Raw genomic sequence first — 42,856 nt, 5'->3', positions numbered from 1 at the left:
CTATTGGGGGTCAGTTCAATTTGGGTTGCTGGCTTTTTGTTTTCTGTTTCTATTTTTGAGCTGTGAGTTTCTAGCTTTTAATTGCAGCTCTAGCGTTCGCCTTGAACTTCGAAGTCGTCGCTGACTAAGCGAGCGCAACCATCCGCTTCTAGTGCCCAGTGCTCACGATGTACAACACCAAACGCTTTGTTCATTGTCCAGCTAGCGGTAAGAATGTAACCGCCTTCTGGGTGCTCTTCCCATTTTACATCGGTGTAATCAACGTCTTTGAAACCTTGGTCGATGATGTTTTGCCAAAATGCTTGAATCGCTTCATGACCTTCAAAAGTACCAAATGGACGCGCTTCCATTACACAGCTTTTAGTATATTGATCGGCACAACCTTTCGCATCTTGGTTGTTGAAAGCCTTTTGCCACGCGTTAATGCCTTGCTTACATGCTTCTAAAATTTGGTTGTCTAACATTGTCTTTCTCCATAACAGTCTTGTTTCGAGCACTGTCTTTTTTATTTGGTATTTCGATAAGTTGAATTGAGTTTAGTCTTGGAAATTGATTTGAAAAACAGAGATAATAGAAAATACTGTTTGTAAAAAGAGAACAATAAGATGAGTAAGCTAAAGCAGATGTCGATTTTCGCTCATATCGTAGATCAGGGTTCAGTCTCGGCTGCGGCTGAAAAGTTAGAGTTGTCTAAATCTGTCGTCAGTCAACATCTCAAAATTCTAGAACAAGAGTTAGGCGCCTCTCTCCTTAAACGCACAACACGAAGACAAACTTTGACAAGCATGGGTGAGCGTTTTTATTTGAGTTGCAAAGACATCAACGTGATCGCTGAATCGGCTTGGGATATGGCGAAAGCTGAGCTAGAAGAGCCCCAAGGTCGGATTCGTATCACGGCACCGAATGCGTTGATGGACTTGTTGGTTGCGCCTGTTATTGCGGAACTGATGAAGCAATATCCGAAATTAAAGCCAGAACTGATAAGCGACGATCAGCATCTAGACTTCATGGAACACGATATTGATCTCGCAGTACGAGTGGGCAGTTCACGTGATAGCAACCTAAAGCAAAAGCGCTTAGGTGAGTTTAAAGACGTGTTGTGTGGTGTTGAAAGCATGCTCTCTCGTGAGCTTGAATCTATTCCTTACATCGCAAACTCTTGGCAGGGAAAACAGGTGACTCATCACTTTAGTTCGCAAAATGAACAAGACTTTATTTACCAACAGCCAGCCAGCTGCATTACGAACTCCTTTCACAGTTGTCTCGCTTTGATTAAATCTGGCGTCGGTATCGGCGCTATTCCAGACTTTTACCTTCATCAGCTATCCGGTGAGGTGGTCGACATGATGCCTAGCTTTCAATTGCCGACCAACACGGTTTATGCGCTAAATCCATTCGCTTCAAATACGCCTATCGCCATCAAGCTGTGTATCCATGCGTTGGAAGAAAAGCTTAAGCAGAATTTAGTATAAGCTTTCTATCGTTGGTAAAATCCGGTGCTTAACCATATTTACTAATAAAAGAAATAACATGTTTATTACTCAGTAATTCGATTTTGTCGATAGTCAGTACGCAATAGCGGTAGTTTTTGTTTTTGAAGGTGATGTTCGACTTTTGTTCTGTTGGTTCTGAAAACTTCCATATTTCAAATCCGATGTTCTTCATAAGTTCCAATGCACTTGGGTTCTTTATGATCATGGAATACTTTTTAATCTTAGTATTTCTTGCAAGAAGCTTCATATCGGAAATCAGGTTCGCAATAGATTGTTCACGCTTCTCAGAGTGACCGCTAACCACAATGTAATTTAAGTTATGATTAGAATCTAAAGAGCAGGCTTGCTTAATATGTAGATGCTTATTTTGGTATTGCTCGAATACCTCTTCGTTGAAGAAAAAACCTAGGCTATGACTAACAATATCGCCATTAACATTGACCATTTTTCTGCCATGCGCCTTTTTTTCACTGCAATAGAGAAACAGGTCGATAGCATCAAGGGCTGAAGGGTCTACCTTTGTATATTGTGAAATCAGCTTTATTCTATCTATTATTGCTTTGTCATTCTGATCTGTCATCAATGGCATGATCTGACAGTCGCAGCCTTCTTCTATTTCCCCTTTAGTGATAGACGATATTCGGCTTTGAAACGAAAAGAACCTCTCACGAAGGAAGTCTTCAAGTAGTGCACTGTCTTCGTTATCTTCTGAATCAAAGGATTTCAACGTTGTATACAAGTCCAGACCAAGGCAGTCCAATAGCTTTAGGGCTTTGTAATTACTTGGCTTTACTTTGCTATTTTCCCATCGATTTATCGTTACGACATCTACAGAGCTGAATTCATCATCTAAGTGATTAATGTATGCCGCAAAATCCTTTTGCGTTAACTTCAATTTCTTGCGCGCTTCGCGCAGTAATTGCGGAAATTTCATCATGGTAGAATATTCATCTTTGATTAGTGACATTACGTTCCGATTAGTCAGATAGTCTATTTTATCAATCGTTAATATACAGTAGCTATAATATTTATTTTTGAATGTAATATTACATTTTTTAGCAGAAGGTTCTGAAAATTTAAATACTTCAAATCCCACACTCTTCAAGAGTCTCATCATATTGGGGTCTTTTACTAAAACAGAATATTTTTTAATGTTTTTGTTCTGAGAAAGTAACTGTATATCTGAAACTATATGCTCAATAACATGATGTTTTGTCTCTGAGTGTGAGCTTATATTAAAATAATTTATGCTTTTGCTTGAATTTAAAGAGCAGGCCATTCTTAGATCTAGCTCTTGAGTTTTTAATGTCTCAAATTGATGGTCTTCAAAGAAAAAGCCTATGTTGTGACTCACAATGTCGCCATCTGTATTGATGAGCTTGTGACCATGTGCTTTTTTCTCACAGTAATAGAGATATAAATCAATTTGGTCCAGTGGCGATATATCGACTTTTGTGAATTTAGAAAGTAGTTTGATTCTGTCGATAACGCCAGTGTCACATGGCTCTGACATTAAAGGCAGTGACTTAAAGTTGCGTTCGCCTTGCTGTTGATTCAGGCCTGATAGAGCTGAAATTCTACTTTGAAATGAGCCATAGGATTCGTTTAAAAACAGTTCGATTAGTGTGTCTTTTTGTTCGGACTTAAAGCTCTTTATTGTCTCAAACAAATCTCCGCCAAGGTACTGTAAGATCTTGAGTGCTTTGTATGTACTAGGTTTTACCTTACTGTTTTCCCAACGATTTATCGTTACGACGTCAACCGCATTAAACTCATCGTCCAGCTGATTTAAGTAGGTTGCAAACTCTGTTTGTGTAAATTGAAGTTCCTTTCTGAAGTTACGTAACAACTGTGAAAACTCACTCATTAAAACATTAACCTTCTGATAATTAACTCAATGTCTTGATTCTAATTTAGACATCAGACTCTCTATTTAACATCTTCAGTAATTTGTTTTTTACGGATGTTAATTGTTCGGATTATTTGAACTGTATGTTGCGCATGTCCCTAACAGGCTGAGTGCCAAATTGGTGACGTCAAATCTATGGCTTTTTGCCTAGACACTTGTCAATCTACTGTGAAGTGCGCGTTAATGTTCAGATACAATCTTGCCTTTTTCTTATCCATTTTGTTGTTTCCATTTACCTCCTATGCGGACACAACGGGTCTTGTTATGGATCTGTCTGTTGACAGTGCATCTTACGACTATGACCAAGAGGTGGCTTATACGCTTGTTTTAACGAATGAGTCGGATAAAGTTATCGCTGAGTTGGACGTTAAAGATGAGCTGTTAAATATCTTAACGACAGATGATCAAGGAAATAATGTCAGCGCGTTCTCGCAAGTCTCGACTCAAGCGCAATCCTCCTTCCTTTCATCTCCAGGTGATTACAGTCGCTTCGGAAACTTAGATGCATCAGGTGTGCGTATTGCGGCTGGTGGGTCGGTGACCTACACCATGGTCGCCACCGTTTCTGGTGACGCAGCCGGTACGATTGATAACGTCGCAAGTGCGAGCACTGGACTGTTGGATGCTGTTGAATCAAATACGGAATCCATTCAGCGTGGTGTGTACCAACATGATGTTGTTGTTTCGGTCGATAAGACGAACTATCAACTCAATAACAAACTCACCTATAAGATTAAGGTTTCGAATACTGGCGATACCTTTATTCAGACGCTCGACGTTCAAGATGTCCTTTCAGACATAAAGGCACTCAATATTGAAGGGGCTTTGCAACAAGCCTTTACTGACAACGTTAACTCAGTCAGCAAGGTTGAAGGTAGCAAGAGCGAACCAGGCACCTTCGCCGAATCAGGAGACTTATCAGTAAGTGGTGCGTCGATTGATATTGGCGGGTCTGTGACTTACGAAATTCAAGCAACTGTTGCCGACAATTTAGTCGGCGACATTGTTAATGACGACATAACTGCTGAAACACGCGATGACTTGGTTACAGTTGATGAGGTTATCACTCCACCCACTGAGCCTAGTATCACCCTGACACATACCTTGAACCAATCGGATAACTACCTAGTCGATGATGAGTTTTCCTATACGGTCACGGTTGCCAACCAAGCAAGTGCTGGTATCGCGTACCATTATTCTGTTCAGCAGTTTCTTGCGGATCTTGAAACCGATCTAGGCAACGATGTCAGCAACGAAAAGAATGCAACTGACACGGTGGGTAACCCCTACGATTTTTGGACCAATGAAGTGACCTCGATTGGTTCTCATAGCCTTTCTGAACTCAATGTATCTGGAAAGGAGTCCAACAAGTCACTAGAAGACAAAGTGTCTATCTATCCTGGTGAGCAGATTGTTTATTCCGTTGTAGTGGACGTTAGCCCTGTGTCTATTGGTCAAATTCCCCAAGTTGCAGCCCGAGTGGTTGATGCTGATGGCCTCGCAGATTCTGGCGATGCTTTGGCTAATATTCTTGATTCGAAAGGCGTTCTGACGACGTCATCAAGTCAAATTACACGTAATAAGAACACCACAGATACTACTTATGTTCCGGGGATAGCCGGTGATAACGAAGTGGTCTATGACATTGTTATTTCTAACAAGGACACAGAGTTTTTTGCCAACGATATTGAAGTTGTCGATAAATTTGCTTGTATCGTGACAGAGCAAGCGGATGGCTCTAACGCTTCAGCATTTTCCGAGTGGAAGCTTGAAGTCGCCGATAGAAGTGGTGACGGATCGAACTATGGCTCATTTAATTACAATACTTGGACAACAAACGACATCAATTTGAAAGTCGACCTCGCACCTGAGGGCTTCGTTCATTATAAGCTGACCGCAAAAGTGGCAGACACCAGTGTGGGGCAGATTGTTGATGATGGTACCGATGCCGGCTTGTGCTTAGGGGATAACTTAGGCGAGTCGGGTTCTGGCGTCCAAATGCCAAACTCGAAATTAAAGGTCCAAAAGGAAGTGGATTCTCGTTACTACTCAGCTGGCGGTACCCTGAACTACGACATCACGGTAGAGAATAACGGTGACGGCTATGCGATTGATATACCGGTTTATGATGATTTAGTCTCTGTCATGACTCAGTCTATTAATGATACACCGACTAAAGCGTATTTGAGCTGGATTATTACTGCGAAATCTTATGCCTCTGACGGCTCAATTTCGACAAACAGTGATCCCGGCTTTACTGGTCAAATTGAAGGTAATCAAAGCAATAAACTTATCTTGGACGAGAAGGCTAAGTTGGCCCCACACGATAAGATCGTTTATAGCATTGCGGCGATCGTAAACCCCATTGCCGATGATGAAATCCGTAATGAAGTGACGGTTGACAGCGTACTTTATTCCGATAGAGGCTCATACCCACGAGATTACTATTTAGTATTGGATAAGCGTGTTGATGGTCATAACGAACAAAACGCGTATACCGACACCACCAATACTGTCACTTATACGATCAGCATTACCAACCCAGCAGGGAACGGTTTCGCTTCTAACATCAATGTCAAAGATGAAATCAGCACCATAGAAGCTGAGTTACTTCACGAGTCGGGTGAAACCAAGCCCGTGTTCTCTTCGTGGACGATCAGTGCAGAAAGAGAAGCCGACTCTCCGTGGGTGAAAGCCGTGACTGACCCTGGGTCGTTCTCGGATAACAATGATCTGGATGCCACCGCTCAGATCCCGCCAGGTGCGACGATTACTTATACCATTGTTGGGACACTAGATCGCAGTGTCGACAGTGAGATTCTTTGGGGAGCATTCACCAATACCGCAACAGTGACGGGACCAGATACTAATCTATCGGATACGGTACGTACCTATCCTAGCGAGCCGAATCTTGTAGTCGCTAAGACCGCTCAAAATACCGACTTTGTTGTAGGTGAGCGCGCTACGTTCGATATTTATATCTATAACCGCGGTGTTGGCTATGCAAATGACGCAACGGTACAAGATAGTATTTCAGCGCTTAACTTCTTTAATAGCTGGACAATTGTAGGTTCGACCAACACCGATAAACCGGGTTCTCGTTACGGTGACATTGCTAACGACACTGACATCGATACCGACGTTGATATCACTCCCGGAGGGTGGGTTCACTATGAGGTGAGCGGCATTGTTAAGTCTGACTATGAAGAAGAACAAGTATCCAACCGTGTTGATGTTTACGACCCTATCACGGACCGTGACCACAGCTCTTCTGCACAAATAGATAACTCACACAGTACCTATGACATCAATGTTTCATTAGCCAAAACGACCGATGTTGTCCGCTACACGCCGGGTGAAGATCTCACCTACACCATCGTTATTGGCAATAACAGTGACACTGATGAGACCGATCTTATCTTCATGGATCGCCTGAGTGAGATCACTACTACGCTAGCGAATGATAAAGATGGTGAAGTAGAAGATGTTCTTAATCAAAACCCGTTTGACTATTGGTCTGTTGATACTGGCTCTGGTTTCGGCCCTCAAACGACTGAAGATGTGGAGTTCCCAGTTTCAATTCCGGCCAAAGACTTTGTCACGGTGCGTATTAAGGCGCATGTCAAAGACAATGCGGTATCTAACGGTGTAGCGGACAGAGACGGCGGCATAATCCGCAACGAAGCCGTGCTGATTCATGATGATAATGCCGGTTGTACTGACGATTGTGAGTATGCCAAACGTGCCGTGGCTGAAAACCATCAGGTACATAATAACGGCGGCGTTGTTCGCACTACTAACATTAACCGCTACTCTCCGGGAGATGAGTTGACTTATACCATTAGGTACAACTCTCAAGATGGACATGGTTATCGAAACAACGTAGACGTTAACGAACTGATTAATGACATATCAGTGGAGCTACAAGATGGCAATTCAGGTAATCCATTTTTCGATGATTCGGTAGGTTCAAACAAGTTTACGGTGGCGGTTGCTAAGAGCGATCCTGCGAACGCGGGTACAACAGATGGTACCAAAGACGGTGATGTTGCGAACGACACTGACATCGTAACCTCGATTGATATCGATGCTGGCGAAGACGTGACTTACACAGTAACAGGTACCGTAAGACCGGATGCGGTCGGTAATATTCATTATCGAGATACCGTCGTGATTCCCGATGACTACCATTTAGATTTTGATAAAACGACTGATGAAGCGGTGTACGAGCCCGCTCAAACCGTGACCTATCACTTAGTGATTGAGAATGACGGCAAAGGTAACGCTCACGATATTCCAATCGTCGATAACCTCGAAGATATTACGGTCAGCTTAGTGGATGGTAATACAGGACCAGCGTATTCAGATTGGACCATCACATCGAGCGCAACTGGAACTGATTCTGAGTATGTGGATGCGGGCGCAGGTGCTGGCAATGTTTACACATCAACCAACAGTAACCTAAATGTTGAAGCCGATATTCCGATGGGCGCTAAGCTTGAGTACCAAGTTGTCGCGACCATCAATGACAAAGCCAATGGCGATGTTGTTAACGTTCTAACCGTCGATGGCGACACGATATCTCATGATATTCGTCAAGAAGCTCGAAAAGTTGATTTTGAAAAGAACATTCTGGCGTATTACGACACGGATGGTAATGAGTTGGTTGGTGCTACCAATTACATGCCTGGCGGCTACATCGAGTATGAAATCCTAATCGAGAACATCGCATCGGCGCACGTTGATGACATCAGTTTACGTGATGATATCGACCAGATAACGACTCAATACTACGATGGAACTCGCGGTTCGGCGTTTGATAGTTGGACGATTGAAACTTTCGCTGATGGATCGGGGATTTCAGATCCTGATGTAGATAACTCGATTAAAGACAATCAACCGATTGATACGCACTTTGATATATCGGCAGACAACTTTGGCGGTGTAGTATTGTCATCGTTTGTGCGTTACGTCATCAAGGCCAAAATCAGTCCGAAAGCAGTAGGTTCTTTCACTAACCGAGCGTACATCGATGAAGATGACGGAAATGAACTAATTGCCGTATCTCCACCTGCAAAGATGGCTGAGCCTGAAATTTCGTTCTCTAAGAAAGCATTTTATGACGCAGGCCTCTCCTCGGCAAAGACTGAGTATTCTCAAGTCGCTGGTGAAAGTGAGGTTTACTACCGAGTTCAAATTAAGAACACGGGTAATGGTATTGAGTATGGTTCTCGCCTTGAAGATACTATTTCTGCAATTCAGACTCGCATTGCAGAAGATGCCTCGACGTCTGGCACTGACCCTGTCGGCCAGCCATTTTTATCTGGTTGGGAAGTGCAGCTAGAAAAAACGGCAGCGTTAGGTTCGATTACAGACGCGGTTGACTTCGTTTCTGGTAATAACGTCAATATTGATAACGACATTGTTATCGCGCCTCAAGAAAGCCTAACGTTCACCATCCATGCTGAGATTCGTGAGGATGCGTTGGGCGATATTCAAAACAAAGCGAATTATGACGGTAAGGTTCGTACTGCGACTCTAATGCCACTAGGAAATAATATCAGTGTTGAAAAACGCGTGGTGTCGATTAACGGCAACCCGTTCAATGATGGGGATACCTATCTGCCGGGTGACGAAGTTGAGTATGAATTTGTGGTCACTAACACTGAAAACGGTTGGGCGAATGATATTCAGATCAAAGACACAATCACAGACATTCAAGTCGAAGTGATTGGCGGTAAAACGGAATCCGCTTTTGTTTCTGGCGATATCACCCATGAAGTCAGCAATGGTATTGATGCCAACGCTGATACTTATGTACCAAGCTACAACACCAGCGGCAACCTTGATATTGATACCGATATTGCCGCGGGAGAAGCGCTGACCTTTAACTTAACCGGTGTCGTTCGTGACGACGCTTTGGGCACGATTGATGCGAACCAAGTGACCGCAGGAAGTGACTCTGCAACATCGCAAGTGATACCACCTAAAGATGCTGAGCTCGATTACTTCAAAACCTTGGTGTATACCGATGGTGAATCGGCAGGGTGTTCTGTTCCTTCAAACGATGGCAGCGGTTGTACTTACGCACCACGTGGTGATGTTGAGTACCAAGTTACGTTAGATAACACAGGCGATAGCATCGCAAATGACGTGAGCGTTATTGATGCGATTCACACCATTAAAACCGAAGATGGCGATGATGCGTTCTCTAGCTGGACAACGGCTATTGCGGTTGAACCTGTTGGCACTTATGACGTGCAAGGTAACTACAACGGTAGCGTCCCATTGAATGCAACTGTCGATCTTCGTCCTGGTGAGCGTATTGTGTTTGACGTGAAAGGCATCGTGTCGACTTCAGCGACAGGCACTATTACCAACACGGCGCAAGTGAACGGTGATAACACCAACGACATCGTACTTGATCCGGGTCGCTCGAATATCCTAATTGATAAATGGACGGATACGCCTGAGTACGTGCCGGGTGGAACAGTGAATTACTACATCGACATCACCAACGACGATGTGGATTCTGGCCTGTTTTCGATTCGTGACATCATCAGCGGCTTTGAAGTCGAAACCGTCGATGGCTCAATGAAAACGGCATTGACAGAATGGACGGTTGATTACGATGTGCTTTATAACTCGGCGCCGTCAGATCTCAACGCTAATGACTTCTCGGAGCTTGATAAGCTAGTTGGTCAAAACAGTCCAGACATCGATTTACCTGCCGAATCGATCAAGATGGCAGGACGTGACGATGCAGGTACGGGTGGCGGCGATAAGTACACCGTTGTCCGTATTCATGTTCAAGGCAAGGTACGAGATGACGCGATTGGGCGCTTTACCAATACGGCTTATCTACGACATGGTTTGGACGATTCGAAGATCGCTCGCTTACGAGAAGGCTTTATCACTCCGAAGTCGGGTCAATTGGTTCTAACCAAAGAAACGACGCCAATTGCAGAACCTGATGCCAAATACCAACCGGGTCAACCAATCTCATACAAGATCACTGTGGCTAACACGGGTGAAGGTTACCTTGTCGATCAAGTTCTAACCGATCGTATCGACACCATCATGACAGAGGTGGCTAACAGCCCAGATCAAGAACAAGCGTTGACAGGTAATTGGGTCATTAGTGACGAACAGCTTGATGGCAGTGGCGATCCAGCACTGAACGCTCGCAAAGATGTGGTTAATAACGCACAGGGTTATAGTGCGACTTACAGCATTCACCCGGGTGACAGTTATTCATTTGTCGTGACCAACACTGTTAATGATAAAGCCAAAGGCGAGATCACTAACGTCGTTAAAGTTGATAGCGACGACGGTGAGCACTCTGCCGACGCGACCTACATTCCAGAAGATGCGCAAGTTGAGATCACTAAAGACGTCGATAAAGCAGAGTACCTTCCGGGAGAGGCACTTCAGTACACCGTGACCGTTAAGAATAACGGCTTAGGTTGGGCTGAATATGTTGCTATTGAAGATGCTCTGAAGTCGGTTGAAACCACGATTGCAGGTGGTGCGACTGAGCAAGCTTTTGACCCTGCTTCAATCCAAATATCTGCGGTATCGACAACGGGTGAAACCCCAGCACCGGATGCAACCCGTGGTGAAGACCTTAATGAGACGCTCGATATTGCGCCTCAAGACAGCATTGTTTTCACGATTCAAGTGACGACTAATCCGTTGGCGACAGGCGATATTACTAACATCGCATCAGCGACCTTTGACGGCACAACATTTGATGACAGTGCTACCAGTACACCAGTGTTGGCGACGGTTTCGGTAAAGAAGACAGTTGATACGCCATCGTATGAAGTAACCAAGCTGATTAACTACGACATCACCGTAACCAACAGCTCTGATGCGTTTGCATCTGGTGTTCAACTTCAAGACATCATCAGTGACATTCAAGTCGACACGACGGCTGATAAACAAGAGTCGGCATTCCTGCTCTGGGAAGTGAGCTTTGAAGCTTCCGACGATCGCTCTGTTGTCACTCCCAAGACGTTCGACTTGAGTGAAGACATCGATGTGAGTATGGATGTTGCGCCACAGAGCACTGTGACTTTCCATGTTAAGGCGTTAATTCGCACGACAGCGATTGGTGATATCAGCAATACGGCCACCATTACTTACAACGGTGCCCCACAAGACTCTGTAGTGATTATCACACCGAAAGAGGCGGAGTTTGTTGCGACGAAAACCAACGTGCAAACCGAATATGAGCCGGGTGGTGAGCTTGAGTTCCTGATCACCATTGAAAACACCTCGAACAACTACATCAGTGACTTAAGTGTTGTTGATGATATGGATTCGATTGAGGTCGCCTACTACAACGGCTCGACGGGGCCTGCTTTTGTGGCTGGTTCCACCTCTTTAGTGGTCGATTCAACCACAATAGGCACCACTACCGAGCAAGTTAGTCCGACGGAGTACAACGTAGATATCGCGCCGCACGGCACAGTTGTGTTCCGCTCAAAAGGCACAGTAGTCGATACCGCGACCGGACACATCATTAATACTGCGCAAGTAGACGGTGGCAATGTTATCAGTCCTCCAGTTCAAACAGTCGCGGCTGTGGTTCAAGCTGAGCTGTTTACCGATGCCCCGTATTACGTGCCGGGAGAGCAGGTTGAGTATCACTTAGTGGTGCAAAACATAGGCCGAGGTATAGCCAAAGATGTGGCGCTTTACACCCAGTTCTCTGAATCCATGGGTGATCATATTGATGGTGATTTTAGTAATGCGTTTGATGAATGGACACTAACGGCAATATCAGAAGGGGCTGAAACTCAACCTGGCACCTTTGATGACGACAAAGACCTGTTCACCTTGGTCGACATCGCGCCGGGCGGCAAGATTGATTACACGTTCACATTGACGGTCAATGAAGACATGCTGACTAACATCGATGTGCTTGGTTACTACCTCGACTTAACTGGCAGCCCAGCGATGCGCGCTCGTTCTAAGGGCATGTTGGCGTCTGAAACCTCGATGCAGGCAGTGGCAGACCAAGTATCGGCTTTGGATTTACCGCCAGTGGGTGCTGATCTGGTTGTTGAAAAACGTTCAGATAAACCTGAATACACCGAAGATGACGACAGTGTCACTTATTACTTAGCCGTGACTAACAATGGTCAAGGTAACGCGGCCAATGTTCGTCTAACCGATGAGATCAGTGAGCTACAAAACAGCACTGCTAATAAAGTCTTTACCGATTGGACAATTGAAGGTGTGGAAGTCGACGACTCGGGCGTGGTTATTCAGCGTCATTCTTTCCCGTCGAATAAAGACTTAGACACTACCGTTAACCTGAAATCCAACAAACGAAATGCTTACGCGTTTGAGGTCGTGGGTACGCTAGGTAAGGGCTTGGATGACGACATTACCAATACCTTCACGGCGACTGAATCTGACGGTACTGAAACCAGCGACAGCGTAACTACTCACATCAAGAAGATTCCAGATAACTCTGGGGAGTTGGAGCTAACCAAGTCTGCGCTGCAAGATACCGCGCAAGTGGGTGATGCGGTTGAGTATGAGATCATCGTTGAGAACAACAATGAATCTTACTTTAAGAACGTGACTGTGGAAGACCGTTACCCAGGTGGTCTGAAATACATCGTGGATACATCAGAAGTTGTGCTAAGCGGCATTGATGGTGAGTTTGGTACAGAAGACGATCAGGTTATCTCTCAAGAGCCATCAGACACGGGCAAGTTAATGTTCACATCGTTGAACTTTGATCCGGGCGAGAAGCTGCGTATTCGTTACTTATTGCGTGTCTCGGTAGGAGCAACGTTTGGTGATTACATCAACACCGCAGTAGCAAAGGTTGATGGCACGGCTGTTTCTAATGAAGACACCGCCAAAGTAACCGTAGAGCCGGACAAGGTGTTCGATACCTCATCGATCATCGGTAAAGTTTTTGAAGATCACAACAAAGATGGATTCCAAGCCGATGCAACCGCGTTTGATGTTGAGCTAACTGCGAACTTAGCAACGCAAGGCTACATCGCTGATTCGACGCACATCATTCGTGATGGTCAAGACGTTGCTATTCAAGATGGTGCGATAACCACTGCACTTGAGCAAGGCTTGGATCTTGGTGATCTTTGGGGACATTCAGTGAACCGAACGCTGCCAGAAACCAGCAAAGTGGTTATTCAATTTAAAACTCGCACACAGCAGAGCTTTGATTTCTACGTCACGACCGATGCGGGCTCTCGCATCGAGTTCGACGCACAAGGTCAGATTCAGTTTAAGCATGAATCGGACAAGAAAAAGGGACTGAGTGCGGAAAACCTCAATGTAACCAGAAACCTATATCGCGATGGCGAGGATTACCTGTGGGAAATCGTTATCGAGAACAAAGGTATCTACGAAGATGGTATTCCGGGCGTTAAGTTGATGACGGTTGAGGGAATCGTTATTTACACAGACCAGTACGGTCGTTACCACGTGCCCGACCAATGGGTACTCAATAAGAAAGGTAAGAACTTCCTAGTGAAGTTGGACACTGATTCGCTCTCCACCTCCATGGAAGTAGTAAGCGAAAACCCGAAAGTGTTGCGAATTACCCCGAACAAGCTCACCAAGTTCAACTTTAGCGTTCATCGTAAAGACCAACAAAGTGAACAGAAGTAAGCCATTGGAACCGTAACTGGAAATTGTATGAAAGTATTTAGTAAGTCTCGTTTAGCGACGTGTGTGTTAACGGCCATTCCTGTGATGGCGGTAGCGAAAGACACAGGTAAGCTTGAAAAACTCGGTTCTGAGACGACTGGCATTGAAATCACCAAGCCGAACCAAGACCAAGACAGCTCGCGTATTTACTTAGAGCAAGGCGCTATTTGGGCAAGCCGTGACATCACTCGCTTTGACCCAGTATTAGATGTCAGTGTCAGCGATGAATTAGAAGTCGAACAAGGCACACTGCGTGACAGCGTCGGTTTCACCATTACCACCAACTACGGTTACTACATCAAAAAGTACCAATTGGAAGTGTACCGTGTGGGTGACTTTGGTTTGTCTGAACCCATCGCTGTACTTGGTGGCGATAAACTGGCGAACGACTCTGACATCAATTGGGATGGTCAAACTGATGTTGATTATCAGTTTGAGGTCGGTGAGCAGCTGATGTTCCGCCTAAAAGCGTGGGACAAAGATGGCAACATGGATGTGACCACCGTTGGTGTGACTGACTTAGTTAAGCCGGACTCTGAAGTCGATATCGACCGAAACGATAACGACGATGAAGAGAGCAAAGGTAAAAGTTACGGACAGGCAAAGCTGATGCGTCACAACATCCCGACCAATGCGGGTTTAGCGAAGTTCATCGGCACTGGCTTGAAAGGCGTAGATAAAGTCATCATCGGTGAAGATGAATTTGATGTCGAAGATGGCAACTTATATGCAGAGCAGTACTTACCAACAGACTCCTACATTTTCCCTACCAAGGTTGTGTTTGATAACGGTGATGAACGTCGTTACAAGCTGTACGTTCGTATTCCAGATACGTACTACGCACAAACTGGCTTGGCTGATCTTTATGTTGGTAAGAATAATGTGTCTGGTAATAGCGATGCATTAAGTGTCGATGACCAGTACCAAGATGACATCTACAACCAAGGTCGCTTAGCGTACTTTGGTCAGGGTAAATTTGGCGACAAACTTCGTGTAACGACTCACTTTGATACGCGAGAAAGTGAAATCAAAGACATGTTCAAACATCCGTTCGCCTCCGACGATTCGGATGTGTTCGATATCCTCGAAGACGACGATGAGCTTTATTACGGTAACTATGGTGACAGCTCAAACATCGAAAAAGTGGTCAACACCAAAGGCAAGGTTTACCTCAATGTTGAATACGATAAGTCTCAATACTTGTGGGGTAACTACAACACGGGTTTAACAGGCACCGAGAACAACGATTACAACCGTAGCCTCTATGGTTTCAAAGCCGATTATCGCACTCGCGATACTACACAATATGGTGAAGATCGTTTGAACGTGGTTGGTTTTACCGCAGAAGCAGACTCGTTGTATGCACACGATGAGTTCTTGGGCACAGGCGGTTCTCTGTACTTCCTTCGTCATGGTGAAGCGGTACCGGGAAGTGACAAAGTTTACGTCAAAGTAAAAGATGAATCTGGCCTAGTGCAGAATGAAATCCCACTTGAGCCGGGCGTCGACTATGACTTTGACCCGTACCAAGGTCGCATTATTTTGACCAAGCCACTCGATAACATTCTATCCGACAGCTTTGGCAGCGTGATTGAAAACGGCGATGATTACGAAAACTTTCTGGTTGTCGACTATGAGTACGTCCCACAAGGTTCAGATTCATTAGATGCGATGTCTTACGGTGGTCGTGCTAAAGGTTGGATCAACGATTACGTTGGTGTTGGCGTGACGTATGCGACTCAAGAAAAGGACAATCAAGATTACGAGTCTTATGGAACGGACTTAACGCTACGTGCCACTGAGGGGACCTACATTACGGCTGAGTTTGCACATAGTGAAGGTAGGCAAACCGAGTCGAATTTCGTCTCTACTGATGGTGGTTTAACCTTTACGCCCATTGGCGACACGTTGGAAGACCGCGAGGGTGATAGTGTCCAAATCACCGCTGTCACCAGCCTTTATGACCTTGCCCCAACCATCTTTGGTGCCGTTGGTAATGACCTGAAACTTTGGTATCGAGACAAAGACGCGGGATACAGCTACGCGAGCAGCAGCGATGATTTAGAGCAAGAGGCATACGGTGCTGAACTTCGTTTACAAGCAACTGATCGCTTGGCGGTGCTATCTCGTTTCTCGACCAATGAAGAGCGCGATGTCGATGGTAATCTAGAAACAGATACTGAAATGATTGAGATTGAGACTCAAGTTAAAATCACCGAGCACATTAAGGTTTCGGCGGCAGGGCAACAAACTGAAGAGCTTAACCAAAACGACGAGCACAGCGATGCGACCTTAGCAGGTGTGCGTTTGGAATACATGTGGGACAGCGAGAACAGCGTTTACGTCAAAGGGCAAAAGACCGTCGACCAGTCGGATGACTATGATGAAAACGACAGCGCGTCGATTGGTGCTGAATTCCAAGTGTTGGAAGACTTGTCTCTTGGTGGCGAATACACCGATGGCGACCGAGGCCAAGTAGCAGAAGCGACTGTGACTTACGATGTATCCGATGACCACTCAACCTACGTAACTTATGTAGATGATAACTACGAAGGCCAAAACAACGTGATTGTTGGTCAGCGTGCAGATCTCACCAGCAGTGTCGATTTTTACCAAGAGAACCAGTTTGTTGATGAAAATGATGGTCATGGCCGTATCGACTCATACGGCTTTGGCTACGATGTGACGGAAGATGTCGAGATGGGGATTGGTTATCAGCTTGGTGAAATTGAAGATGACCAGAACATTACCACAGAGCGTGAATCTATCAGCTTCAATGCCTCAATTGACCTAGATGACATAACCCTTAGCCACAAATTTGAATACCGAGTGGATAAGAGTGAAGACGACCCTGACATCGCTCAGCGAGAACTTCAACAAATCGTGACGACCAACCGTTATACGCATCACTTAACGGAAGAGTACACATTGTTCGGCAAGTACAACTACTCCATTACCGAAAGCGAGACTACGGGCGAAACTATGGCGCAATTTACTGAAGCCACTGGCGGCCTCGCGTATCGTCCGATCTACAACGATCGACTCAATTTACTGAGCCGCTACACGTATATTGCAGATTTCGATCAACTGGATCGCGATGTGGATTATCAAGACGAAACCAGTCAGATCATTGAAGTTGAGGCGATCTATTCGATTGACCAACACTGGGATATCGGTACTAAGTACGCCCATAAAGACAAACAGCAAGCTTTTGAACGAGCATCTGGTTCGAATGAGCTGGTTAAAAGCGATATCGACCTATACGGATTAAGCGCTTCTTACCGTGTGATGAAAGAGTGGGATGTGACGGGTGAATACCACTGGAAAACAGACACACTCAACGATGAGCTAGAACACGGTGCGTTAGTTTCGGTGAACAAGCACATCGGCGAGAACTTCAAAATGGGGATTGGTTATAACTTCTCTGCGTTTGATAGTGACTTAACCAATGATGACGACTACGACGCATCCGGCGTGTTTATTAACTTAGTCGGTAAGATCTAAGCATGCCCCAAAGTGGGTTGAAAGTTAAGAGTTGAGAATTCAAAGTGACAGTAAAGAGTAAGATGAAAACAATTATTTTCCTAATAAGCGCAGTGATGAGTACTTTGCTGCTGTCCGGCTGTGCAACCGACACCTATGTGAGCCAGGAGAACCGAGACAAGTTCGCAGGCATCGATGTGTCTAAGTTTTTAATCAGCGAGTGTTTGGCGCCAGAGCGTGAGGTGCACATCGCCATCGCAGAGCATTTTGCGTTTGATAAATACCAATTACGCGACCTCGATAAGATCAACTTGGATACCTTTGTTAAAGAGATCAGAGGCCTCGAAGGGCGTATCACGATTGTCGGCCATACTGATTACAAAGGTTCTCTGGAATACAACGAACGTCTTTCACAGCGCCGTGCTAAATCGGTCGCAGATTATTTGAAAGGGCAACTAGACCCAACGCAATATGACTGGGAAGTGAAACATCTTGGTGAGACTCAACCTCTTCTGTTTGGTAAGACAGATAAAGACCGAGCGGAGAACCGCCGTGCATTTATTGTGTTTGAAGAAGCTCAGAAGTACGAAGAGATGCCTTTCTGTGAGCCACCAAAACCAGAACGTAAAGTTTATATGGCAATGACGCCACACTTCGATTTCGATAAGTCAGTACTCAAGCAAGAAGATCTAACTCAGTTAGATGACTTCACAACGAAGTTGAGCGGCCTGCAAGGTAGCATAATGGTGGCAGGGCACACCGACCAATCGGGTTCACTTTCTTACAATGAAAAGCTGGCAGAGCGCCGCGCAGAAACGGTGGTTGAATACCTCAAAACCAAACTCGACCCTAAGCAGTTTATCTGGGAAGTGAAGTCATTTGGTAAGTTGCAGCCTGCGATTAATGAACGCTCTGAAAAAGCCGATGCATTAAACCGCCGCGCGTTCATTGTGTTCAAAGAATCTGATATTACCGCCGAACAGCAAGCTCTTGCTGGCAGTGAACAAGAAGCGGTGAGCAGCGAGAGCGATTAGAGTTCACCGAAGAATAACGAATAGTTGCCTTTACAATAAAACGCAAAAAGCCCCATACGTTGGGGCTTTTTGTTGCTCGCTCTACGGATTAAGTCGGGTCGAAGATCTATTCTGATGGCAAATTCTGTTTCAATTCCAGAAGCATTCGGTAGGCACTTTCTCCTGACATCTCATACGGGTTGAACTGGTCTGATGTTGAAAACTGTAAATTAACCAGTTCAGTTAGGCTAGATTGTGGAATATCACCCATAGACCAATCACCAAACTGCCTACAATCGATCTCTTTGAAATATAAAATCATGACGTTTTTGTGTCGCGTGTCATTCAAGATATGATTGTAAGTATGGTTCACTGCGGTTCTCGAACCTTCAATACATTGCAGGAAATACTTATCATTGTGGCTTAGAAGGCCTGTTAAATGGCTTTGCTTATTGCGGTCGTGTGAAATCTGAAGAATGTCGTTCAAAGCCTGAGAATCGCAACTTTCACAGAGCGTACTGACATAAATTAACCGAGTTAGGAACATAGGCATCATTTCGAATTTTTTTTCAAAGGATATTAATAAATATAAGCCAAGATCATGGAATTGCGAGTTATTGATTTAATTGTCACTCGGTGGCTTTTGGAAGAGAAGAGGGTGGGGATGAAGTAGAAAAGGGCAGGTTGCAAGATACGCTAAAATGACTCGAATGTTGGCCATTCAATTATTTTAGCGACCTGCTTGTGAGCTCGTTAGTTGTTTAGAGTTGAAATCGATTCAACGTTAGAAGAGGAATCAAATCGAACGTTGACCAACACATTTTCACGTTCGAAAGTCACATCATCAAAGTCAGTCGTTGCGATCTTAAATCCATTTCTTGCGAATAAACTCGTCACCGTTGTTCGTTGTTTCTGTTCCATACCGCATGTCAGTAGTTCGTTCATCGTGATCTTCATTAGGTAACCGTGTGCATAGTGTAAGCGTACAGACTCTACATTATGAGAACAATTGCTTAATCGATAAGCTATATTGATATGTTCAATTGAGTGATTCAGGTATTTAAAAGCCGGATGGATAGTGGGCAAGGGAGTTATGCGACCTATGACAAGTGGAGCGTTATGTGACCACTGATCAGCATTCCTTGAACACGAAGTTTGTCGCAAAAATCGCGTTGAAATAAGTGGTTACAAAGCAGGAGGAATTATGCCCGCCGTTTGGTATGTTTGGTCGGTTATTGGAAATATTATCGGCCTATATCTCACTTAACTAAAGTACATCGATTTACGATGAGTAGACTCCTCAATACGCCTTCTTTTTATTTGAATTTTATATGCTAAGTGGTGTTGTTATAATTGTTATTAATTGCATAGGCTTGATTTTAATATTGGTTTGATTTATAAAACAAGCATTCGTTCATTAACTTCATGATTATATTAGTTTTTACTAACCTTTAAATAACATGGAGAAAGGCGATGAATAAGAACCAAACACGCAACAGGTTAGCGAATTTAGTGCGACTTCGTAGGTCATACAAAGCATCAGACTTTCTGGTGGGTTCTGATGAACTCCGAGTTAAAAAAGATGTGTATAGCTTACGTAAAATCAAACAGTTAGAAATTCGTCAATTGGGTCTTAAAGAAAACGCAATCAATATCGTTTCGTTGGCTTTAGTCCTCTCGGCGGCGACTTGGGCATTTGTTCCTCAGTTCGGTTTACCAATGCTTGCACTGACCTTTATTTTGGCGTTTGTTACATGGCGACGATATGAGTTGCGTGCAGAGTTTAAAGGGGCCGATGAAACTGGCGACCATTGGGTTTCCGTGGCGCGCGGTTGTACTCGAGAAGAGTTCAAAGTATTGAAAAACGTTGAATTGGCTTTACGCGATCAGCTGTCTTAGTGGCTAGATCTGTTAAGGTTAAGGTCTTATAAGCGTTAAGCTCCCATAATCAACAAGGCTCGTCATTGTATGGCGAGCTTTTTATTTTCTGAAAAACACAGGTAGTGCAGGTTACTTTGAGAGGCCAATGCTTATATGTGTAATGGGGGTTGATATGAATCTTAAGTCACGGCGTTTTTGATGCTCTTTGTGGTTTTGAATATAGGGAGAGGGTGGAAATGAATACACGAGTCAGTGAGAGTTCTTTTAAAAGGCTCATCCAGTTAGTTGGTTGTGTTTTGATTATAGTGTTGAGCAATAGTCGACTCTCCAATGCTCAAAGCATCGAGTTTCCTACTTGTGTACAGAGCGAGGTTTTGAATACAGAAATCCACCTTTATGTTGATGAATCGGTGTTAGATGAATATTCCAAAGCATTTATAGCCTCTAAAATAGCGACATGGGAAAGCTATTCGAATCTGGTGTTAAAAAACTCCTGCGTCCCTATGACGAGAAAAGTCACTAAGGTGACTTATACGTCTGAAATCGACAGCCTTTGGTTTCAAGATTTGGGCGCAGCAGAGAGGTTATTAAAACTCTCGATGGAAGAACCGATTCCAGAAACAACAGAAGACGGCGTCCCCATTTTTACTGGGATAGTATTTTCTAATTATAATTTTAGCTTTGAGTCTGATTATTGTGGTATGTCTTCTTCGGTATCCTACTTTTTTTCTTTAGCGATAAACTGCCCTGATTACTTAATGGAGCATGAAATTGGCCATTTAAGTGGTGCTAATCATGACTATAAAACGTTATTGAAAGATTTTGATAGTATAGAAAGTTACATTTCTGGAACGTATCCAAGAGCTCCTCAATATTCCTTCGGTACAATTTGTGCTGACAGAGGCACAGTGATGTCTTATGAGCGAGATGTTATACCTGCATATTCCAGCCCGGACATCAGAGTAGATGGCACAAAGTGCGGGGATAGCAAATACCACAATAATGCGAGAGTGCTTAGAGAGTTCGCACAAGCTTATTTAACCCCATGATTGCCTAGCTGGTAGCCTGTTGTTTTATCGAACGTTATAACGCGTTCAATTCAAAGTGTTTGTCCTGTGATCTTTAAATTTGGAACGAGCGTATTTCTCCCAGTTTATTAAGGAAGAGTATGTATGATGTTATCCAAAGAGAATGAATCAAGAATTATTGAAATGGCGTGGGAAGACCGAACGCCATTTGAGGCAATAGAGCACCAATTTGGTTTAAATGAATCGCAAGTGATTCGTTTTATGCGTAGCCATCTCAAGCTTGGCAGTTTTAAGCTGTGGCGCTCACGTGTTTCTGGGCGCTCGACCAAGCATGTAAAACTGCGCAGTTCGGACGTTTCGAGAGGTTATTGTCCGACTCAGTACAAGCATCGTTAAAAGAGGGGATGCCCAGCCAGTATCCCAAATCAACACACAGATATGGGAAATGAAAGGAATGAAACAATTTTGCGCTCTACTTTTGGTGCTGCTTAGCTTCGGCATCAGTCATGTTCAAGCGAATGATACGCGACTTAAGCAAGCTTACGAAAATCACCAAAGCGACGTTCAGGTGCGCGGATCGGGTACGGTGTATCGAGTACTTCCTGATGATAATAAAGGCTCTCGACATCAGAAATTCATTTTGCGACTCGATAGCGGACAAACCTTGTTAGTCGCACATAATATTGACTTAGCGCCTCGTGTTCAGGGACTGGCAAAGGGCGATCGAGTTGAATTTTATGGTGAATATGAATGGAACAAGAAAGGTGGCGTAATGCACTGGACGCACAAAGACCCTCGTAATCATCACACTCATGGTTGGTTGAAGCATAACGGGAAAGTATACGAGTAAACACCTCCGAGACTTTTCCCTTCAAGGCTATAAGATAAAAAGGAATTTTGATGTTTAAGCTGGAAACTGACAGGTTAATTCTTCGAGATATGAGTATCGAAGACGAGTGTGCCTTTGTTGCGATGTCTCAAGACGCTAAGTATCAGCGTTTCTATGACGAAAGTGATTGCGAACCTAACAAATATCGAGAGCTAACCCAGCTGTTTGTTGAGCAGGCTTCAGAAGTTCCTCGACAGTCCTATCAGCTTGCAGTTGAAAACAAAGATTCGGGGAAGTTTATTGGAACCGTTTGTTTGCGCCTTGAGGGCGATAAACAAGCTTCGATGGGCTGTGCTTTCTCAAGGGAAATTCAGGGAAAAGGGCTTTCTATAGAAGCTTCTGAAGCCCTCGCTGATTTTGGTTTCTCAGAGTTAGGCATATACCGTATCTACGCTGAAACCATCAGCAAGAACTTGGCTGCGATTAAGTTATGTAAGTCACTAGGAATGAAACAAGAAGCGTGTTTTAAAGATCATCGATTCTTCAAAGGTCAATGGTGGGATACAGTTGTGTTGGCGGTTGTTCGATCTGATTGGGGAAAGGCTTAGTGATGGAAAGTGAAAGGCTCAAATTAACCCCTCCATCATTAAAATACAGCGAAGAGATGTTTGAGGTGATAAATGAGTGCAAGGCCGAGTTTTCCCCATTCTTACCTTGGGTTTCTGATTCTCTAACTAAAGAGCAGCTAGAACTTAACATTCAAGATGCTACCAATAATTTCGCCAACTTTACTGGCGAGTTCTGGTTCAATATTATTGAAAAGCAAACAGGGGCATTTATCGGGGCTATTGGCTTTATGATCAGAGACGATACTGTCCCTTACTTTGAAATCGGCTACTGGTTGCAAACATCAAAAACGGGCTTGGGTTACGTGAGTGAAGCTGTCCGAATTATCGAAGAATATGCATTCACTCAAAAAGGTGCGAAAAGAGTCGAAATTAGGATGGCAGGCTCGAATCTTAAAAGTCAGGCCGTGGCCAAACGATGTGGCTATCAACTTGAAGATCGCTTAGCCAATGATCGACGTTTGCCATCAGGAGATATGGACAGCACGCTCGTTTACGCCAAAATAAGCCAGTCTTAAATGTGTGCTGTTGATTCTTAATGTGTGGCACTTTTATTGAGAGAAACCGTAAATTCCCAAGTAATCTGAAAGACCAACATTTAGCGCTTAGTTATCTGGCTCATCGTCTACAGTGACGTCACCATTCATTGAGTTGTAGTAAATGGAGATTCCAGGCACTACTCGATAGTGGTAGATACATTGATCGGTTTGAATGTATTCAGCGATGTAGTCTGTATCTGTAGGCGAATTAAAGCTAGAAACACTAGGGGGATCAAGAAGTAGAGCGCCCCACACCGAAATGCAATCTTCGGTATTGTCCAGTCTTGGAAAGTCTTCTTCTGCGTACCATTGCTGGGCTGGATATCCCCATTCATTGAAATCGAGCTGACCTGTTGCAGATTCATCATAGATAGGTACATTCGTAGATGCACCGCCACCGTTTGAGGTTAAATTTTTTGAATAGGCAAAATCGACACCTGTTTTAAAAGAAGCGCCAGTGCCTTTCACAACTGCAATATGAGAATCAGTACTTACGTTGAGGAACCTTGGAGCAGCAGTTACGGCGAGTATTCCAAGGATCACAATAACGACAACAAGCTCAATAAGTGTAAAACCGTTCTTTTTCATTTAGCACCTCTTTTAAAGGCCGCTAGTATGCATTATAAGTTACTCTTACCAAAGGGAATATCCTTATTTTAGTGGTAATTTAAATGCTCAATAATGAATGTTGTGATTAAGGTAACTTATATTTTATAAATTTCATGCGTATGGTTTAAGTGCTGTGTATCTCACTTTGATATTAATTTTAGTTCTATGAAGGTTTGGCAATTAATGAATTTCGTAGAAACGGTAAAGCTTCATCTTTCAGGCGTTGGTTATCCAGAGGCTAGTGTTAAAACAGGGCAGGTTCGATCTATATCGGCGCTCGTTTATAAAACCATCAAAAACAAAGATATCTCTAATGTTTTGTCCCTGTGTACTCAATTGCTTGAAGAAAGGGATTGGGCGTTAGGTGTTATTGCTTACGACTGGGCTTTTAGAGTAAGAAAACAATATTCGAAAGAAACGTTTCCAATCTTTGAGCATTGGTTAATGGAGTATGTCATTGACTGGAATGATTGTGATGACTTCTGCACTCATGCGTTTGGTGAGTTACTGTCTCAATACAATGAGTTGTTCGAACTCATAACCAAATGGGTCGAGCATTCGAATTTTGCTGTACGTAGAGCTGCTGCTGTCATCTTAATTTATCCGATCAATCAGAATCGATACTCAGCGTTGGCTCCGCTTTGTGTGGCAGATCTATTGCTAGAAGATGGACATGACCTCGTGCAGAAAGGATATGGTTGGATGCTTAAAGTCCTCAGTAAAAAGGAACCTCAACAGGTTATTGGTTATTTAAACGCTAAGCATGCCGCAATACCAAGAGTTGCTTTTCGCTACGCGATTGAAAAGCTGGACGATAAAACTAAGCGAGAGTTAATGTTACTTTAACCACTGGCACTCCTCAAATCATCATCAGAATCCGGTGTGATTAATTATAACGATTAAAATAGGAACCCAAGGTGCAAGAACAAACTAGAGGACTCGATCGAGAAGGGTTCATTCAAAATCTTTATTCGCCAAAGAACATTGCGCCTGAATTTCAAGAAGTGGTGTCAGCAGTCGTTGATTCGCTGCTAAGAGAGCTTCCAGGTCAAGTTGATGGTATCTACTTGTATGGAAGCGTGCCTGGAGGAACGGCCATTGTTGGTCGCTCTGATTTGGATGTTTCTATCGTACTCGCTACGCCTGTTGGTCAGAGAGAAAAGGAAGTATTTAACCTACTTTCCGGCACCATACCCCAAACCTATCCGCAAGTGACCAAGCTTGATATCGATCCTGGCTTCCTGCGGGATGTTCTGCAACCCAACGAAGAATTCCATTGGCAGTTTTGGCTCAAGCATTGTTGCTGTTGTATTTGGGGGAATGATCTATCTATAAAGTTTCCACGATATAAGCCCAGCAATGAAATAGCCCAAGCTCTTAATGGCGATTTATCGACTTTTCTTAAGCAAATGCCCTCGAGTTTCAAAACAATGACTGATGCGGATATCGTTAAGGTAATTGGTAAAAAGTTAGTGCGAGCGGCGTATTATTTTGTGGCTGAGCAAGACGGCAGTTGGTACACCAATCTGAGCCAGTGCGCTGCAGTCGCCAAGCGCTATTACTCCAATCAAAGCGACGATATTGAGCTAGCTCATCAATACGCTCTCGGAAATTTGATATCTAAAACAGAAGCTTTTGAATTGTATGAAAGGCTGAGTAAAAAGCTTGTTGTAAATTAAGCATTAACACAAGCTAGAACAACAAACTTAACTACCTTTGTAACGGCTTTAGGAAAATTAGATGGATGTCCACGAGTGTGTTTCTTTTATCATGCTGAAGGAATCGCAGGTATTACTAGAAAAGCGTAGTGAGTCTAGGGAGACCGATCCCGGTTTAATCACTATACCTGGCGGCCATATTGAACACGGTGAAAACCAGGTTCAGGCGCTGTTTCGTGAACTTGATGAAGAGCTTAATGTTGTTCCGATTGATTACCAATACTTGTGTTCGCTTTACCATCCTACGAAGGAACTTCAGTTGATTCATTATTTTATCGTGAGTGACTGGGAAGGAGATATCACCGCTCAAGAGGCTGATGATGTTAAGTGGTATTCACTAGGTTCAGCTCCTGTTGGTATAGCAGCCGATGGTATTGCTTTGAAAGAAGTAGAGCGCGTGGGTAGGTATCTTTAGTTTGGATTCGATAAGATGTTTTGGACGTTTTTTGAGGGCTCAAAAACGGTGAAACCCCAGTGTTGGTAGTGTTAAGAATGATAGTATAAAAACTGAATATATTCCAATATGTTATCTAACTAATCCTGATAATACTCTTCGAAAAAAATGCAAATTTTATTAACTTAACTCATTGATTTGATTATCGTGATTTGAGTTATTATCACTGTATTTTGCAAAAAGAGTAAAGCGCAAAAAATGGAAAATCGAGATAATAATTCCCCACGGTGTTGTTTAGATTTCTCTGGTTGTGACTACCTTTTATTGGCCATATTATAATGTGGTGGTGTCGATCTTCTGCCGAGTACCTGAATCCAAATATAACAAATTGCGTAGTAATAGGCGGTTTTAGTTGAGGGAGCCAACTCGCTCTTTTTTCTCCACAACTCAGCCATCAGCTTACGTCCAATTTGGCCAATAGATTTGATGGCAGGGTTGTGCGTCTGAACATGACGACAGAAGCTGCTCATTTTCTCTGCCTGATTTTTTACGGTTCTTTTTGCCCCCCCTGTCCTTAAGTATAGATGTATAGTTCGATTTAACTCATATTCCATTCTTGTCATGATCTACCCCAGGTATGCATTTGTCATGTCTGTTCGATGATGACCAAACTCTCGATAAGATTGAGATTGGAACTCTAGGTAGCTTTAGTTTATTGAGAGCATTGATCAATACAACCAAATTAAATCAGTTTGTTTTTTTGAGCTAAGGGGCTTTAGATATTTAAGTTATTCATAAACTAATATTTAGAGTTAAAGTTCAAACTATTGTCATTTACGAAGCTAGGTAATTGATATAACTATACTTTATCATTGTTATTCCGTGATGGTGCTCAAGAGATAGTCTCTGTTTACGTTTTTTTACTTGAAAGCTATGCTAATAAGGACATAATGAACGTAAAGTTTACGTAGGTGGTGAAGGTGTTAATGTGAGCGAATCTAAAACAGAGACTGACTTAAAGAAAACAACTATACATGAAGCCGCAAAAATCGCGGGTGTATCAATAGCTTCGGTTAGTCGAGCTTTGAATAATAAACCTGGTATCAGCGAGAAAACACGTAAACGAATTTTAGATATCTGTAAGGATTTGGGTTACGTGCCGAGTACATCTGCGCGAGAGTTAATGGGAAATCATAAAAATACCATTGCTATATCTCTTGGGCCGATAGACTTCTACGCTTCTCGTTATTTGGGAATGCTTTGGCCTTCACTATCAGCTGCAATTCGTAACTCTGGTCGTAACTTGTTACCTGTGAGCTTTGGGGAAGTTGACTTACAGCAAGTTGGTGGTGCGATTTTACTTGGTATGACTACCAATGACCCACGTGTTGAAACCTGTAAAGAACTGGGTTTGCCATTCGTATGTATTGGTATGAGCGAAGGGTCCTTCTGGGTTGCTCCTGATGATTTCAACGGTGGTCGGGAAGCGACGCAACACCTAGTTGATAAAGGGTTAAGCGACATTTGTTTCGTAACACCAACAACTTATGGTGATGGTTATCAGTTTCGTCATCAAGGTTATATGTCGGTCATGGCGAGTAATGCGCTACCTATACGTGAATTGCGCACTGGGCATGATCCACTGGGAGAGATTGCCGCATATCGTTACTTTGTTTCTATGGATAAGCAACAACTCGAGCGCCACCAAGGGTTTGTTTGTGAGAGTGATGAGACGGCTTTGGGGGTCATTGCTGCGTTAAAGGATCGAGGCTACAAGATACCGGAAGACTTTTCTGTCGTTGGTTATGATGGTTTACCGGGAATTTCAAAAATGCTGACTACAATTGTTCAAGATACGGACAAAATAGCAGCCAAGGCAGCTTCTATGCTTGAGCTTGCTATGTTAGGAGAGCAGCCAGTAGGAGCTGTAGTTCCTATAACTCTGAAGCTCGGGCAATCGACGTAAACCAACAATATTAATTTTATTAACATGGGTATATCGAAAGGTATACCCATTTTTTATTCAATAAAGAAAACTTTACGTTATTGCGATGTGTTAAGTTATGAGATTAAGAAAATAGAGGCTTTTTTATAGTTTTTTCTGTTGGAGAAGCCCAATATCTGGCCAAAATAAGAGCAAGATCACTAAAATGGATTACTGTAACTTAACAAGAACGAAAATGTGACCGGAATAACGTAAGCGTTTACGTTAAGTGTGCATAATACCCTCAGATTTTGAAATTAATGAACTGAGGGCAACATGAAAAAAACAATATTGGCAGCATCCCTACTTGCTGCAAGCCTGTCTGCAACCGCAACTGAAAAAACAGAAATTACTATTGCTGGCTGGGGTGGTAATGATGTCGTTGTATTGAATAACTTGGTCAAAGAAGTATTAGCTGACGATTTTGCAAAATCGGGGCTAAGCGTTAAATACCAAGCGGTAGAAGGTGACTTCTCTCAGTTTATAACCAACTCTTTATCGGCTGGTACTGCTCCAGACGCATTCTACGTTGACGTGGTTTTTGCTAATACCCTCGTTAATTCTGGCAAGGTAGCAGCAAACAGTGATTCACTCGCTAATGTGAGCTCTGCAGTCATTCCAAGCCTAAATAGCGCGTTTACGTCAAATGGTAAACAGTATGGAATTGCTAAGGATTTCAATACGATCGCGCTGCAATATAACAAAGATATTTTCGATGATGCAGGCGTTGATTACCCAACAAATAGCGATTCTTGGGAAGATTTACGTAAAAAACTGATCGCGGTGAAAGATGAGCTAGGTGATGAAGTATCAGGTATCTGTGTTATGCCTGATTACGCGCGTTTTGCTCCATTCGCACTTGCGACAGGCTGGAAACCTTTCAATGAAGAAGGCAAAACCGTACTGGATGAGAACTTCGAGCGTGCATTCAATTTTTACACGGGCCTTGTATCAGAAGATGAAGTTGGCATTTTGGCAACAGACTTAGGTCAGGGCTGGGGTGGTGGTTGTTTTGGTACAGAAGAAACGGCTGTAGCGCTTGAAGGTAACTGGATCAGTGGTTACTTACGCGACAAAGCGCCAAACCTTCCTTACGGCACAACACTAATGCCAACCGATCCGAAAACCGGTAAGCGCGGCAATCTTCTATTTACTGTTGCATGGGGCGTAAATGCAGACGGCAAAAACGTAGAAGCAACTCAAAAAGCCGTTCAGATCCTTACTAGTCAAAAAGCGCAAGAGTGGGTATTGGACTCTGGCCTTGCACTACCTAGCCGCAAATCTCTAAGTGACGCTAAATTCTTTGAAGTTGAAGATTCAGAAAGTGAGTTGGCGAAACAAGTATTTAAAGGTGCTCTAGAAGGTAACGTTGAACCATTTGCGTTTGGTGATTACGGCACGGCTTGGATGACTCCGATCAATGAAGCCTTGAACTCTGTACTGCTTGGTCAAATGACGCAAAAAGAAGCGCTCAAAATGGCACAAGCAAAATACGATGTATTGACGGCTAAGTAGTAGGGCGAACGATGAACTCTTTACGTTTACGCCAACAAGTTTACGGATGGCTCTTGGCAGGGCCATTTGTACTGACTTTAGTGGTGTTCTTTCTGTATGCATTGGTTCGTACAGTTTACTTTAGTTTTACTGAGTACGATCTGTTCAGTGACGCTGTTTGGGTTGGCTTAGCTAACTTCAAGGCGTTGCTTTCCGACGACTTGTTCTTACTGTCATTGGCAAATACGATTTGGTTCTCTCTCATCGTAACCTGTGTTCAAACGGTATTAGCACTAGGCTTAGCGATTCTAGTTAACTCAAAGATTCGTGCGAAAAGCTTCTTTAGAACGGCTTTTTACTTACCAAGCATTCTTTCTAGTGCTGCGGTAACGTTAATCTTCATTTGGTTCTACCAAAAAAACGGTTACCTAAACGGCTTTGTTACGGACGTAGTGAATCACTATCCGCACATCAGTTGTTTCGTGCTGATAGCGGTGGCATCTCAATTTGTTTTGGTTACCAAAGACCGTATTAAAGGACTGCCTGTTGGCTGGTTCGACCCGGCATGGGCAATTCTCTCTGTGATTGTGGCGGGCATCGCAACCTTTATTGCAAGTGCAATGGGGTGGATTGAAGTCACGAAAGATGTGGTTGAGGTTAACTGGCTGAACACGCGTGACCATGTTGGTCCAATGCCATTAACACTCTGGGCTATCGTGATTCAGAATATCTATACCACGATTCCAACCTTCATGTTGCTCTTTTTGGCGGGCTTGCAAGGCATATCTGGTGAGCTATATGAAGCCGCGCACATTGATGGGGCTAACAAGTGGCAACAACACTGGAATATTACGATTCCTCAATTGGCTCCTGTGACATTCGTTGTCGTGACCTTCTCGATCATCGGTACGCTACAGATGTTTGACCAAGTTGCTCTGCTGGGTTCAGCTGCACCTCTCGAGTCACGTATTACTATGGCGTACTACGTTTACCACAACGCATTTCCACCGGGTGGCACGCCACAAATCGGTATGGCGAGCGCAGCGGCATTGATATTGGCATTCATTACATTGGCAGTAGTTTATCTGCAGAAAATCTTTGGAATAAAGGAGAAGGCAGATGGCTAGTCACACTATGACTTCAAAAGATGATGCGGTTCCTGTGGCATCTATGGAACAGGTAGCGAAATTTCAAGAACGACGCCGCTGGGCGAAAGTGGCGTGGGTATACAGTGCACTGATTCTGGTCGCAACAGTAATGTTAGGTACTTTCGTTGTCGCCTTTTTAGCGAGTTTAAAAGACGACCCACTTGAGCAACCATTCAAATTTAACTTTGCACAGGTTCAACCTAGTAACTGGGGGGCAGCATACCAACTGGGTCAAGAAGGTAACAACGCACCTATGTTTGGTGGTTTTGCTCCGGGAGCGACGGTCAACTTTACAGTCACTTACGCTGTTGAACAGGGCAAAGAGTTTCAGTTACCGACCATTGAAGTTCCACGTCGCCGTCCAGGTACTGGCATGGCAGCAGCAACGGTGACAGATTTTGCTTCTGATTATGCAGTGGTTAGCGAACCTCGTCTGGTTGCTTCAAGTGATGATGTCACCTATGTCGAAAGGCGTGGTCGTAACGAGATCACAAAGCAAGGCCAAAGCCAAACTTGGGAATTTAACATTCTTTACCAAGGAAACGGTCCTGAAATTGCGACGCTTCCACTAACCGTAGAATCACCTCGTGGACAAGTGTTGATTGATAGCACCCTGGCACCAAGCAAGATGGAGCGTCGTGGTCGAGTCGCTGCATGGGATAACGCAACACCGGGTGTGATCGGCTATGTATTCAAGTCTTACGTTCGTGTTTACACAGAGTCTGTGAGTTTGGATACAGGTAAGAGCTTGTTCATGAGCTGGACCATCAACTCGTTCTTTATCGCGATTGGTAAGGTGATTTTGACTCTGTTCCTCGCGTGCACCGCAGGCTATGCATTAGCACGATTGAAGTTCACTGGTGCACGTGCTGTATTCGCTTTCATGTTGTTCAGTATGATGATTCCAGCACAGGTGACGTTTATTTCTAACTACTTAATTTACAAAGATATTGGGTTGTTAAACACACCTTGGGCGGTCATCACTGCGGTGGTGGCATCCGGTCAAGTACTCATCATGAAGCAGTTCTTTGAAAACATTCCCAAAGAACTGGAAGAAGCGGCAATCGTCGACGGTGCTAGCCCGTTAGTGATTCTTTGGAAAGTATTTATGCCATTGGCTAAACCAGCCATTTTGTCTGTAACCATCCTTGGCTTTCAAGGGGCCTGGAATGACTTCTTCTGGCCACTGGTGGTGATAAACAGCCCTGCGGATGCATTCACGCTTCCTGTTGGTCTATTAAGTTTACGTAACGCCTATGGCGTAGCAGGTGACTGGAACCTGATTCTTGCAGGCGCGTTCCTGTCGACAATTCCAGTACTTATTGTATTTATGGTTTTTCAACGTTACTTCGTTGGTAACGATATTTCTTCCGCTGTTAAAGGTTAATCCTCGGGGATATTTAAGATGTTTATGAACTACACCGCTGGTCAAGGCGAACTAAAAAATTGGATCGTTGAAGAGACGGCATTTGATTCAGCACTTCAAGGTAAATGTGAAGTGGTAATGAGCCAAGGTAACGGCTACATGGGTGCCCGTAGTGCCACGGAAGAAAAGTATGTAGGCCAAGTGCGTAACCTATTCATCGCAGGTACTTATAACAAGTTCGATGAAGAGGAAGTAACCGAGCTTCCAAATGCTGCAGACATGAGTTCAATTGAGATGTTCATTGATGGCCGTCGTTTCCATCTGGAGTCTGGCGAAGTAAGCAACTACTCACGTCGTCTAAACGTTAAGAATGGTGAGCTGACTCGTGAGTTCACTTGGACAAATACAGAAGGCAAAACGTTTGAGATGCGCTTCCGTCGCTTTATCTCGCAAGCAAACCTTCATCTAATGGCGTTCGACGTTCAAGTTAAGGCTGTAAACAGCGATGCGAAAATCGAAATCCGCTCTGGTGTCGATGCTCAGCTATCTAACTCTGGCGCTCAGCACTTCCACGAAGGTGAAAAGCGTATCTACGACAAGCGCTTCATTGAGCTGCTACAACATACGACAGAAAGCAAAGTTGATTTCGTATTCCTAACGTCTCATCGCTACTTCGTAAATGGTACAGAAGTTGAGATCGACCCAGGTCTACAGATGGACCGCCGTAAGGTATGGCTGAACATCCATCAAGAGCTAAAAGCAGGCGAGACATTTGGCACTGAGAAAGTGGGTGTTGTACACACTTCTCGTGACAAGCAGTTCGATGTTGAAGGCTACGAGCTTCAAGCTCTACGTGACCACGCACTAACTAACCTAAAAATGAATGCTGACCGCAGCTTTGACGAGCTATTAGCAGGCAGCGGAGTTGAGTGGGACAAGCGTTGGGACAACATGAACATCACTATCGGTGGCAACGATTTTGACCAACTAGCGACGCGCTTTGCTCAGTACCAACTAAACATCTTCACGCCAATGCACGACTCTCGCTTCGGTATCGGTGCGAAAGGTTTATCTGGTGAAGGTTACAAAGGTCACTCGTTCTGGGATACAGAAGTATTCATGCTTCCGTTCTTCATCTACACGATGCCAGAAGTTGCACGTAGCCTACTTGAGTACCGCTTCAAAACACTGGGCGGCGCACGTAAGAAAGCAGCAGACAACGGCTACATCGGTGCTCAGTTCCCATGGGAGTCTGCACTTACAGGTGAAGAAGTAACGCCAGTATGGGGCGCAGTAGACATCATCACGGGTAAGTCGACCAAGATTTGGTCTGGCTTTATCGAGCAGCACATCACGTGTGACATCACTTATGCGCTATGGCAGTACTACCAGATCACGGGTGACCAGAAGTTCATGGACGACATGGGTTACGAAATCATGTTCGACACAGCAACATTCTGGACAAGTCGCCTAGAGTGGCTAGAAGACCGCAACATGTGGGGTATCTGTAACGTAATCGGTCCTGATGAGTACAAAGAGCACATCGACAATAACGCGTTCACTAACTACATGGCCGTTGAAAACATCAAGCTAGCGATTCGTTACTACGAAGACCTAGAAGCATCTAACACAGAGCTACTGGCGAAGCTGTCTGACAAGTTGAACCTAGTTGAAGCGCGTAAGATGTGGCTAGAGCGTGTTGAAGATATCTACCTACCGCAACCGCGTGAAGAAGATAAGATCATCCCACAAGACGATACTTACCTACAAAAAGAGATCATTGACCTAACTAAGTACAAAGAGCAGCCATTCGTTGGTGGTCTGTTCCAAGACTACAGCCTAGATCAAGTGAACGAGATGCAGGTTTCTAAGCAGGCTGATTTAATGGTTTTATTCCTACAACAGGAAGATAAGTTTGACCTAGAGACTAAGCTAGCGAATTGGAACTACTACGAGCCGAAAACGCTACACGATTCTTCTCTCAGTCTATCAACTCACTCTGTACTGGCGTCAGATGTTGGTAACCCAGAGTTGTCTTACGACCTGTTCCAACAAGCGGCTTCTATCGACATTGGTCAGAACATGAAGAGCTCGGATCACGGTATCCACGCAGCGTCTATTGGTGGTATGTGGCAGTGTGTTGTATACGGTTTCGGTGGTGTACGCATGCTTGGTGGCGAACTGCGCATTAACCCGAACCTACCTAAACAGTGGGATAGCGTTAACTTCCCAATCTACTGGAAAGGTGAGCGTCTGGAAGTAACAGTAGACGGTGCTCAAGTAAGCATTGTTCGTCCAGAGTTTAACGGCCAGCCACTTAACATCGAAGTTGCGGGTGAGCCACGTGTAATTGAATCAACAGAGGCTACTTTCAATGTGTAAGGCATTTATCTTTGACCTGGATGGCGTAATTACTGATACCGCTGAACTGCACTACCAAGCATGGCAGCATATGGCGAACGAAGAAGGTTACTATTTCGATCGTGAAATCAATGAGCAACTGCGTGGTGTGTCTCGTGAGGCCTCTCTAAAAATCATCCTAGATGGGAAAGAGATCAGCGAAGAGAAGTTTGCAGACCTAATGAAACGTAAGAACGACTACTACGTTGATCTGCTAAACACAATTTCTGCAAAAGACGTACTACCGGGCATCGAGCAGTTCCTACTGGAGCTAAATGCACGTGGCATCAAGGTAGCACTGGCGTCAGCAAGTAAAAATGCGCGTCCTATTCTACACCGCCTTGGCCTTACGCCACTGTTTGATGCAATCGGTGATGGATGGTCAGTACAACGCTCTAAGCCAGCACCAGACGTGTTTATTCACGCGGCAGGCCAAGTAGGTGTAAACGCTGACGAGTGTATTGTGGTTGAAGATGCAGAAGCGGGCGTAGATGCAGCCAAAGAAGCAGGTATGCGCGTAGTGGGGATTGGCCCTAATGAGCGCGTTGGTCATGCAACATGGCGCTTCGAGGATACAGCTGAGATGAAACTTGCTGCAATCCTATAAAGCTAAACGCTGATAAAGCAAGCTTTACACATAATAACAAAGGGGCAGCTTGCCTGCCCCTAATACGCCGAACAAGGCGAAAGAATTATAACGTAGGTAGAACAATGGCACGCTTAGAACTGAAGAACATCAATAAAATTTATCCAGATGGTGCGCACATCATCAAAGACGCCAACCTAGTAATCGAAGACGGTGAATTTACGGTTTTCGTTGGGCCATCAGGTTGTGGTAAATCAACCATGCTACGTATGGTAGCTGGCTTAGAAGATATTTCTTCAGGCGAAATGTGCCTAGATGGTGAGGTTGTTAATAACCTGTCTCCTACGGACCGTGGGATTGGTATGGTTTTCCAATCCTATGCACTCTACCCACATATGACGGTAGAAGAGAACATCGCATTTGGTCTGAAATTGGCGAAAAAGCTCAGTGCAGACGAAATCAAAAAAGCCGTTAAAAATGTTGGTGAAATGCTTGAGCTGACAAATTTGATGAAGCAGAAGCCAAGCCAACTTTCTGGTGGTCAGCGTCAGCGTGTTGCTATTGGTCGTGCGATTGTCCGCAACCCTAAGCTTTTTCTTCTTGATGAGCCGCTGTCGAACCTAGACGCATCATTGCGTGTTCGTATGCGACTTCAATTAGCGGAGTATCATCAAAAGCTGAAATCAACCGTGATTTACGTGACACATGATCAGGTTGAAGCGATGACCCTTGCTGACAAGATCGTTGTACTACGTGATGGTGCGATTGAGCAAGTAGGTTCACCGTTAGATCTTTACTATTTCCCGAACACATTGTTCGTCGCAGGCTTTATTGGTTCTCCAAAAATGAACCTGCTACCAGCCACACTAATTTCTGCTTGTGAAGACAAAGCACACGTTGAAGTGGGTGATTACAAGTTTGAAGCGGAAGTGAATGCTCAAGGAGCAACTCAAGGCGCACTAATGACACTTGGCATCCGCCCTGAAGATATCCACCTAGATGAGCAAGGCGTTGGCGTTATTGTTGAAGGTTTTGAGCGCCTTGGCACTGAATCACTGCTTTACACAACACTGGTGCGTGGCGGTCAAGAAGTCTTAGTGCGCGTTCCAGGTACAGTTCATGTTGAAGTGGGCCAGCGTTTGAACATCCGCATCCCTGCTGAAAAATGCCATCTATTTGATAACAAAGGTAAGGCATACGAGCGTGGCCATACGCTCAATGACCTAATCACGCTGCCGCCTCAAGTGCAGCAAGCAAGTTAATAACGATAAGAATAATAAAAAAGCCCGCGGGTGAGCGGGCTTTCAATTACTGCGTTAGCAACGGTTACAGCCGTTGCTAACGTGGACATTAATGCCTGTTGTAGCAGGTACCAATAATTGCTCCTCACCGGAGCGGCAGTAACATAGTGATAATAAGGTAATAATCATGAAAAAAACAGTAGTGGCTTCCTCTGTATTCTTAGCTTTAGCTTTTTCCAGTGCTCTATTCGCTGAAGAGACGCAACAGGATGATAAAAAGGAAGAAAGATTAGCAGCCACAGTTGAGCAGTTAAAGTCTGAATACTCTAATGCAGAACTACTTACTGCGTTAGATGCCCCTCAGCAAGAGGAAAGTAAATTTCATGGAGTTCTAGGTAGTAATATCGAAGTCGAGCGTATTATTCGAGATGATGGCGTTAATGAAGGTAAAGTGAAATACACTATAGCGCAAGGTAGTTTCCGACACGATGACTTACCTGGTTGGGACTTTGGTTTTTATTCTGGCCGTGAAGAGTTGTTTAATGGCAACCTGAAGCATGCCGACTACAACCGAGGCGTAAACTCAATCCAAGAAATCTATGTTAACCGTAGTTACAACCATGAAAAAGGTAACATTGGTTGGGGTTTAAAGTTAGCCGGTGAGAGTATTGATCAGCGCACGACTCCGGGCGGTAAAGTGTTTGGCTCTTACCAACTGACAGATCGTTTGGGTATGCATGGTTACGCGCTTTACCACGTGGAATACAAGCGTGGCACCGGTGAGTTTCCATACTGGGAAGTTGAGCCGGGCTTTGGCTACAAAATCAATGACAATACGGGCGCGTGGTTGAACTTTCGTTACCAAGAAGGTCAGTGGAATGCAAAAGATGGGTACTCAGAAACTGAGACTGAGTGGATTATCAAACCAGGTATTTGGCATAACTTCGGTAAGCTTTCTGCGTCATTGTGGGGTGAATTTGGTTCATTCGAAAAGAGTGTTGATGCAACAGGCGCTCATGCGTGGACGGAAGATTACTCTAAGCTAGGTGTGTCTGCCAACTACCCACTTTCAAAGAACTGGCGCATGTTTGGTGAGGCAAGCTACAAGAAAATTGACTTCGCTAGCGGCCCGCAACGCGATGAGTTCGATGGTTACATTCCACTGTTTATCTTAGGCGCAAACTACAGCTTCTAATTCAAAATTTGTTTCTCTCCTTCAAGCGGAGGAGGGAGCACCACTCTTTTTAGTATTTCTAGTTTCGGGCTGGCTTTGGCGGCAACAGGTCCAATTCGGAGCCTAGGCTTAGGCTCCATTTTTTATTGTCTATTCGAACCTAGACATATTTTTAACAACATCGGTATCGGCTTATGAGCGAACAATATCGCCCTTCACTTCATATGACTCCTGAATCTGGCTGGATGAACGACCCCAACGGATTGGTCTACTTCAGCGGCCAATATCACCAGTTCTATCAATATTATCCCCATGACACAGTATGGGGCCCAATGCACTGGGGACACAAAACCAGTAAAGATCTCATTCACTGGCAAGAGAATAGCCCAGCACTGCTACCTGATGAGTCAGGAATGTGCTTCTCCGGCAGTGCAATTGTCGATTGGCATAATACCTCTGGGTTATTTGAGGACGGCCAGCCGGGTTTACTCACTTTCTATACTTCGTTTATTCAGCCTAAGGTAACACTTGCCGACGGCACGCAGGTTGAAAACCCAATTCAACAACAGTCTTTAGCGTATAGCCAGGATGGCATGACGTGGAAGAAGTATGCTGAAGGTGCACCGATTATCCCAGCTCGTGGCAACCCCGACTTTCGCGATCCGAAAGTAACATGGCATGAAGAGAGCCAAGCTTGGATAATGGTGGTCTCTTGTGGTCAACATATTGAGTTCTATCGCTCAACCGACCTACTAGATTGGCACTTGGTCAGTGAATTTGGTTACCAACATGGCGCGCACAGCAAAGGTCCTTGGGAATGCCCGGATCTGTTTGAGATGCAAATTGAAGGTAACGACGAAACTCGTTGGGTGCTAGTGGTTGGCATAGGTGAAGGCGCACATTGCGGAGGTGCGGGCACGCAGTACTTTATTGGTGATTTTGATGGTAAAACCTTCACCAACCACAATTACCCTGAGACTGTGCTGTGGCTAGATTTTGGTCGAGATTACTACGCGACACAATCGTTCTCTGATGTCCCAAAACAAGATGGTCGTCGCATCGTCAGTACATGGATGAGCAATCATCAATATTCATCAGAACTACCCACAAACGCTTTCCGTAGTTCAATGGCACTACCGCGAGAACTGTTTTTGTTCGAAAGTAAGGCAGGATTGCGAGTAGGCCAGCGTTTTGTAAAAGAGTTAAACACAGCGCTAAGCCTTGATGCGCAAGAGATCTTACCAAATGATGAGCAGGCAGTAAGTATCTACAGCCAACATAAAGCGATGAAGTTCACCGCGGATTGTTCGTTGGATTCAGAGCAAACATTGCACCTGAACGTGTACCAAGATACGCCAGCTTTCTTTGAATTTAAACGCTCGGAAAAGGGCATTGAAGTGCGTTCGGTGCGTCGCGGTCAGTTTGGCAAAGCGCACATTGATAAGCACTTCCCACACGATTACCGAATCGAGTTACCTGTTGATAGCAAATTCCAAGTGGAAGTGTTGATTGATAAAGGCTCGGTCGAGCTTCTGATAAATGGTGGCGAGTTCAGCTTCACTAATCTTGTTTATGCAAAAAATACCGATGCCAACGTAGCACTAAGTGTCGATAGCGGCAGCTTAAATCTAGCCAATGTCCAAGTAGCCAGCCTAATGGGAGAGAAATAATGTTAACCGAACAACAAGCTCACAAGGCTCTACATCAAGTACTTGAATCCGTTGATCTGCCTAAGCTAACTAAGAAAGATGAAAAGGTATTTTTAGAACGCCTTGAGCAATACTTCCCATCACTGACTATAAAGCTACATGCTCTCTATGGTGAACGTTATGACTTCTTCCTTCACTTACAAAAGCTGGTGGTTGTCCTCGCTAAGTCCTTTGCTGGTCGTAAGCGAAAGTGGAAGAACCTAGATGAAAAACGTCTAGTAAACCCTACGTGGTATCGCAGCGAAAAAATGCTTGGTATGGCTGTTTATGTAGACCTGTTTGCGGGCGATCTGAACAAGCTGCAACAAAAGATCCCATACCTAAAATCTCTAGGTATTAACTATCTTCACCTAATGCCATTATACAAAGCACCAGAAGGGGATAGTGATGGTGGATACGCTGTGTCGGACTATCGCAAGGTTGATCCTAAGCTAGGCACAGAGAAAGACTTAGCTCAATTGGCTGAGGCTTTGTCGAGTGAGGGTATTAGTCTAGTACTGGACTTTGTATTCAACCATACGTCATACGAACATCACTGGGCAGAGCAAGCGCGTAAGAGTAACCCAGAGTTTGAAGACTTCTACTACTTTTTTACCGAGCAGCAAGATGTCGACGATTACAACCAAACCTGTCGCGAGATTTTCCCAACGGTACGCCGTGGTAGCTTTACGTATCTTGATGATATCCAAAAGCACGTTTGGACAACATTTAACAGCTTCCAGTGGGATCTGAACTACTCAAACCCAGCAGTATTTAACGCAATTACTGATGAGATGCTATTCCTAGCGAATATTGGTTGTGAGGGTTTGCGCCTTGATGCGCTAGCGTTCATCTGGAAAGAGAAATGGACACAGTGTGAGAGTCTACCAAAAGCGCACGCCCTGATTCAGTGTTTCAATACCTGCCTGCAGATTGCTGCGCCAGCAGTGCTATTTAAATCGGAAGCGATTGTGCACCCTGACGAAGTAGCACAATATATCGACAAGGGTGAATGTCAGCTCTCTTACAACCCGCTAATGATGGCGTTGATGTGGGAAAGTCTAGCAACGCGTAAAACTGAGTTGCTCACGGCATCACTTAAGAAAAGCTTTGAGATCTCTGATGCTTGCTCATGGGTTAACTATATTCGTTGTCACGATGATATCGGTTGGACGTTTGATGATTCGGTTGCCGAACAGTTAGGCATCAATGGTTTCGAACACCGTCGATTCTTGAATCAGTTCTATACTGGTAAATTTGAAGGCTCATTCTCGCAGGGCGTGCCGTTCCAAGAAAACCCAACGACAGGCGATTGCCGTGTGTGTGGTTCATTGGCATCTCTAGCTGGCCTGGAAAAAGCGATTGAAGCCGACGACTCACAAGCAATTGAGTTTGCACTTAAACGTATTCGTTTACTAAATAGTATTAACTTGAGCATTGGTGGTATACCACTTATCTACCAAGGGGATGAGTTAGGAATTTTGAACGACCACTCTTACCTAGAAGACGAGTTCAAACGTGACGACACTCGTTGGGTAAACCGCCCAACAATAACTGCCGAGAGTATTAAGCTTGCTGAGCAAGCTGGCAGTTATCAGCACCGTATTAACCGAGACTTAAAACAAATGGTGGAATTGCGTAAGCAAAATCCAGTGTTTGGTGAAGCGAAAACGGAGATCCTTGAAACTTATCGACCACATTTGTTTGCTTATTACCGTGCTCATGAAAATGGTGAAAAACTGTTGGCTATTTGTAACTTCAGTGAAGTCACCCAACACCTTCCCGCTTCTATTTGTGATGTGTTAGGCGGACGCGATTGTCTTGATGTTTTATCTGACCAACGCTTTAGTGGTCCAACAATTGAAGTACCTGCATACGAGGTGTTGTGGTTAAGCAATATTACTAAGGCTTAGTTTGTTGTGATTTATTACGCTCATTTCGTTTGTAGGCTCTGCTTAGTTATCAACTAGATAGCCAGTTTACGTAATGGTACGGCGAAAACACCTTATAAGAAGCCCCACCAACTCGTGGGGTTTTTTACGTTAATTATCGAGCATAGCGTAAATAAATCTAATAAAAACTCATTTAGAGTAAATATAAATTATTGTAAATTAATGATATTTTCTTTGTCTGTGGCCATTTAATGTACTAAGGTTTTAATGTCGCCTGATATAAGGTCACCTTGAACTTGATTCTTTAGGAGAGCCAAATGAAATATCTCATCGCACTTGCTGTTGCCCTAACTTCTATGTCTGCTGCTGCCGGAGTTCCTAAAAATGCGGAGCCAATTATGGCGTGTTATTTTAATGGAAACCTAATCGGCACCATGACACCGACACAGTGTTTTTCAAAAGGGGGCGCGTTATATCATGTTCAGCGTTCTTCCTCGAGAATATCTTCATAAATTGAGTGTAGTGGAAGACATATCTGAATCCATTTGTACGCCAATTTTAGTTACAGTGTGGACTCTCGGATTAGCCTGTATTCGTCATTACATAATGTGGTGGCGCTGATCTCCTGCCAAGTACCTGCTCCCAGATCTAACAAATTGCGCTGTAACTGTTTGAAAGGTGGTTCACGTTATAATTTTTAGAAAGTGTTGCAAGCATCACCTTTAAAAGTCGTTTTTTATAAGCGGCTTTTTGCTTTCTGGTATTTACCAAAACCTCCTCAAATAATGCCCACTTCTTTGGTTAGAATTGTTTTCTCTCGAGCTGTAGGCTTGGTATTCCCTTATACCTTGAGTAAGATGACCCGAACCCCCTTAGTTTTTATGGAATTATGACTGAGTTATTTGAGCAAAAAAATTTGCAGCCTTTGTACATTCAAGTCGCGGGAGAGTTAAAGCGCGAGATTGATAAAGGCACTTATCCTGCGGGCAGTAAGCTACCGTCTGAAAATCAGCTTGTGGACCTGCTGAAAGTCAGCCGTGTAACGGTGCGTAAAGCATTGCAGCAACTCAATTATGGCGGTTACATCTTCTCAGAGAAAGGAAAGGGCAGCTTTGTTAAATCCAATAAACTGCGTCACGATTTTCTTTCCATGTCTGGTTTGGCTCAAGAAGCGGCGGGCGCAGGGTTAGAGGCAACGAATATTGTTGATGCCTTTGAGGTGTTGCCTGCGGATGAGCTTGTCGCTCAGAAACTCAATATTTCGCTTGGTGAGCCCGTTAACTTTGCTCGTCGTTTACGATTGGTGAACGAACAAGTCGTCTCATTTGAAGAGTTTTATATCCCTCGAGTGCTGTTGCCTAACCTCACAGAAGTAGATCTTAAGGGATCTAAGTTCGAATATTTGAGCCGTCACGGTATTGAGATGATCAAGACGCAACAAAAACTGTTGCCGGCTCTGCCCGACGCCACCGTTCAGCAGTTATTGGATGTTGGGGAGCTTGATCCTATCTTGATCAACCAATCACAAAACTACTATGAAGAGCAGAAGATATACGAATATTCAACGGTTTACTATAAATCTAGCTTGTATGAGTTTGAGATAACCGCACGAGTTTAGAGAATGTCGAATAGCCCACCTTTGTGGTAATGCCGATCAGTTAAA

Annotated in this window: 30 protein-coding genes; 25 read left to right on the top strand and 5 right to left on the bottom strand. The window is 44.1% G+C overall.

Features of this window, described 5'->3' with window-relative positions; all coding sequences use genetic code 11:
* Nucleotides 1–89 precede the first annotated feature (89 nt).
* Nucleotides 90–464, bottom strand: a complete 375-nt coding sequence (locus AB4507_RS18690) for a nuclear transport factor 2 family protein (RefSeq protein WP_017071927.1) — start codon at nt 462–464, stop codon at nt 90–92.
* A 141-nt stretch (nt 465–605) separates the two neighbouring features.
* On the opposite strand from AB4507_RS18690, the gene AB4507_RS18685 reads away from it, so the two are divergent.
* Complete coding sequence (locus tag AB4507_RS18685) at nt 606–1,472, top strand: LysR family transcriptional regulator (RefSeq protein WP_108117014.1); 867 nt, start codon at nt 606–608, stop codon at nt 1,470–1,472.
* Nucleotides 1,473–1,500: 28 nt separating this feature from the next.
* On the opposite strand, the gene AB4507_RS18680 is transcribed toward AB4507_RS18685, so the two are convergent.
* Nucleotides 1,501–3,360 carry a helix-turn-helix domain-containing protein gene (locus AB4507_RS18680; RefSeq protein WP_372183075.1) on the bottom strand — a complete coding sequence of 620 codons (1,860 nt, stop codon included), beginning with the start codon at nt 3,358–3,360 and terminating at the stop codon, nt 1,501–1,503.
* Nucleotides 3,361–3,666: 306 nt separating this feature from the next.
* Here AB4507_RS18680 and AB4507_RS18675 point away from each other — a divergent pair, with 306 nt between their 5' ends.
* The 3 genes from AB4507_RS18675 (at nt 3,667) to AB4507_RS18665 (ending at nt 18,617) form a co-directional block, all read left to right on the top strand.
* Nucleotides 3,667–14,061 (top strand): hypothetical protein, encoded by a 10,395-nt coding sequence (locus AB4507_RS18675; RefSeq protein WP_372183076.1) that lies wholly within the window; start codon nt 3,667–3,669, stop codon nt 14,059–14,061.
* Nucleotides 14,062–14,088: 27 nt separating this feature from the next.
* Nucleotides 14,089–17,604 (top strand): hypothetical protein, encoded by a 3,516-nt coding sequence (locus tag AB4507_RS18670; protein WP_372183074.1) that lies wholly within the window; start codon nt 14,089–14,091, stop codon nt 17,602–17,604.
* 62 nt (nt 17,605–17,666) lie between these two features.
* Nucleotides 17,667–18,617, top strand: a complete 951-nt coding sequence (locus AB4507_RS18665) for an OmpA family protein (RefSeq protein WP_017067279.1) — start codon at nt 17,667–17,669, stop codon at nt 18,615–18,617.
* A 106-nt stretch (nt 18,618–18,723) separates the two neighbouring features.
* Here AB4507_RS18665 and AB4507_RS18660 read toward each other — a convergent pair whose 3' ends face one another.
* Entirely contained in the window at nt 18,724–19,143 is a 420-nt protein-coding gene (locus tag AB4507_RS18660; RefSeq protein WP_017067227.1) for a BLUF domain-containing protein, read from the bottom strand.
* Nucleotides 19,144–19,349: 206 nt separating this feature from the next.
* Entirely contained in the window at nt 19,350–19,541 is a 192-nt protein-coding gene (locus AB4507_RS18655; protein WP_017065380.1) for a hypothetical protein, read from the bottom strand.
* Nucleotides 19,542–20,069: 528 nt separating this feature from the next.
* On the opposite strand from AB4507_RS18655, the gene AB4507_RS18650 reads away from it, so the two are divergent.
* From AB4507_RS18650 to AB4507_RS18625, 6 genes are all read left to right on the top strand, one after another.
* Entirely contained in the window at nt 20,070–20,495 is a 426-nt protein-coding gene (locus AB4507_RS18650; RefSeq protein ID WP_017065381.1) for a hypothetical protein, read from the top strand.
* A 218-nt stretch (nt 20,496–20,713) separates the two neighbouring features.
* On the top strand, nt 20,714–21,526 hold the full coding sequence (locus tag AB4507_RS18645; RefSeq protein WP_017065382.1) for a hypothetical protein: 813 nt from the start codon (nt 20,714–20,716) through the stop codon (nt 21,524–21,526).
* A gap of 123 nt (nt 21,527–21,649) precedes the next feature.
* Nucleotides 21,650–21,901 (top strand): TIGR03643 family protein, encoded by a 252-nt coding sequence (locus AB4507_RS18640; RefSeq protein WP_017067224.1) that lies wholly within the window; start codon nt 21,650–21,652, stop codon nt 21,899–21,901.
* A gap of 58 nt (nt 21,902–21,959) precedes the next feature.
* A complete protein-coding gene (locus AB4507_RS18635; RefSeq protein ID WP_017067223.1) occupies nt 21,960–22,355 on the top strand; it encodes a DUF3465 domain-containing protein in 396 nt (131 codons plus the stop codon).
* A 50-nt stretch (nt 22,356–22,405) separates the two neighbouring features.
* Nucleotides 22,406–22,942, top strand: coding sequence for a GNAT family N-acetyltransferase (locus tag AB4507_RS18630; RefSeq protein ID WP_372145962.1), 537 nt, complete (start codon nt 22,406–22,408; stop codon nt 22,940–22,942).
* Nucleotides 22,943–22,944: 2 nt separating this feature from the next.
* On the top strand, nt 22,945–23,478 hold the full coding sequence (locus AB4507_RS18625; protein WP_048609469.1) for a GNAT family N-acetyltransferase: 534 nt from the start codon (nt 22,945–22,947) through the stop codon (nt 23,476–23,478).
* An 87-nt stretch (nt 23,479–23,565) separates the two neighbouring features.
* Here AB4507_RS18625 and AB4507_RS18620 read toward each other — a convergent pair whose 3' ends face one another.
* A complete protein-coding gene (locus AB4507_RS18620) occupies nt 23,566–24,087 on the bottom strand; it encodes a type II secretion system protein (protein ID WP_065608044.1) in 522 nt (173 codons plus the stop codon).
* 204 nt (nt 24,088–24,291) lie between these two features.
* Here AB4507_RS18620 and AB4507_RS18615 point away from each other — a divergent pair, with 204 nt between their 5' ends.
* The 15 genes from AB4507_RS18615 (at nt 24,292) to AB4507_RS18545 (ending at nt 42,811) form a co-directional block, all read left to right on the top strand.
* Nucleotides 24,292–24,954, top strand: a complete 663-nt coding sequence (locus AB4507_RS18615) for a DNA alkylation repair protein (protein ID WP_372183073.1) — start codon at nt 24,292–24,294, stop codon at nt 24,952–24,954.
* Nucleotides 24,955–25,025: 71 nt separating this feature from the next.
* Nucleotides 25,026–25,787: a nucleotidyltransferase domain-containing protein gene (locus tag AB4507_RS18610; protein WP_372183072.1), complete on the top strand. Its 762-nt coding sequence runs from the start codon at nt 25,026–25,028 to the stop codon at nt 25,785–25,787.
* Nucleotides 25,788–25,848: 61 nt separating this feature from the next.
* Nucleotides 25,849–26,241 (top strand): NUDIX hydrolase, encoded by a 393-nt coding sequence (locus AB4507_RS18605; protein ID WP_137001722.1) that lies wholly within the window; start codon nt 25,849–25,851, stop codon nt 26,239–26,241.
* A 967-nt stretch (nt 26,242–27,208) separates the two neighbouring features.
* Nucleotides 27,209–28,186 carry a LacI family DNA-binding transcriptional regulator gene (locus tag AB4507_RS18600; protein WP_017060356.1) on the top strand — a complete coding sequence of 326 codons (978 nt, stop codon included), beginning with the start codon at nt 27,209–27,211 and terminating at the stop codon, nt 28,184–28,186.
* A gap of 294 nt (nt 28,187–28,480) precedes the next feature.
* Nucleotides 28,481–29,719, top strand: coding sequence for an extracellular solute-binding protein (locus AB4507_RS18595; protein WP_136982396.1), 1,239 nt, complete (start codon nt 28,481–28,483; stop codon nt 29,717–29,719).
* Between the two features lie 11 nt (nt 29,720–29,730).
* The gene (locus AB4507_RS18590; RefSeq protein WP_017060358.1) at nt 29,731–30,825 is read left to right on the top strand and encodes a carbohydrate ABC transporter permease; all 1,095 of its coding nucleotides are present in this window, start codon (nt 29,731–29,733) and stop codon (nt 30,823–30,825) included.
* A complete protein-coding gene (locus tag AB4507_RS18585; RefSeq protein WP_372183071.1) occupies nt 30,818–32,233 on the top strand; it encodes a carbohydrate ABC transporter permease in 1,416 nt (471 codons plus the stop codon). Before AB4507_RS18590 ends, AB4507_RS18585 begins: the two co-directional genes overlap by 8 nt.
* 18 nt (nt 32,234–32,251) lie before the next feature.
* Nucleotides 32,252–34,594 (top strand): glycoside hydrolase family 65 protein, encoded by a 2,343-nt coding sequence (locus tag AB4507_RS18580; RefSeq protein ID WP_029236448.1) that lies wholly within the window; start codon nt 32,252–32,254, stop codon nt 34,592–34,594.
* Entirely contained in the window at nt 34,587–35,219 is a 633-nt protein-coding gene (gene pgmB, locus AB4507_RS18575) for a beta-phosphoglucomutase (RefSeq protein ID WP_017060361.1), read from the top strand. Before AB4507_RS18580 ends, pgmB begins: the two co-directional genes overlap by 8 nt.
* A gap of 104 nt (nt 35,220–35,323) precedes the next feature.
* Nucleotides 35,324–36,460, top strand: a complete 1,137-nt coding sequence (locus AB4507_RS18570; RefSeq protein WP_017060362.1) for an ABC transporter ATP-binding protein — start codon at nt 35,324–35,326, stop codon at nt 36,458–36,460.
* 166 nt (nt 36,461–36,626) lie between these two features.
* Complete coding sequence (locus tag AB4507_RS18565) at nt 36,627–37,634, top strand: OmpG porin family protein (RefSeq protein ID WP_136982394.1); 1,008 nt, start codon at nt 36,627–36,629, stop codon at nt 37,632–37,634.
* A gap of 173 nt (nt 37,635–37,807) precedes the next feature.
* The gene (locus AB4507_RS18560; RefSeq protein ID WP_136982393.1) at nt 37,808–39,283 is read left to right on the top strand and encodes a glycoside hydrolase family 32 protein; all 1,476 of its coding nucleotides are present in this window, start codon (nt 37,808–37,810) and stop codon (nt 39,281–39,283) included.
* Nucleotides 39,283–41,214 carry an alpha-amylase family protein gene (locus tag AB4507_RS18555; protein ID WP_017060366.1) on the top strand — a complete coding sequence of 644 codons (1,932 nt, stop codon included), beginning with the start codon at nt 39,283–39,285 and terminating at the stop codon, nt 41,212–41,214. Before AB4507_RS18560 ends, AB4507_RS18555 begins: the two co-directional genes overlap by 1 nt.
* 296 nt (nt 41,215–41,510) lie before the next feature.
* On the top strand, nt 41,511–41,705 hold the full coding sequence (locus AB4507_RS18550; protein ID WP_048617545.1) for a hypothetical protein: 195 nt from the start codon (nt 41,511–41,513) through the stop codon (nt 41,703–41,705).
* Between the two features lie 377 nt (nt 41,706–42,082).
* Nucleotides 42,083–42,811, top strand: coding sequence for a GntR family transcriptional regulator (locus AB4507_RS18545; protein WP_372183070.1), 729 nt, complete (start codon nt 42,083–42,085; stop codon nt 42,809–42,811).
* Nucleotides 42,812–42,856: the final 45 nt, after the last annotated feature.

This window comes from Vibrio sp. 10N.222.54.A3, from assembly GCF_041474095.1.
Classification (GTDB): domain Bacteria; phylum Pseudomonadota; class Gammaproteobacteria; order Enterobacterales; family Vibrionaceae; genus Vibrio; species Vibrio crassostreae_C.
This window is presented reverse-complemented; position numbering and strand designations above follow the sequence as displayed.

Bases quoted from the DNA above. Each gene is read 5' to 3' on its own strand.
- AB4507_RS18690 (WP_017071927.1), bottom strand. From the start codon at position 464: ATGTTAGACAACCAAATTTTAGAAGCATGTAAGCAAGGCATTAACGCG.
- AB4507_RS18685 (WP_108117014.1), top strand. From the start codon at position 606: ATGAGTAAGCTAAAGCAGATGTCGATTTTCGCTCATATCGTAGATCAG.
- AB4507_RS18680 (WP_372183075.1), bottom strand. From the start codon at position 3,360: ATGAGTGAGTTTTCACAGTTGTTACGTAACTTCAGAAAGGAACTTCAA.
- AB4507_RS18675 (WP_372183076.1), top strand. From the start codon at position 3,667: ATGGATCTGTCTGTTGACAGTGCATCTTACGACTATGACCAAGAGGTG.
- AB4507_RS18670 (WP_372183074.1), top strand. From the start codon at position 14,089: ATGAAAGTATTTAGTAAGTCTCGTTTAGCGACGTGTGTGTTAACGGCC.
- AB4507_RS18665 (WP_017067279.1), top strand. From the start codon at position 17,667: ATGAAAACAATTATTTTCCTAATAAGCGCAGTGATGAGTACTTTGCTG.
- AB4507_RS18660 (WP_017067227.1), bottom strand. From the start codon at position 19,143: ATGTTCCTAACTCGGTTAATTTATGTCAGTACGCTCTGTGAAAGTTGC.
- AB4507_RS18655 (WP_017065380.1), bottom strand. From the start codon at position 19,541: ATGAACGAACTACTGACATGCGGTATGGAACAGAAACAACGAACAACG.
- AB4507_RS18650 (WP_017065381.1), top strand. From the start codon at position 20,070: ATGAATAAGAACCAAACACGCAACAGGTTAGCGAATTTAGTGCGACTT.
- AB4507_RS18645 (WP_017065382.1), top strand. From the start codon at position 20,714: ATGAATACACGAGTCAGTGAGAGTTCTTTTAAAAGGCTCATCCAGTTA.
- AB4507_RS18640 (WP_017067224.1), top strand. From the start codon at position 21,650: ATGATGTTATCCAAAGAGAATGAATCAAGAATTATTGAAATGGCGTGG.
- AB4507_RS18635 (WP_017067223.1), top strand. From the start codon at position 21,960: ATGAAACAATTTTGCGCTCTACTTTTGGTGCTGCTTAGCTTCGGCATC.
- AB4507_RS18630 (WP_372145962.1), top strand. From the start codon at position 22,406: ATGTTTAAGCTGGAAACTGACAGGTTAATTCTTCGAGATATGAGTATC.
- AB4507_RS18625 (WP_048609469.1), top strand. From the start codon at position 22,945: ATGGAAAGTGAAAGGCTCAAATTAACCCCTCCATCATTAAAATACAGC.
- AB4507_RS18620 (WP_065608044.1), bottom strand. From the start codon at position 24,087: ATGAAAAAGAACGGTTTTACACTTATTGAGCTTGTTGTCGTTATTGTG.
- AB4507_RS18615 (WP_372183073.1), top strand. From the start codon at position 24,292: ATGAATTTCGTAGAAACGGTAAAGCTTCATCTTTCAGGCGTTGGTTAT.
- AB4507_RS18605 (WP_137001722.1), top strand. From the start codon at position 25,849: ATGGATGTCCACGAGTGTGTTTCTTTTATCATGCTGAAGGAATCGCAG.
- AB4507_RS18595 (WP_136982396.1), top strand. From the start codon at position 28,481: ATGAAAAAAACAATATTGGCAGCATCCCTACTTGCTGCAAGCCTGTCT.
- AB4507_RS18590 (WP_017060358.1), top strand. From the start codon at position 29,731: ATGAACTCTTTACGTTTACGCCAACAAGTTTACGGATGGCTCTTGGCA.
- AB4507_RS18585 (WP_372183071.1), top strand. From the start codon at position 30,818: ATGGCTAGTCACACTATGACTTCAAAAGATGATGCGGTTCCTGTGGCA.
- AB4507_RS18580 (WP_029236448.1), top strand. From the start codon at position 32,252: ATGTTTATGAACTACACCGCTGGTCAAGGCGAACTAAAAAATTGGATC.
- pgmB (WP_017060361.1), top strand. From the start codon at position 34,587: ATGTGTAAGGCATTTATCTTTGACCTGGATGGCGTAATTACTGATACC.
- AB4507_RS18570 (WP_017060362.1), top strand. From the start codon at position 35,324: ATGGCACGCTTAGAACTGAAGAACATCAATAAAATTTATCCAGATGGT.
- AB4507_RS18565 (WP_136982394.1), top strand. From the start codon at position 36,627: ATGAAAAAAACAGTAGTGGCTTCCTCTGTATTCTTAGCTTTAGCTTTT.
- AB4507_RS18560 (WP_136982393.1), top strand. From the start codon at position 37,808: ATGAGCGAACAATATCGCCCTTCACTTCATATGACTCCTGAATCTGGC.
- AB4507_RS18555 (WP_017060366.1), top strand. From the start codon at position 39,283: ATGTTAACCGAACAACAAGCTCACAAGGCTCTACATCAAGTACTTGAA.
- AB4507_RS18550 (WP_048617545.1), top strand. From the start codon at position 41,511: ATGAAATATCTCATCGCACTTGCTGTTGCCCTAACTTCTATGTCTGCT.
- AB4507_RS18545 (WP_372183070.1), top strand. From the start codon at position 42,083: ATGACTGAGTTATTTGAGCAAAAAAATTTGCAGCCTTTGTACATTCAA.